This window comes from Inquilinus sp. (assembly GCF_039594555.1).
Taxonomy (GTDB): domain Bacteria; phylum Pseudomonadota; class Alphaproteobacteria; order DSM-16000; family Inquilinaceae; genus Inquilinus.
The window spans coordinates 1-42,361 of sequence record NZ_JBCNNF010000008.1 but is presented as its reverse complement, the minus strand read 5'-3'; the positions used below and the strand labels follow the sequence as shown (position 1 = coordinate 42,361).

Below are 42,361 nucleotides of genomic sequence, written 5' to 3'. Positions count from 1 at the left end.
GGATCGCCGGCAAGGCCGAGGTGGCGGCCGGCGACTGGACGGCCGTCACCGCCCGCGCCCGCCGCGCCGTGGCCATCGCCCGCGGCGAGGAGGAGGCGTGAGCGAGGCGCCCGCCGTTACGCTGCGGGCGCTCCGGGCCGAGGACTGGCCCGATGTCGCGGAGATGCAGGCGCAGCCCGGCTTTCGCTGGGGCACGCTGCGGCCGCCCTATGAATCGCCGGATGCCATCCGCAAATGGCTGGAGAACCGGTCGCCCGGCGACCTCTACATCGTCGCCGAGACCGAAGGGCGGGTGGTCGGGCTGACCGACCTGACCCTTGGGCAGGGACGCCGGCGGCACAGCGCCGGCATCGGCATGGCGGTGCACGATTCCTGGCACGGCCGGGGCGTCGGCACGGCCCTGATGGCGGCGCTGGTCGACGCCGCCGACAACTGGCTCGACATCCGTCGGCTGGAACTGATGGTGTGGGCCGACAACGCACCGGCCCTGGCGCTCTACCGCAAGTTCGGCTTCGTCGAGGAGGCGCGGATGCGCGCCCATGGGTATCGCGACGGCGCCTATGTCGACGCCCTGGCGATGGCCCGGATCCGGGACCTTGCGGGAGGGGAGGCATGACTGACGCACCCGCCTTCATCATTCGGGCGAGCCGAGTCGAGGACGCGGCCGGGCTGGCGGAGTTGCACAGCCAGCCGCGCTTCCGCTGGGGCACGCTGCGGCCACGCTACCCGTCGGTCGATGTGGTGCGGAAATGGCTGGAGACGCGGTCCACCGATGACATGCACATCGTCGCCGAGGCCGAGGGCCGGATCATCGGCGATGCCGTGCTCCGGCCCGGCAAGGGCCGGCGGGCACATGCGGCGGATATCGGCATGGGCGTGCACGATGCTTGGCATGGGCGGGGCATCGGCACAGCGCTGATGGCCGCCCTGATCGATACCGCCGACAACTGGCTGGACCTGAAGCGGCTGGAGCTGACGGTCTGGACCGACAACGCGCCGGCCCAGGCCCTGTACCGCAAATTCGGCTTCGTCGAGGAAGGCGTGCTGCGCGCCTACGCCTATCGCGACGGCACCTATGCCGACGCTCTGGCGATGGCGCGGCTCAGGGGGATCGGGTAGGGGTATTGCGGGGAGGGGAACTCGATGGGCATGGAACGGAAGCCGAACACGGCGGTGGTCGTGGTCGCGTACATACTCGACGTCCTGACGGTGTTTTTCGGACTGGGCTTTCTGGTCGGATGGCTGACCGGCGGATTGACCGGCAACGGCTTCGCCCTCAACGGCTTTCCGGCGCTCGTGCTGCTCGTCCTGATCATCGCCTATTTCATCATCTGCCACCGCTGGCTCCGCGGGACACTCTGGCGCCATGTCCTGGGCGTGCCGCGGCCCGTCACAGAGCCGTAGCCAGGGCTGCTACCCCCCTTTCTGTCCAGGACTGTCGATCCCGTTCTGGGCGGCCCTGGATTGCCGGGTCGAGCCCGGCAATGACAGATCAAGGGAAGGATCCGAGAACCCTCAATGCGCCGAGGCGGTGAAGCTGGGCTCGGCCAGGCCGCTCAGCTTCAGCTGGTCGACGATCTGCGCCTTCAGCCGCGCCAAGCCGGCCTCGTCGCCGCTCTCGGCCCGGGCCACCAGCACGTCCTGGGTGTTCGAGGCGCGCAGAAGCCACCAGCCGTCCGGCGTGGTCACCCGGGCGCCGTCGATGTCGTTCACATCGGCACCGGACTGCCGCAGCCGGGCCATGACCTCGTTGATCACCGCGAACTTCCGGCTCTCATCGACCTGGAACCGCACCTCGGGGGTCGAGACGGTGCTGGGGAAGGTGTCGCGCAGCGCGGCCAGCGTTCCGCCGCTGCGGCTGACCTGGGCCACCAGCCGCACGCCGCAATACAGCGCGTCGTCGAAGCCGTACCATTTGTCGGCGAAGAAGATGTGGCCCGACATCTCGCCGGCCAGCGGCGACTTCACCTCGGCCATCTTCGCCTTGATCAGGGAATGGCCGGTCTTCCACATCAGGGGCGTGCCGCCCAGCCTGGCTATCGCGTCGAACACGGTCTTGCTGGTCTTGACGTCGGCGATCACGGTGCCGCCGGGGTGCCGCGGCAGCACGTCGATGGCGTAGACCGCGACCAGCATGTCGCCCGGGATGATCCGGCCCTGGCCGTCGATCGCGCCGATCCGGTCGGCGTCGCCGTCGAAGGCGATGCCGAGATCGGCCTTCACCTCGGCCACCTTGGCCTGCAGCGCCACCAGGTTCTCCGGGATGGTCGGGTCCGGATGATGGTTGGGGAAGCGGCCGTCGATCTCGTCGAACAGCAGGATGTGCTTGCCCGGCAGCTTCGCGGTCAGGCGGCGCAGCACCTCGCCGGCGGCGCCGTTGCCGTTGTCCCAGACCACGGTCAGGTCGCGGGTGCCGTCATAGTCGCGCAGCAGCCGCTCGACATAGAGGTCGCGCAGGTCGAGGTCGCGCACCGCGCCGGCGCCCGTCTCCAGGTCGCCGGCCGTGGCGATGCGGCCGATCTCCAGGATCTGGTCGCCATAGACCGCGCCGGAGCGCAGCACCATCTTGATGCCGTTATAGTCCGGCGGGTTGTGCGACCCGGTGACCATCACCCCGGCATCGGCGTCCAGGTGCTTCTGCGCGAAATACAGCATCGGCGTCGGGCCGAGGCCGACGCGCACCACCTCCAGCCCGGTCGAGGCCAGGCCCTGGACCAGCGCGGCCTCCAGCTCCACCGAGCTGAGGCGCCCGTCATAGCCGACCACCACCTGCTTGCCGCCCTTGCGCTTGACGATGGTGCCGAAGGCGGCGCCGACCGCCCGGTAATCGGCGGCGTTGAGGGTTTTGCCAATGACGCCGCGGATGTCGTATTCGCGCAGGACGGTGGGGTGGAAGCTGTGAGTCATGGTCGTGGAGCGGGTCCTTGGGGAAGCTTGAGGGTCAGCTGGCCGAGCCGGGAACCGGGCGGCCGATGCTGTGATAGCGGAAGCCGGCCGCTTCCATGTCCGCCGGCTTGTAGACGTTGCGCAGGTCGACGAAGACGGGGCCGGCCATCAGCTTGCTCATCCGCGCCGGGTCCAGGGCGCGGAACTCGTTCCATTCGGTCAGCACCACCGCGCCGTCTGCCCCGCGCAGCGCCTCATAGGCGCTGGTCGCGTAGTCGATGTCGGTCAGCAGCTTGCGCGCCTCCTTCATCGCCTCCGGGTCGTAGGCGCGGATCCGGGCGCCGGCCTTCTGCAGCGCCGGCACCACGGTCAGGCTGGGCGAATCCCGCATGTCGTCGGTGTTCTGCTTGAAGGCCAGGCCCAGCACGGCGACGGTCTTGCCGGCGACGCTGCCGCCGAAGGCATCGACCACGCGCTCGGCCATCTCCTCCTTGCGTGCCTCGTTGACCTCGATCACGGTCTCGATCAGGCGCTGGCGGGCGCCGGCGTCGCGCGCGGTCTGCACGAAGGCCAGCGTGTCCTTGGGGAAGCAGGACCCGCCATAGCCCGGGCCAGGGTGCAGGAACTTCGGCCCGATCCGCTTGTCCAGGCCGATCGACCGGGCGACGTCATGGACATTGGCGCCGACCTGCTCGCACAGATTGGCGACCTCGTTGATGAAGGTCACCTTCATCGCCAGGAAGCTGTTGGCGGCGTATTTGATCAGCTCCGCCGTCTCCAGCGCCGTGGTCACGATCGGCCGCTCGATCAGGTACAGCGGGCGGTAGACGTCCGACAGCACCTTCTTGGCGCGCTCGCCGTCGGTGCCGATGACCACCCGGTCGGGCAGCATGAAGTCGCCGATGGCGGAGCCTTCGCGCAGGAATTCGGGGTTGGAGGCGATGTCGAAATCGGCGTCCGGCCGCGCCTTGCGGATCACCTCGGCGACCTTGCGGCCGGTGCCGACCGGCACGGTCGACTTGGTGACGACGACGGCGTAGCCGGTCAGCGCCCGGGCGATCTCCTCCGCCGCGGCGAAGACATATGACAGGTCGGCATGGCCGTCGCCGCGCCGGCTCGGGGTGCCGACCGCGATGAACACCGCATCGGCGCCGTCGACCGCGGCCGGCAGGTCGGTGGTGAAGGACAGGCGCCCCGCGGCCGCGTTCTTCGCCACCAGCGTGTCGAGGCCCGGCTCGTAGATCGGCATCTCGTTGCGCTTGAGCTGCTCGATCCGGCCCGGATCCTTGTCGACGCAGACGACGTCATGGCCGAACTCGGAGAAGCAGGCGCCGGACACCAGGCCGACGTAACCGCTTCCGATCATCGCGATGCGCATGGGGGCGCGTACTCCAGGTATCCGCCGGTCAGCCCGGCCGGGTCATCACAGATAGGGGGCGACGGCCTCGCGCAGGGCGGCGGCCAAATCCGGCCGGTCCAGCCCATAGGCCAGGTTGGCGGCGATGAAGCCGACCTTATCGCCGCAGTCGAAACGGTCGCCTTCGAAGCGCACGCCGTGGAAGGGCTGGCTGCCGATCAGCCGGGCCATCGCATCGGTCAGCTGGATCTCTCCGCCGGCACCGCGTTCCTGCCGGTCGAGATGCGCGAACACCTCCGGCTGCAGGATGTAGCGGCCGACGACCGACAGGTCGGACGGGGCCTCCTCCGGCTTCGGCTTCTCGACCAGGCCGGTGACCTCGGCCACCGTGCCGTCATCCTGCCCGACGGCCAGGATGCCGTAGCGCGAGGTCAGCTGCTTCGGCACCTCGCGCACCGCGATCAGGTTGCCGCCGCGGCCGGCATAGGCCTTGGTCATCTGCGCCAGCAGCGGGGTCTGGCACTTGAAGATCTCGTCGGGCAGCAGCACGGCGAAGGGCCGATTGCCGACCAGGTGGCGGGCGCACCACACGGCATGGCCCAGGCCCAGCGGCTGGGCCTGGCGGACGAAGCTGAACTGGCCCGGCGGCAGCTCGGCATCCTGCGCCGCCTTCAGCTGCTCGGCCTTCTTCCGCGCCTCGAGCGTCGCGTACAGCTCGTCGTTGCGGTCGAAATGGTCCTCCAGCGCCGTCTTGCCGCGGCTGGAGACGAAGATGAACTCCTCGATCCCGGCGGCCTTGGCCTCTTCGACCGCGTATTGCAGCACCGGCTTGTCGACGACGCAGAGCATCTCCTTCGGCACCGCCTTGGTGGCGGGGAGTGAGCGGGTGCCGAGGCCGGCAACGGGGAAGACGGCAACCTTGACGGGTTCAGACATGAATGCCTTCTCTGAAACTCAGGACGCCCGCTATGAACGCTTCACACCCCGCCTTGTGCCACAGAGCGGGGCGAAAGGGAAACCAGGGCCGGATTCCGGCCGTTTACGGCAGCACCAGCGGCGCCAGGTACTGGCGGATATTGGCCTCGAACTGGCGGTCGAACTCGCCCATCCCGTCCTGCAGCAGCCCGGCCTCGGCGCGGCTCTGGTCGGCGGCGCTGGAGCCGTCGGTCAAGGTGGTCGACCGCTCGACGCTGACATCGGCATAGCCGCCGGTGATGTTGCCGACCGCGCCGACCTCCAGCCGGGCGACCAGCCGCAGGGTCAGCTTCAGCGACGGCTGGTTGTTGAAGACCGAGGTCAGCCCGCCCTGGGTGGCCAGCCGTTCCTGCGTCAGGCTGGCCTGCTGGATGATCAGCTGGCCGATGCCGGCGCGGCCGGCGGCCTGCAACCGGGCCGAGCCCCAGCCGCGGATCGCCGCCGCCGGGCTCTGCGCCAGCATCGTCGCCGATGGTGCCGCCCGGTCGACGGTATCGATCCGGGCGACGTTCAGCCGGATCGGCGGACGGCCGGCGAAGGACACCGGCGCGACATTCGCCAGCTCCGGACCGCCGCAGGCGCCGAGCAGCAGCAGGCCGGCGCCGGCGAACAGGCTGCGACGGGTCAGAACGGGCATCGGGTCCTCCGCTTGAAGGATAGGCTCAAGACAAACGCTCCAGTGTTGTCATCGCCGGGCTTGACCCGGCGATCCAGGGGCCACCCGGAGCGGCGTCGACACTCCTGGATGCCCGGGTCAAGCCCGGGCATGACAGTTATAAATGAAAACCCCCGTGCCTCGACATTTGCCTCGATCGATGGCCGAAATGGGGCGCGCTCAGGCCGCGTACAGCGCCGCCAGCTGGTCCCGGTCGAAATCGTAGCGGGTGTTGCAGAACTCGCAGGCGACCTCGACCCGGCCGTCCACGGCCAGGCTTTCGATCTCCGCCTTCGGCATCGACTTCAGCATCGACGCCACCCGCTCGCGCGAGCAGCGGCAGGAGAAGCGCATCGGCTGGCTCGGGAAGACCCGTACGCCGTCCTCATTGTAGAGGCGGTACAGCAGCGCCTCGCCCGACAGGGCCGGCTGGACCAGCTCGTCATCGGTGGCGGAGCCGAGCAGCACCATGGCGCGGCGCCAGTCGTCCTCACGGTCGGTCGGCACCTGCTTCTCGGGGTCGGGCAGGCGCTGCAGCATGATGCCGCCGCCGCGCCAGCCGCCCTCGCCATGCCGGACGGCGGAGCGCAGCCCGGCCTGCAGCTGCTCGGACTGCCGGAAATAATGCTGGGCGCATTCCCACAGCGTCTCGCCCGACAGCTCGACGATGCCTTGGTAGCGCTCGGTGTTCTCGCCCTGGTCGACGGTGAAGGCGAGATAGCCCTTGCCCAGCAGGGCCGGCACGGTGGTGTCGGCACCGGCCAGCCGGCTCTCGTCGAACATGGCGTTGGCGCGCACCGCGCCGTCGCTGGTGACGTCGGCGACGACCAGGCGCACCGGCCCGTCGCCCTTGGCCTGCAGGGTGAACACGCCCTCGTACTTCAGGGCGCTGGCCAGCAGCGCGGTCAGCACCACCGTCTCGGCCAGCAGGTGGGCGACCGGCTCGGGATAGGCGTGGCGGCCCAGGATGTCGTCGAGCAGCGGGCCGAACCGGACCAGCCGGCCGCGCAGCCCCGAAGCCTCGATCTGGAAGGGGAGGACGAGATCGTCCCCCCCGGTCTGTACCGCCACCGCCATCGTCATCCTTTCGCCCCTGGGGTCTCCAGCGCTCCCAGGCACCACAGCAGGATGCCCTTCTGGGCGTGCAGGCGGTTCTCCGCCTCGTCCCAGACCACCGATTGCGGGCCGTCGATCACCCCGTCCGTCACCTCCTCGCCGCGATGGGCGGGCAGGCAGTGCATGAACAAGGCGTCGGGCTTGGCCTGCGCCATCAGCCGCTCATCGACCTGGTAGGGCCGCAGCAGGTTGTGGCGCGACGGCGCGTCCTTGTCGCCCATCGACACCCAGGTGTCGGTGACCACCAGGTCGGCGCCGCGCACCGTCGTCTCCGGATCGGTGCCGACCGAGACGCGGGCGCCTTCGCGATGCGCCCACTGGATCAGGTCGGCCGGCGGCGACAGCTCGTCCGGGCAGGCCAGGCGCAGCTCGAAATCGAACATGCCGGCGGCGCGGATCCAGGAGCGGGCGACATTGTTGCCGTCGCCCGACCAGGCGGCGACGCGCCCGGCGATCGGTCCGCGCTTCTCCTCGAAGGTCATCACATCCGCCATCAGTTGGCACGGATGGGTCTCGTCGGTCAGGCCGTTGATCACCGGCACCGTGGCGTTCTCGGCCATCTCGCGCAGCCGGTCCTCGTCCGAGGTGCGCAGCATGATGGCGTCGACATAGCGCGACAGCACCCGCGCCGTGTCGCCGATGGTCTCGCCGCGGCCGAGCTGGATCTCGGTGCCGGTCAGCATCACCACCTCGCCGCCGAGCTGGCGCATTCCGACTTCGAAGGAGACGCGGGTGCGGGTCGACGGCTTTTCGAAGATCAGCGCCAGGGTGCGGCCAGCCAGTGGCTTCGACGCGTTGCCGCGTGGATCAGTGCGCTTCAGCTCGATCGACCGGTCGATGATCCGGCGCAGATCGGCCTTGGACAAATGGTGCAGGTCGGTGAAGTGCTTGACGTCAGCCATGGGTCGCCGCCTTCGCCGCCCGGGCGGTGAAAACCTTGTCGAAGATGGCGATGGCCTCGGCGATCTCCGCCGTACCGATGGTCAGCGGCGGCAGGATGCGGACGACGTTCTCGCCCGCGCCCACGGTCAGCAGGCCGGCGGCGCGCAGCTCGGGCACGATCTGATCGGCCGGCTGGACGCATTTCAGCCCCAGCATCAGCCCCTGGCCCCGTACCTCCTCCAGCACCGCCGGGTGGCGCTTCACCAGCGCCTCCAGCTCGGCCTTGAAGTGCCGGCCGGTGCGCTCGACCTGCTCGAAGAAACCGTCGGCCAGGACGATGTCCAGCACGGCGTTGCCGACGGCCATCGCCAGCGGGTTGCCGGCATAGGTCGAGCCGTGCGTGCCCGGGGTCATGCCGCAGGCCGCCTCCTCGGTGGCCATGAAGGCGCCCAGCGGAAAGCCGCCGCCGATGCCCTTGGCGATGCACATGACGTCCGGCGTGATCCCCGCCCATTCATGGGCGAAGAACCTGCCGGTCCGGCCATAGCCGCACTGGATCTCGTCGAAGAACAGCAGCAGGCCGAACTCGTCGCAGATGCGGCGCAGCTCGCGCAGGAAGTCGGGGCTGGAGACCTTGATGCCGCCCTCGCCGACGATCGGCTCGATGCAGATCGCCGCGGTCTCGTCGGTGATCGCCGCGCGCAGCTCATTCAGGTTGCCCCAGGCCACCTGGTCGAAGCCGTCGACCAGCGGGCCGAAGCCCTTGATCAGCTTCTCGCCCTTGGCGGCCGAGATCGCGGCCAGGGTGCGGCCGTGGAAGCTGTTGGTGACCGTGATGATGCGCCAGCGCTTCGGGTTGCCGCGGGTGTAGTGGTACTTGCGCACCAGCTTGGTGGCACCCTCCCAGGCCTCGGCGCCGGAATTGGTGAAGAACACCGTGTCGGCGAAGGTGGTGTCGACCAGCCGCTGGGCCAGGCGCTCACCCTCCGGAATCCGGTACAGGTTCGAGGTGTGCCACAGCTTGGCACCCTGCTCCTGCAGCGCCTTCACCAGATGGGGATGGCCGTGGCCCAGCGCGCAGACGCCGATCCCGGCGATCAGGTCCATGTATCGTCGCCCGTCGGTCCCGAACAGATACGCCCCTTCGCCCCGCTCGAAGGCGAGGTCGGCACGCGCATAGGTCGGCATGACAGCGGGAATCATGGACAGGCTCGCTGAGAGTTGAGTCTCGGTCAGAGTCTCGGGGTTGCGGGAAGGAGGCGACTAAGCCCAGCTTATGCGGCGCTTGTCAACGCGCGCCCGTGCCGTTATAACGCGCGCTCCGTTCGGGTGGCGAGGCCGGGGTCCGATCCCCGGGGCATGCCCAACCACCCATTCACCGTCTTCCTTCGGAAGGACCGAAAATGCCCAAGATGAAGACCCATTCGAGCGCCAAGAAGCGCTTCCGGCTGACCGCCTCCGGCAAGGTCCGCTACAACTCTGCCTATCGCCGCCACCGCCTGCTGACCAAGACCAAGGCGGCGAAGGAGCGGAACCAGGGCACCAAGGTGATGTGCGACGCCGACGCGACGAAGGTGAAGCGCTACCTCCTGGTTAACGGCTGAGCAGAGGAGCGCTGAGCAATGGCACGAGTTTCCCGCGGCGTCACCAGCCACGCCCGCCACAAGAAGATCCTCAAGCTCGCCAAGGGCTATCGGGGCCGCGCTTCGACCAACTATCGCATTGCGATCGAGAAGGTCGAGAAGGCGCTGCGCTATGCCTATCGCGACCGCCGCAACAAGAAGCGTGACTTCCGCGGCCTGTGGATCCAGCGCATCAACGCCGGCGTGCGCGAGCACGGCCTGACCTATTCGAAGTTCATGCACGGCATCAAGCTGGCCGGCATCGACATCGACCGCAAGGTCATGTCCGACATCGCGACGCGCGATGCGGAGTCGTTTAAGGCCTTGGTCGATCAGGCCCAGGCCGCGCTCAAGAACGCCGCTTGATCCCCTCCCGCCCCGGCGGGATCGGATAGAGCGAAAGGAAGCGGGGGTCGGGCCTGAGGGCTCGGCCCCTTTTTTCATGGCCGCTGTCTTGATGCAGTGAGAGGCGGCCAAAGCCATCGGGGATGCAGGCGATGGAACAGGTAGAGACGCTGAAGCGCGAGGTGGCCGCGGCGCTGGCCCAGGCCGAGGATCTGGCGGCGCTGGACGCCGTGCGGGTCGCGGCGCTGGGCAAGAAGGGCAGCCTGACCGGCCTGATGGCGGGCTTGCGCGACCTCGACCCCGAAGCGCGCAAGGCCTTCGGCGCCGCGCTGAACGTGGCCAAGGACGAGATCACCGCCCTGCTCGACGTCCGCAAGGCGGAGCTGGAGCGCGCGGCCTTGAACGCCAGGCTGGCGCGCGAGACGGTCGACGTCACATTGCCGGTCCGGCCGGAGCGGACGGGCCGCATCCACCCGATCAGCCAGACCCGCGACGAGATGGTCGCGATCTTCGCCGAGATGGGCTTCACCGTCGCCGAGGGCCCGGACATCGAGGATGACTGGCACAACTTCACGGCGCTGAACATCCCGCCGGAGCATCCGGCGCGGCAGATGCACGACACCTTCTACCTGCCGGACCGGCCGGACGGGAAGGCGGCGGTGCTGCGCACCCACACCTCGCCGGTGCAGATCCGCACCATGCTGTCGCAGAAGCCGCCGATCCGCATCGTCGCGCCGGGCCGCACCTTCCGCTCGGACTACGACCAGACCCACACCCCGATGTTCCATCAGATCGAGGGGCTGGTGATCGACGAGGCCATCCATATGGGCCATCTGCGCGGCTGCCTGATCGAGTTCTGCCGCGCCTTCTTCGACGTGCCGGACCTGCCGCTGCGCTTCCGCCCCAGCTTCTTCCCCTTCACCGAGCCGTCGGCGGAGGTCGATATCGGCTGCTCGCGCAAGGGCGGCGAGCTGAAGCTGGGCAATTACGGCGACTGGCTGGAGATCCTGGGCTGCGGCATGGTCCATCCGAAGGTGCTGGAAGCCTGCGGCATCGATTCCACCCGCTACCAGGGCTTCGCCTTCGGCATGGGGATCGAGCGCCCGGCGATGCTGAAATACGGCATCCCCGACCTGCGCACCTTCTTCGAGGCCGATCTGCGCTGGCTGAAGCACTACGGCTTCGTGCCGCTCGACGTGCCCAGCCTGGCCACCGGCCTGACCCGCTAAGACCGCCCGCCGCACGAGGCCGAGATCATGAAATTCACGCTGTCCTGGTTGAAGGACCATCTCGACACCACGGCGTCGCTGGGCGAGATCACCGACACGCTGACCAGCCTCGGCCTCGAGGTCGACGGCGTCGAGGACCCGGCCGCCGAGCTGGCGCCCTTCACCATCGCCTATGTCAAATCGGCGGTGCAGCACCCCAACGCAGACCGGCTCAGGGTCTGCATCGTCGACACCGGCCGCGGCGAGGTGCAGGTGGTGTGCGGCGCGCCCAACGCCCGCACGGGCATGAAGGGCGTGTTCGCGCCCGCCGGCTCCTACATCCCCGGCACCAAGGTCGACCTCAAGGCGGGGACGATCCGCGGCGAGGCCTCGAACGGCATGCTGGTGTCGGAGCGCGAACTCGGCCTGTCGGACGAGCATGACGGCATCATCGACCTGCCGGACGATGCGCCGCTCGGCGCCTCCTTCGCCGCCTGGCGCGGCCTGGACGACCCGGTGATCGAGATCGGGCTGACCCCGGACCGGGCCGACTGCGCCGGCATCCGCGGCATCGCCCGCGACCTCGCCGCCGCCGGCCTCGGCACGCTGAAGCCGCTCGACGAGAGGCCGGTCAAGGGCAGCTTCCAGACCGGCCTGACGGTCGATCTCGACTTCCCGGCCGACGCCGCCGCGGCCTGCCCGATGTTCGCCGCGCGGGTGTTCCGCGGCGTGAAGAACGGCCCCAGCCCGGCCTGGCTGCAGGCGCGGCTGAAGGCGATCGGGCTGCGGCCGATCTCGGTGCTGGTCGACATCACCAACTTCTTCACCTTCGACCGCAACCGGCCGCTGCACGTCTTCGACCAGGCCAAGGTCAAGGGCGGTCTCAGGCTGCGCCTGTCCAAGGGCGGCGAAACGCTCGAGGCCCTGAACGACAAGACCTACACCCTTCCGCCCGGCGTCACGGTGATCGAGGACGACACCGGCCCGCTCAGCCTCGGCGGCATCATGGGCGGCGCCTCGACCGGCGTGTCGGACGAGACCACCGAGGTGATCCTCGAGGCGGCGCTGTTCGACCCGGTGCGCACGGCGATGACCGGCCGGGCGCTGGGCATCAACAGCGATGCCCGCTACCGCTTCGAACGCGGCGTCGACCCGGCGGCGGTGATCGCCGGCATCGAGCAGGCGACCCGGATGATCCTGGAGCTGTGCGGCGGCGAGGCCTCGCAGCTGATCGTCGCCGGGCAGGAGCCGGATTGGCGCCGGACCCTGACCCTGCGCCCGGCCCGGGTGGCAGGCCTGGGCGGCCTGGACGTGCCGCGCGACCGGCAGGTGGCGATCCTGTCGGGGCTGGGCTTCGGCATCACCGACGGTGCCGACGGGCTGATCCAGGCGGCGGTGCCGTCCTGGCGCGGCGACGTGCAGGGCGAGGCCGATCTGGTGGAGGAGGTGCTGCGGGTCAACGGCTACGACGCCATCCCGGCGGTGTCGCTGCCGAAGCTGACCTCGCTGACCCAGCCGGCGCTCAGCCCGTCGCAGAAGGCGCGCGAGCTGGTGCGCCGCACCCTCGCGGCCCGCGGCCTGGACGAGGCGGTGACCTGGTCCTTCATGGACGGGCGCGACGCCGCCCTGTTCGGCTTCCAGAACGCCGGGCTGAAGCTGCTGAACCCGATCGCGTCGGACCTAGACACGATGCGGCCCTCGGTGCTGCCGAACCTGATCCGCGCCGCCGGCCGCAACGCCGCGCGCGGCCTGCCGGACGCGGCGCTGTTCGAGATCGGCCCCGCCTATCGCGACGCCACAGAGACGGGCCAGGCCATGGTCGCCGCGGCGGTCCGCGCCGGGGCCAGCGTCCCGCGCCACTGGGTGCAGCCGCCGCGGCCGGTCGACGTGTTCGACGCCAAGGCCGACGCGATGGCGGCGCTGGAGGCGGCGGGCGCGCCGGTGGCCAACCTCGCCGTCTCGACCGACGCGCCGGACTGGTATCATCCCGGCCGTTCCGGCTGCCTGCGCCTGGGGCCGACGGTCCTGGCGCATTTCGGCGAGCTGCACCCGGCGGTGCTATCGGATCTTGGGGTCGACGGGCCGGTGGTCGGCACCGAGGTCTTCCTCGACGCCGTGCCGCAGCCGAAGAAGAAGGCCGGCACGGCCAAGCCGCTGCTGAAGCTGGCCGCCTTCCAGCCGGTGGTGCGCGATTTCGCCTTCGTGGTCGAGGAGTCGGTGCCGGCCGACCGCATCCTCAAGGCGGCGAAGGGGGCGGACAAGGCGCTGGTCGCCGATGTCGCGCTGTTCGACGTCTATCGCGGCCCGGGCGTGGCGGAGGGCCGCAAGTCCCTGGCGCTGGCGGTGACGCTGCAGCCGGTCGAGGCGACGCTGACCGACGAGGCGATCGAGGCCGTGGGCAAGAAGATCGTCGCCGCGGTCGAGAAGCAGGGCGGCACGCTGCGGGGGTAGGGCCCCGCGCTTTTGTCCCTAAAGACGAAAGCCCGGGACCAGGTCCCGGGCTTTTCTTTGGCCGGTCGTGCCGGCGGCCTCAACGATGCCGGCGCAGCGGGCGGGGCTTGGGCAGGGGGACGTCGGCCAGGGCGCTCGGCACCGGCTCGAACGCCACCTTCTGCGCCCGGGGGCGGGAAGCGGCATGCATCGCGATCATCGCGCCGATGCCATCCGAACCGACCGCGCCGTCATCCTCGGCATCGCCCTCGCCTTCGGCCGCAGCCAGCAACGGCTCGTCCAGCGTGTCCGGCCGGCGGTCGGGCCGCGGCGGCGAGAACGGGCTCGACGCCACCCGCGGCGTCGCCGCGGCCGGCGCCTCAGCGACATAGGCGCCGGTGCCCTCATGCGACTCGAAGGCCTCGTCCAGCAGCTCCGCCATCTTGGCGTTGCGCATGATCGGGCTGGTGCCGCCGAAGATCACGCCGATCAGCCGGGTGCGGCCGCGCACGGCGGAGGCGACCAGGTTGTAGCCCGCGGCGCGGATGTAGCCGGTCTTCATCCCGTCCATGCCGGCATAGGACTGCATCAGCCGATTGTGGTTCGGGAAGTTGCGGCCGCGATAGCGGAAGTTCTTGGTCGCGAAATAGGGGTAGTACTGCGGATAGTCGGTGATCAGCGCCCGGGCCAGCACCGCCATGTCATGCGCGGTCGAGACGTTGTCCGGGTCCGGCAGGCCGTTGGTCGAGCTGAAATTGGTGCGGCTCATGCCCAGCGCCCGGGCCTGCTGCGTCATCATCCGGGTGAAGCGGGACTCGCTGCCGCCGATCGCCTCGGCCAGCACCACCGATGCGTCGTTGGCCGATTGGGTGACTAGGCCCAGCACCGCGTCCTCGACCCGGATGCGCGAGCCCGTGGGCAGGCCCAGCTTGGTCGGCGACTGCGAGGCGGCGTAGCTCGACACCGCCAGCCGCGTGTCCAGGGTCAGGTCGCCCTTATCCAGCGCGCGGAAGGTCAGGTACAGCGTCATCAGCTTGGTCAGCGACGCCGGGTACAGCTGCAGATTGGCGTTTTCCTCGTGCAGCACCTCGCCGGTGCGCGCGTCGATGACATAGGCGGCGAAGCGTGGCGCCGCCCCGGCCTGGGCAGGCAGCAGCAACACCAGGGCAAGGCAGGCAAGCAGGGCTGCCGCCGATCGCGCAAAGAAACGAGCCATGCCAACCCCCCGCTCCACGCCACTTGCGGATCTTGGTTCAGGCGTGATTTCAGAACTCTAATTTAACCTGTTGATTTTTGTCCATAAACCAAATCGTGAACTCGGCAAAAAGATGCCGGTCCGCGACATCCGCACGGTTGCAGACATCCTGGCAGGATCGCCTGTCCCGCGGCAACCGGCTTCCGGTTTCATCGGACATGTTGCACTGCACAAAAATCGTTGACAGATCGAATCGATCTGCTCATAAAGGCGGCATGTTGCAGTGCAGCATGGCTGGGCGGCGCCCCGGGCGACGACAGACGGCTGCAAGCATTATGGAGCCGCTCGTCATGACCACCGCCAAGAGCCGTGCCGGCGCGACCAAGATCGCCGCCGTCGACGCCAACATCGAGACCGTGAGGGACACCGTGAACGACACCGTCAAGGCCACCCAGGCCACCGTCGAGAAGAATGTCGCCCAGGGCCTCGCCCTGTCCAAGGACCAGTTCGAGAAGGCCGCCCAGGCCGCGACCAAGGGCTTCGACGACCTCGTCGCCTTCGCCAAGGGCAATGTCGACGCCGTGTTCGCGTCGGCCACCGTCTTCGCCCAGGGCGCCGAGCAGCTGACCCGCGCCTGGTTCGCCCTGCAGCACGGCGCCGCCGAGCAGGCCGCCGAGGCGACCAGGTCGCTGTTCGCCGCCAAGACCCTGCGTGAGGTCGTCGACCTGCAGTCGGCCTACTCCAAGACCGCCTTCGACGGCTTCGTCGCCGAGAGCAGCAAGCTGTCGGAGCTGGGCCTGAAGGTCACCAACGACGCCGTGGCGCCGATCGCGGCCCGCGTCAACGTCGCGGTCGAGACCCTGTCCAAGCCGATCGCCGCCTGATCCGACCTCCTCCCCGGATTAGCGGCCGACGGCCCCGGCGACTCTGTCGCCGGGGCCGTTCGCATTTCAGCCCTACGCATTTCATCGCATCGCGGGCCTACAACTCCGGGCCTCGCGGCACTATCATCATGGTCGGGTTCAAAACCGGCAGCACGCATCCCATATCCATGAGCGACACCGAACGGAAGGATGATCGAGGAGGCGGCAACGACGCCGGCACCGGGGTCGTCGTCCAGACCAGGCCACGGACGAAGAAGCCGTCCATGTACAAGGTCCTGATGCTGAACGACGACTACACGCCGATGGAGTTCGTCGTCCATGTCCTGGAACGCTTCTTCGCGAAGAGCCGCGAGGAAGCCACCACCATCATGCTCCATGTTCACCGTCGGGGTGTGGGCGTCTGCGGCGTTTTCACCTACGAGGTGGCGGAGACAAAGGTGGCGCAGGTGATGGACTTCGCGCGCCGCAATCAGCATCCTCTACAATGTATTCTTGAGAAGGCCTGACCAGAGGTCTGGCGGGCCCTCCCGGCATGGGGACGACCGATGCTCTCGCGGAATTTGGAGCAGACGCTGCACAGGGCCCTCGCTTTCGCCAATGAGCGACGGCACGAGTACGCCACGCTCGAGCACCTGCTGCTGGCGCTGTCCGAGGATCAGGATGCCGTGGCCGTGATGCGGGCCTGCGGCGTCAATCTCGAAAAGCTGCGCCGCGACCTCGTCGGCTACATCGACACCGAGCTCGCGACGCTGAAGATCGACGGGATCGAGGACGCGAAGCCGACCGCCGGCTTCCAGCGCGTGCTGCAGCGCGCCGCGATCCACGTCCAGTCCTCCGGGCGGGAGGAGGTGACCGGCGCCAACGTCCTGGTCGCCCTGTTCTCCGAGCGCGAGAGCCACGCGGTATATTTCCTGCAGGAGCAGGACATGTCCCGCTTCGACGCGGTCAACTACATCAGTCACGGCATCGCCAAGGCCGGCGCCTCGGGCGGGGCCCGCAGCGGCGGCAGCGGCAACGGGGCTGGCGAGTCGCGTCCGGTGTCGGGCGCGGATGAGGATGCGCAGGCGGAGAAGGTCGTGAAGAAGGGCTCGGAGGCGCTCAGGACCTATTGCGTCAACCTCAACGAGAAGGCGTCGAAGGGCAAGATCGACCCGCTGATCGGCCGCGAGGCCGAGATCGAGCGGACGATCCAGATCCTGTGCCGCCGCTCGAAGAACAACCCGCTCTATGTCGGCGACCCCGGGGTCGGCAAGACCGCGATCGCCGAGGGCTTGGCCCGCCGCATCGTCGACGGCGAGGTGCCGCCGGTGCTGGCCGACGCCACCATCTTCGCGCTCGACATGGGCGCGCTGCTGGCCGGCACCCGCTACCGCGGCGACTTCGAGGAGCGGCTGAAGGCGGTGATGACCGAGCTGGAGAACCTGCCCGGAGCGGTGCTGTTCATCGACGAGATCCACACCGTGATCGGCGCCGGCGCCACCTCCGGCGGCGCGATGGACGCGTCGAACCTGCTGAAGCCGGCCCTGGCCTCGGGCGCGCTGAAATGCATCGGCTCGACCACCTATAAGGAATACCGCAACTACTTCGAGAAGGACCGCGCCCTGGTGCGCCGGTTCCAGAAGATCGACGTCAACGAGCCGTCGATCGACGATACGGTCAAGATCCTGCAGGGGCTGAAGAGCTATTACGAGAAGCACCACCAGGTGCGCTACACCGCGGACGCCATCCGCACCGCGGTGGAGCTGTCGGCCCGCTACATCGGCGACCGCAAGCTGCCGGACAAGGCGATCGACGTGATCGACGAGGCCGGCGCCGCCCAGATGCTGCTGCCGCCGTCGCGCCGCAAGAAGACCATCGGCATGCGCGACGTCGAGGCGGTGGTGGCCAAGATCGCCCGCATCCCGCCGAAGAGCGTCAGCCGCGACGACAAGGTGGTGCTGCAGACCCTCGACCGCGACCTGAAGACCCTGGTGTTCGGCCAGGACCCAGCGATCGAGGCGCTGTCGGCGGCGATCAAGCTGGCCCGCGCCGGCCTGCGGGAGCCGGAGAAGCCGATCGGCAACTACCTGTTCTCAGGCCCGACCGGCGTCGGCAAGACCGAGGTGGCGCGGCAGCTGTCGAAGCTGCTGGGCATCGAGCTGGTCCGCTTCGACATGTCGGAATACATGGAGCGGCATTCGGTCAGCCGGCTGATCGGCGCGCCCCCGGGCTATGTCGGCTTCGACCAGGGCGGGCTGATGACCGACTCGGTCGACCAGCACCCGCACTGCGTGCTGCTGCTGGACGAGATCGAGAAGGCGCATCCGGACGTCTTCAACATCCTGCTGCAGATCATGGATCACGGGAAGCTGACCGACCACAACGGCAAGTCGGTCGATTTCCGCAACGTCATCCTGATCATGACCACCAATGCCGGCGCGACCGAACTGACCAAGCAGTCGATCGGCTTCGGCGCGACGCGCAAGGAGGATGCGGACAAGGAGGCGATCAACCGGATGTTCACGCCGGAGTTCCGCAACCGGCTGGACGCGATCATCCCCTTCGGCCATCTGACGCCGGAGATCGTGTCGCAGGTGGTCGACAAGTTCGTGATCCAGCTCGAGACCCAGCTGGCCGACCGGCACGTCACGATCGAGCTGTCCTCGGCGGCGCGGCAGTGGCTGGTCAAGCGCGGCTATGACGAGCTCTACGGCGCCCGGCCGATGGCCCGGGTGATCCAGGAGCACATCAAGAAGCCGCTGGCCAACGAGCTGCTGTTCGGCAAGCTGGTCAAGGGCGGCCAGGTCCGGGTCGACGTGGCGGAGGACGGCGAGAGCCTGACCTTCGACTATATCGAGAACCCGAACGCCCCGGTCTCCTCCGACGACGCGGCCAAGGAGCCCGAGCTGGCCTGACCGGCAGGGTTCTGGAAGACAGAAGGGCGTCCCGACCGGGGCGCCCTTTTTGTTGGGCGACGGAGCAGACCGAGGGTCGGCTTACAGATTGCCTCTCCCGTTTACGGGAGAGGTCGGAGACGCGAAGCGGCTCCGGGTGAGGGGATTTCGTCGAGGCCGGGACCAGCCCTCACCCGGCCGTCCTGCGGACGTCCGACCTCTCCCGCCAGGCGGAGAGGCAATCTGCTCTCCAGGCCGATGAATCGGCCTCATCCCCGCATCGCCTCCTCCAGCACCGCGAAGACCCGCGGGCTGGCGGATTGGGCGACGTTGAAGCGCAGGTAGCGGCCGGCGCTGCGGGACGGGCTGAACACGTCGCCTGGCGCCAGCACCACGTCGCGGGCCAAGGCGCGGCGCGCCACCTCCGCCGAATCGAGGCCGTCGGGCAGGGCTGCCCACAGGAACATGCCGCCGCGCGGCTCGACCCAGGGCTCCAGGCCGAGCGCGCCGAGCCGCCGTGCGGTCTCGCCCATCGCCCGCGCCAGCCGGCCGCGCACCCCCTCGACATGGCGGCGGTAGCTGCCATCGGTCAGCAGCCGGTGCACCAGCCGGGCCGCCAGCGCGCCGTTGGAGAAGCTGGTGGCCAGCTTCAGGTCGGTCAGCCCCTCGACCCAGTCCGGCCGGGCGGCGATGAAGCCGCAGCGCACCGCCGCCGACAGAGTCTTGGAGAAGCTGCCGATATGGATCACCCGCTGCAGCCCGTCCAGCGCGGCCAGCCGCGGCGACGGCTCAGCCTCGAAATCGGCGAAGATGTCGTCCTCGACCACCACCAGGTCATGCGCCTCGGCCAGCGTCAGCAGCCGGTGCGCGGATTGCGGCGACAGGCTGGCGCCGGTCGGGTTGTGCAGGGCGGCATTGGTGACGTAGAGCTTCGGCCGGTGCTCCGCCGCGGCGCGGGCGAAGGCGTCCAGGTCGGGGCCGGACGGGGTGCGCGGCACGCCGATCACCCGGGCGCGATGGGCGCGCAGCACGCCCAGGAAGTTGAAGTAGCAGGGGTCGTCGACCAGCACGGCGTCGTCCGGCTGCAGCAGGAAGCGGCCGATCAGGTCGATCGCCTGGGTGCCGCCATCGGCCAGCAGGATCTGCCCGGAATCGGCGGCGATGCCGCGCTCCGCCAGCCGCCCGGCCAAATGTCGGCGCAAGGGGGCGAAGCCGAGCGGCGAGTCATACTCGACCAGCCCTTCGCCCTCCGACCGGGCCAGGCCGCGCAGGGCGCGGCGGATCGCCGGGTCGGGCATCCAGTCGGCCGGCAGCCAGCCGCAGCCGGGCTTCAGCGCCGGGCCGGCGCCGGGCTCGGGCGTCTCCAGCGACTGGCGGGCGATCCACAGCGGGTCGATGGTCCGGTCCAGCCGCCGGCCGGGCTCGCCCAGGGTCAAGGGCTGGGCCCGGCGGGCGACATAGAAGCCGGAGCCGGGGCGGGCGGCGATCGCCCCCTCCGCCGCCAGCCGGTCATAGGCCTCGACCACGGTCGATTTCGACACGCCCAGCGCCTCGGCCAGGCGGCGGATCGACGGCACCTTGGCGCCCGGCGCCAGCGCGCGGCTCTCGATCCGATGGCGAATCGTGTCCATCACGGTTGCAACAAGCGTGCCGTCGCGCGGCGCGGGAACCAGTTCGAGCATCCGTACCGGGCTCCGGACCAGGACAGTTCAGTGAAACTGTACCTTACCATCTCTGGTGGGGGACGTCGCCGGGCGCGAAGGTCACCGGCATCATGCAGGCGACTCAGACGACCATGGACGGATCTTCGAACGAGGCGGCGGCGGGCTGGATCAACGGCCTGCTCGGCGTCCTCATCTTCAGCGGCTCGCTGCCGGCGACCCGGATGGCGGTGCTCGACCTCGACCCGCTGTTCCTGACCCTGGCCCGGGCGGCGATCGCCGGGCTGCTCGGCGCCGCGATGCTGCTGGCGCTGCGGCCGCGCCGGCCGGAGCGGTCGGATATGGTTCCGCTGGTCGTGGTCGCGCTCGGCGTCGTGGTCGGCTTCCCGCTACTGACGGCGCTGGCGCTGCGCTACGTCACCTCGGCCCATGCCATCGTCTTCATCGGCCTGCTGCCGATCGCCACGGCGGTGTTCGGCGTGCTGCGCGGCGGCGAGCGCCCGCGCCCGGCCTTCTGGGCCTTCTCGGTGCTCGGCGCCGCCATCGTCGGCGCCTATGCGCTGCGCCAGGGGGCGGAGGCCTCCCCGCTCGGCGACGGGCTGATGCTGGCCGCCATCCTGGTCTGCGGCCTGGGCTATGCCGAGGGCGCCCGGCTGTCGCGCCGGCTGGGCGGCTGGCAGGTGATCTCCTGGGCGCTGCTGCTCTCGCTGCCGCTGTCGCTGCCGGCATCGCTCATGACCTGGCCCGCCTCCTGGGCCGGGGTCGGCTGGCCGGCGCTGGCGGCGCTGGCCTATGTCTCGCTGTTCTCGATGCTGATCGGCTTCATCTTCTGGTATCGCGGCTTGGCGCTCGGCGGCATCGCCGCGGTCGGCCAGCTGCAGCTGCTGCAGCCCTTCTTCGGCTTGGCTCTGGCGGCGACGCTGCTGCACGAACCCGTCGGCTGGGGCCTGGTCGGCTGCGCCGCTGCGGTCGTCCTCTGCGTGGCCGGGGCGAAGCGCTTCTCGCGCTAGCTCCGATCCATCGCCCGGACATGCTCGACGAAGCGCCGGGTCGCGCCCAGCGGCTCGGCGTCGCGGCGGGCCAGGTGCAGCGGCGCGACCGGGGGCGCGGCCAGGCGCAGCGTGGCGACGCCGCCGGCGTCCAGCCGGGCCATCGAGGCCGGGACGATCGACACGCCCAGCCCGGCCTCGACCAGGCTCAGCGTCGACACCAGCCGCGGTGCCTCCTGCACGATGCGCGGGCTGAAGCCGGCGGCGCGGCAGGCGGCGATGATCGAATCGTAGAGGCCCGGCCCGCTCGGCCGGCGGTACAGCACGAAGGGCTGCTCGGCCAACGCCGCCAGCGGGATCGGGCGCGTCCCGGCGGCCAGCGGATGGCCGGCCGGCACCACCGCGACCATCGGCTCGTCCAGCAGCGGCTCGACCATGAGGCCGGCGGCGTCGCCGACCGGCGAGCGGATGAAGGCGGCATCCAGCCGGCCGGCCCGCAGCGCCTCGACCAGTTCGCCGGTGCTGCCCTCCTCCATCGCCATCTCGACCCTGGGCGCGGCCTCGCGGAAACCGCGGATGGCGGCGGAGACGAAGGGGTGGAAGGCGGCGGAGCTGGTGAAGCCGACGGCGACGCGCCCGAGCTCGCCGCGCCCGGTGCGCCGCACCGTCTCCAGCGCGCGGTCGAGCTGGGCCAGGATCGCGCGGGCCTCGGCCAGCAGCACCAGGCCGCTCTCGGTCGGCTGCACGCCGCGCGGCAGCCGGTGGAACAGGGGGACGCCCAGCGCCTGCTCCAGCGCCTTGATCTGCTGGCTCAGCGGCGGCTGCTGCATGCCCAGCCGCTCCGCCGCCCGGGTGACATGCCCCTCCTCGGCCACGGCGACGAAGTAGCGGAGATGGCGCAGCTCGATCATCGGCATATCCGGAAGATATGGATGGCTATGATGCCATCCAATGGTGGTTATGCATCGACCTAAGCTCGATGAGTCCCCCGGGAGGGGGTTAGGGGGAGGGCTTTCGCCGCTGGAGCCGATCCCGGATTGGCTCGGTCAGTCTACATGTCGAGATCATCGGCCTTTCGCGCGCGGACGCGCGCAGACCCCCTCCCCCTGCCCCCCTCCCGCAAGGGAGGGGGGACTAAATGGGAGCTCCTGCTATTCCGAGGAGGTCTCATCCCGCGGGAGAATATTCATTGGACGCTCGGTCATGAAATCGTCGGGCACGTCGATCGTGCGTATCAGCTCGAAGAACTCTGCCCAGCCACCAGCGCTTGGCCGACCGGACAGAGTCACATCGCCCGTGCTGGCATCGCGGGACGCATAGACCGTGTCGCCGTCGAACCGGAAGTCCGCGGGCAGCCGGACGACCTGACCGTCGCCGGCTCTGAACAGCTTCAAGATGCGGGTCTCGGGCATCAATACCTCCCGCCTATTATCCGGCTAGGCTACAGCCAGCCCTTTCGCTTGAACCAGAGATAAGGCAGCACCGCGGACAGGACCATCAGGCCGAGGGCCCAGGGATAGCCGACCGCCCATTTCAGCTCGGGGATGTCCTCGAAGTTCATGCCGTAGATGCTGGCCACCAGCGTCGGCGGCAGGAACACCACCGCGGCCACCGAGAAGATCTTGATGATCGCGTTCTGCTCGATGTTGATCATCCCCATCGAGGCATCGAGCAGGAAGGTGATGTTGTTGCCGATATAGGTGGCGTGGTCGGTCAGCGACGCCACGTCCCGGCTCAGGCTCTTCTGGTGGATGCGGAAGGCCTTGTCCTTGGTGGCGTCGCCGACCGCCAGGAAGCTCAGCAGCCGGGCCAGGCTGACCAGGCTCTCGCGCACCTTCGACACCAGGTTCTGGCTGCGGCCGATCTGCTTCAGATTGGCCTCCAGCTCCTCGTTGGTGGTGCGGCGGTGCACCGCCTCATTGACCTTGAAGATGCGCTGCGACAGGGCGTCGACCTCGCTGCCGACCCGCTCCAGGATGTCGGCGGTGCGGTCGACGATGGCCTCCAGCAAGCCGATCAGCGTGGCCGAGCCGGTGGGGCACAGCATCGGCTGGCGCTCGGCATGGGCGATGAAGCCGGCGAAGGATTTGGGCTCGGCATAGCGGATGGTGACGAGGGTCTGGCCCTTCAGCACGAAGGTGATCGGGGCGGTGCCCGGCGCATCGGTCTCAGTGGCGTACAGCACGCTGGCGGTCATGAACATGCCGCCGTCTTCCTGGTACAGCCGGCTCGACGCTTCGATCTCCTGCATCTCCTCGCGGGTCGGCAGGAACAGGCCGAGCTGCTTCTCGGCGAAGTGCTCCTCCTCGGCAGTCGGGTTGAACAGGTCGATCCAGACCGTGTCCGTGGGGAAGCCGGCGCCCTCCACCGGCTCGACCGGGGTGAAATGGGTGTTCGAAAGCGTGTAGATGCGCAGCATCGCGGTCTGTCCCCTGCGGCCGGCGCATCACCGGGCCGGGGGGCCGCGGTCTAGCGGAGCCCTTCGGCCGGCGCGGCGCTGGGCCGTCCGTTCCCTGGCGGGGCGATCCGGTCGGGTCGCCTCTGGTTGTCTGTCTCGTCCCGGTCGGGACGACTGTCTGGCTCGTCCATGTCTCGATTCGTCGAAGGCGGCGAAGGGCCTGCCCCGGCACCCGTCACCCATGCGGCTCGGATGCCACTGCCCGAAGGCGCCGTCAAGCCGCGCCGGCGGCCGGTCCGCGGCTCGGGTGCGGGTCAGGTCAGCGCGTCGATCGCGTCGGCCGTCAGGTTGCCCGGCACGATGGTCAGCGGGATGCGCAGCCGGGCGATGGCCTTGCTGCTGGTCAGGTACTGGATCAGCGGTCCCGGGCCGGAGGAGGAGGTGGTGTCGGCGCCCAGCACCAGCACCGAGATCGACGGTTCCTCGGCGATCAGCGCCAGCAACTCGTCCCGCGCCGCGCCCTCGCGGATATGCAGAATCGGGATGGTGCCGGTCAGCTGGTTGACCTCGCGCGCCACCCGCTGCAGCCGCTGCTCGGCCTCATGCCGGGCCTCGTCCCGCAGCACGTCCTCGATCGCGCCCCAATGCTGGATCTCGCTGGGGCTGATGACGTGCAGCAGCGCCACCCGGCCGCCGGTGTGCTGGGCCCGGCGGCAGGCATAGCGCAGCGCCGCCCGCCATTCCTCAGTGTCGTCGACGACCACGAGGAAGATGCGCGGCATCTCCGTCTTCGGGGTCTCTGGAGCGTTGTCTGTCATGGTTCCCTCGATAGATGGGAAGGGATCAGGCGCGGCGGAAGACGACGCTGGCCAGCCAGCCGGCGGCGACGGCGACGAAGATGGCGGCCAGGCCGTACAGCGCCGGCTCGTCCTGCGCGAACTGGTAGATCTCGGCGCCCAGCCCGACCTTGCCGATGATCAGCGGCGTGGTCTGGGCGTCGACCACCTGGCCGCCGCGGAACAGATAGGCCTCGACCTGGTACTGGCCGGTCGGGACATTGGCGGGAAACTCGATCCGGGTGCGGAACAGCCGGCCGCTGAGGAAGCTGACCTGGCCGGTGTCGGTGACATACAGGCCCTCCCGCTGCAGGCCGCGGATCAGCGCGTCGCGATAGGCGCCGATCGCCTCCGGCCCGGCCTCGCGGTCGTCCTCGCCGGGGATCAGCTGCAGGTATCGCAGGCCAATGCCGGCGCGCTCCAGCACATTGGGCGGCGCCAACTGCTCCAGCGGCTTGCTCGAGGCCACGGCGTAGAAGCCGGGGACGTTGCTGAACTTCATGCTGGCATGGTTCAACCAGATGCCGGCGACACGGTCCTTCTCGCGCACCGTGGCGCGGTCGACCGGGCCGCGCACCACCACCGCCACGTCGCCCTCGCCCTCGGTGGCGCCGAACAGCAGGACCCTGGTGCCGGTGAAGCCGGTGTTGATGGCGATGACATGGTCCGACAGGTCGGCCACCAGGTCCTGGGCCGTGCCGGGCCGGCACAGGCCCAGCGCCGCGGCCCAGACGGCGACGGCGAGGAGGAAGCGCCGCACGGCTCAGCCCCCCCGGCGCATGGCGACGGTGAACAGGTCGGCGGGCGTGCCGATCAGGTCGAACCCGACCTTGATGCAGATGATCAGCACCAGCGTGGCCAGCAGCGCGCGGGCCTGGTCGCCGCGCAGCCGGCCGCTGGCATGGGTGCCGAACTGGGCGCCGATCACCCCGCCGGCCAGCAGCAGCAGGGCCAGCAGCACGTCGACCGTCTGGTTCTGCAGCGCCTGCAGGAAGCAGACCAGGGCGGTGGTGAAGATGATCTGGAACAGCGAGGTGCCGGCCACCAGCGAGGCCGGCATGCCCAGCAGGTAGATCATCGCCGGCACCAGGATGAAGCCGCCGCCGATGCCCATGATCGCGGTCAGGAAGCCGCCCAGCGCGCCGATCGCGATCGGGGCCAGGGCGCTGATATACAGCCGCGATTTCGGGAACCGGGTCTTGAAGGGCAGGCCGTGGAACCAGCCGTGCTTGTGCAGCTTGCGCCGCTGCCCGGGCGACCGGCGCTGGCGCAGCATCGACCGCAGGCTCTCGACCAGCATCAGCCCACCGACCGTGCCCAGGAACAGCAGGTAGAACAGGTTGATGGCCAGGTCGATCTGGCCCAGCAGCTGCAGCAGGCCGAACAGGCGGACGCCCAGCACGCTGCCGATCACGCTGCCGGCCAGCAGCACCAGCCCCATCTTCAGGTCGACATTGCCGCGCCGCCAATGCGCCAGCATGCCGGAGACGCTGGCCGCGACCAGCTGGTTGGCCTGGGTGCCGACCGCGACCGCCGGCGGGATGCCGATGAAGATCAAGAGCGGCGTCATCAAAAAGCCACCGCCGACGCCGAACAGGCCGGACAGGAACCCGACGAGCCCGCCCATGCCGAGAATCAGCAGGGCATTCACCGAGACCTCGGCGATCGGCAGATAGACTTGCATGGCGCAGGGTCCCGTCCCAGTCCCACCGGCACCTTAGTCGGTGCGGGGGCGGATGCGAAGACCGATGGCGCCAGGGCGGCGACGGCGCCGAGGCGATGCAATCCGCGCATGGATCTGTCGGTTACCTATGACGTACAGGCATGTATGTTTCCGATTATGTCAACTGTAACACTCTGGTGTATGGTGGCGCGCCTCTCGATTCACGGCACGGCCCGGCAACGATCTGCTGCAGGCAGGGAGACGGTTCCCACATGATTCTCCGCTTCTTCCTGGTCGGCATCGGCCTGGTCATCGTCGTCGGTGCGCTGGTCGGCATGAACCTCATGCGCGACCGGGTGGTGGCGGAGATGTTCGCCAACCCGCAGATCCCGCCGGTCGCCGTCTCCGCCGCCAAGGCCGAGACGAAGACCTGGACCGACTATCTCGAGGGCATCGGCTCGATCTCCGCGGTCGAGGGCATCGACGTCGCCTTCGAGGTGCCGGGCACGGTCAAGTCGATCGACTTCAAGGCCAACGACACCGTGCAGGCCGGCCAGCGGCTGGTGCAGTTGGACGATTCGATCGACCAGGCCGATCTGCGCCTGTACCAGGCCGCGATGGACCTGGCGCAGCGCACCCTGGACCGTGTGTCGTCGCTGCGCTCGCGCGGCAACGCACCGCAATCCGACCTCGACAACGCCAATGCCGAGCTCTTGAAGGCCCAGGCCCAGATCGCCCGCGCCCAGGCGACGATCGACAAGAAGGCAGTGTCCGCGCCGTTCCCCGGCATCGTCGGCATCCGCAAGATCGATGTCGGCCGCTACGTCGCCGCCGGCGATCCGCTGGTGACGCTGCAGCGCCTGGACCAGGTCTATGCCGACTTCACCCTGCCGGAGCAGGCGTTCAGCCGGATCAGCCAGGGCCAGAAGGTCGAGGTGCGGGCCGACGCCTTCCCGAACGAGGTGTTCCGCGGCCAGGTCAGCGGCATCGAGCCGGTGGTCGACACCGCCAGCCGGATGGTCAAGGTGCGGGCCACCATCGACAACCCCAGCCTCAAGTTGCGCCCGGGCTTCTTCGCCAATGTCCGGCTGATCCTGCCGGAGCGGCCGAATGTGGTGACCGTGCCGCAGACCGCGATCACCTTCAGCCTTTATGGCGACACCGTCTTCGTGGTCCGCGAGAAGCAGGCTGGGGCCGGCCAGCAGAAACAGCCTGCCGGCGATGCCGGGCAGGGCCAGGCGCCGGCCGGGCCGCAGCTGACGGTCGAGCAGGTCTTCGTCCGGGTCGGCCAGCGCCAGGGCGCCATCGCCGAGATCGTCGAGGGCGTGAAGGCGGGCGATCAGGTCGTCACCTCCGGCCAGCTCAAGCTGCAGAACGGCTTCCCGGTGGTGATCGACAACTCGGTCGATCCCACCCGTCCGCCGCAGGCCGGCTCCTAAGCCGGGCTGGGAAGGGGGACCGCCATGAACTTCACCTCGATCTTCATCCGCAGGCCGGTCCTGGCCTCGGTGATCAGCCTCCTGATCCTGCTGCTCGGCATCCAGGGGCTGGCGACGCTGCCGGTGCGCCAGTTCCCGAAGACCGAGGAGACGGTGATCACCATCACCACCGCCTATCCCGGCGCCAGCGCCGACCTGATGCAGGGCTTCATCACCACCCCGATCGCGCAGGCGGTGGCCAGCACCGAGGGGCTGGACTACGTCACCTCCTCCTCCGTCCAGGGCGTCAGCACCGTGTCGGTGCACATGAAGCTGAACGCCAACCCGGATGCGGCGCTGACCGAGGTGCTGACCAAGGTGCAGCAGGTCCGCAACGACCTGCCGGACGAGTCGAAGGATCCGGTGGTGGTGAAGGGCACCGGCCAGGACATCGCCATCCAGTACATCGCGCTGGACAGCGACCGGATGTCGCCGGAGGAGGTGACGGAATACATTACCCGGGTGGTGCAGCCGCAGCTGTCGACCACCGAGGGCGTGGCCAAGGCCGAGATCCTGGGCGCCAAGAGCTTCGCCATGCGGGTCTGGGTCGACCCGATGCGGCTGGCGTCGCGCCAGGTCACCGCGGCCGACGTGGTGACGGCGATCCGGGCGAACAACTTCCAGTCCGCGCCGGGCCGCACCGAGGGCGAGCTGGTCACCTTCGCCATCCGCACCGACACGACGCTGCGCACGGCCGAGGCGTTCGGCGACCTGGTGGTGCGCTCCGACGGATCCAACATCGTCCGGCTGAAGGACGTGGCCCGGGTCGAGCTGGGCAGCGAGAACTACGATTCTCGGGTCACCTTCAACGGGCGCGAGGCGATCTTCGTCGCCATCAACCCGACCCCCGCGGCCAACCCGCTGACCACGGCGGCCAATGTCCGCGCGGCGATGCAGGACATCGTGCGCCAGATGCCGGAGGGCATGCGCGGCGAGATCGTCTACGACGCCACCGAGTTCATCGAGGCCTCGATCTGGGAGGTCGGCAAGACCATCCCCGAGGCGGTGGCGATCGTGGTCGTCGTCATCCTGCTGTTCCTCGGCTCGTTCCGCGCCGTGATCATTCCGGTCATCACCATCCCGCTGTCGCTGGTCGGCGTGCTGTTCTGCCTCTACGCGCTGGGATACTCGATCAACACGCTGACCCTCCTGGCCATGGTGCTGGCGATCGGCCTGGTGGTCGACGACGCCATCGTCGTGGTGGAGAACATCCACCGCCATATCGAGGAGGGGCTGACGCCCAGGCAGGCGGCGCTGAAGGGCGCGGCGGAGATCGCCGGGCCGGTGGTGTCGATGACCATCACCCTGGCCGCGGTCTATGCCCCGATCGGCTTCGCCACCGGCCTGACCGGGGCGCTGTTCCGTGAATTCGCCTTCACCCTGGCCGGCGCCGTCATCATCTCCGGCATCGTCGCGCTGACCCTGTCGCCGATGATGACCAGCAAGTTGCTGAAGCCGCATGGCGCGGGCGCCGGCCGGTTCCAGCGGACGGTCGACCGCTTCTTCACCGGGCTGCAGGGCTGGTACCACCGGCGGCTGCATAGCTCGCTGAACTACCGGCCGGTGACCATCTTCCTGGCGGTCGTGCTGCTGGGTGCCTCGGCCTTCCTGTTCGTGAACACGCCGAGCGAGCTGGCGCCGGAGGAGGACCAGGGCTTCGTGTTCATGATCCTCGAAGGGCCGCGCTACGCCAATCTGGAATACATGAACCGATTCAGCGACAAGCTGATCCGCGACCTGCAGGCGATCCCGGAGCATGACGCAATCTTCTCGGTCAATGGCGCCGGTTCGCTGGCCTCCGGCTTCGGCGGCATGACCTTCAAGCCGTGGGGCGAGCGCACCCGCAGCGGCGCCGAGATCCAGGCCCAGGTCCAGGGCGTGGTCAGCGGCATCGCCGGGGTCGAGGGCTTCGCCGTCACCCCGCCGGCATTGCCCGGCTCCAGCGGCGGCCCGCCGGTGCAGTTCGTGATCAAGGCCCCCGGTTCGCCGCAGCTGGTCTACGAGCTGGCGCAGCAGATCGCCAACGAGGCACGCAAGAGCGGCCTGTTCCTGTTCGCCAACGCCACCCTGGCCTTCGACCGGCCGGAGCTGTCGGTCGAGATCGACCGCAACAAGGCGGCGGCGCTGGGCATCAACATGAACGACATCGGCACGACGCTGAACGTCATGCTCGGCGGCAACGATATCGGCCGCTTCGACCGCGACAACCGCAGCTACAAGGTGATCCCGCAGGTGGCGCAGGAGAGCCGGCTGAACCCGGAGGAGCTGAACAAGTACTTCGTCCGCACCGCCGGCGGCGAGCTGATCCCGCTGTCTTCGGTGGTGACGCTGAAGACGCAGGCGACGGCGAACTCCTTCTCCCAGTTCAACCAGCTGAACAGCTCGACCATCCAGGGCGTGCCGACGCCGGTGATCGTCACCCTCGGCCAGGCGCTGACCTTCCTGCAGCAGACGGCGGACCGGATCCTGCCGCGCGGCGTGACATACGACTACGAGGGCGATTCGCGGCAATACGTCACCGAAGGCAATACGGTGATGATCGCCTTCGCCTTCGCGGTGATCGTGATCTTCCTGGTGCTGGCGGCGCAGTTCGAAAGCTTCCGCGACCCGCTGATCATCATGATGTCGGTGCCGCTGTCGATTTTCGGCGCGCTGGCGGTGCTGAATCTCGGCTCGATCCTCCAGCTCACCGGCGCCAGCATCAACATCTACACCCAGATCGGGCTGATCACCCTGGTCGGGCTGATCACCAAGCACGGCATCCTGATGGTCGAGTTCGCGAACACGCTGCAGGAGCAGCAGGGCCTGTCGCGGCGCGACGCGATCGAGCAGTCGGCGGCCATCCGGCTGCGGCCGATCCTGATGACCACGGCGGCGATGGTGCTGGGCGTGGTGCCGCTGCTCTACGCCACCGGCGCCGGCGCCGCGGCGCGCTTCTCGATCGGCCTGGTGATCGCATCGGGCATGTCGATCGGCACGCTGTTCACCCTGTTCGTGGTGCCGATGGTCTACACCTACCTCGCCCGCGACCATCATCGTGTGGTCGAGGAGGACACGCTGGCCCATCCCAAGCCGGCGGAATAGGGGCGGATCCCTATCCGTCGGCCGTCATTCCCGCGAAAGCGGAAATCTCACGCCGTTCGCATGGTGAGAGATCCCCGCTTCCGCGGGGATGACAAGATTTTGCTAGGTTGCGGGCCGGCTCCTCGCTTCACCTCTCCTGCCGGCTACAGACCCTTCCGCAGCGCCGAGGCGGGCTCGAGATCGGTCATCACCGGGCCGGTGATCCGGAAGCCGCAGCGCTCGTAGAAGGGGCGGGCCCGGTCGCCGGCGACGACATGCAGCGCATCGGCGCCGAGCCGGGCGGCGCGTGCTTCGGCCTCCGCCAGCAGCCGCCGACCGATGCCCCGGCCCCAGGCGGCGGGGTCGACGAACAGATCCTCCAGATCGGCCGCGCCGTCGTCGCGCGGCAGCACCGTGGCGAAGCCGGTGATCGTGCCGTCCAGCTCCGCGACGAGGATCGCGGGCAGGTGCTCGGAGGGGACCTCCCGCGCCTCGGGCAGCGCCCGCAGCGTCTCGACATGGTCGCCCCAGGCCAGGGAGGCGCGCAGCTTGAGGGCGCCGAGGACGTCCCGGTCCTCCGGCCGCGCGGTGCGGATCATGATCCCGGATGCCATGCCGTTCTCCGGCTGCGCCTGTGCCGGCAGGGCCGTGGCTGGGCCAGGCCCGCCGGCACAGGCAGTTTTTGATGCGTCGCCGGTCTCCGGCGGCAGGGCCGGAGTCGCTATAGCACGAAGTCGCCGGCGACCAGGGTGGTGGCGCTGGTGACGGCGATGGCCATGTCGGCGACCTTGTCGCCGTTCACATCGGCCAGCACGACCTGGACGCCGCCGCTGAAGGTCAGGCGCACCTCGTGTCCCGCCCCGGTGAAGTTGCCGCTGCCGAGGAAGGTGAAGGCGGTGTCGCCGTTGCCGGCGTTGCCGTCGGCATCGATGGCGCCGAGATCGATGCGGTCGCTCTCGACATGCGAGAAGTCGTTGATACTGTCCCGCCCGGCCGCCGCCACGGTGCTGTCGGAGATCGCCGTGTAGACGAAGATATCGGCGCCGAGACCGCCCTTCAGCGCATCCGCGCCGGCGCCTCCGTTCAGCACGTCGTTGCCGGCCAGGCCCCACAGCGCGTTGGCGCCGGCATTGCCGGTGACGGTGTCGGCATAGGCCGATCCCATCGCGTTCTCGACGCCGCTGTAGGTATCCCCCGTGGCGTCGCCGGCGCTGCCGCCGGTGGCGAGGTTGACCGTCACCGCCGCCGTCGCCGAATCGTACATCGCGATATCGGTGCCGTTGCCGCCGTTCAGCGCGTCGGCCCCGGCGCCCCCCGTCAGGTAGTCGTCGCCATCGCCGCCCTGCAGCGCGTCGGCCCCGGCCTCGCCGTAGAGGGAATCATTGCCGGCGTCGCCGGTCAGGGTGTCGGCGCCGTCGCCGCCATACAGGCGGTCCGCGCCGACCAGGCCGCGCAGCACATTGGCGCCCGCATCGCCCCTGATGGCATCGTCGAAGCCCGAGCCCAGCACGTTCTCGACGCCGGTGAAGCTGTCCCCGGCCGCGACGCCGCCCGTCCCGCCACTGGCAAGGCTCAGCGTCACCGCGGCGCCGGCCTCGGCATAGTTGGCGGTGTCGTTGCCGGCGCCGCCGTTCAGCACATCGGCCCCGTCGCCGCCGATCAGCAGGTCGTCGCCGTCGCCGCCCTGCAGCGTGTCGGCCCCGGCCTCGCCATAGAGGGCATCGTTGCCGGCGCCCCCGGCGAGGATGTCGTTGCCATCATGGCCCCACAGCGTGTTGGCGCCGGCATCGCCGGTCAGGCTGTCGGCGAGATTCGACCCTCCGAGATTCTGGATCCCGTAGAGCTTGTCGCCCTCCGCGTCCCCGCCCGTGTTGATGTTGGTGGCCAGGTTCACCGTCACCCCGGCCAGGGAGGTTGCGTACTCCACCCGGTCGACGCCGGCGGGGTGGACCGCGCCGGCGTCGTGCCCGTAGAGCTCGTCGGCTCCGGCTCCGCCGTTGAGAATATCGTCCCCATAGCCGCCGAGCAGCCGGTTGACGCCGGCGTCGCCGGTCAGGACGTCGTTCAAGTCGGATCCGAAGACATTCTCGATGCCGGTCAGGAAATCGCCCTCGGCATCGCCGCCGCTGGCCGCCCCGGTCGCCAGGTTGATCGTCACGCCGACGGTGCTCGTGAAGTAATAGACTATGTCATTGCCGTCGCCACCGATCAGCGTATCGGCGCCTTTCTCGCCCCAGAGCGTGTCGTTGCCGGCGCCGCCGTCCAGATAATCATCGCCACCATAGCCGTACAGGATGTCGTCTCCGTCCAATCCGTTGAAGTGATTGATGACGTTACCATCCTGGCCCTTGATGCTGTCCTTGCCGTTCGTTCCGATGATATTGGCATATCCGCCATCAAGATAGGCTTCGTTCCCGCCCTGGTAGAATATGGACTGGATATTTGTTTCGGAATAACTGACATAGATGCCGTCCTGGTCCGGCGTGAACGGAAGGCCGCTTTTATCCAAGGTGCCCGGGATGGTCATTCCTATCTCCTTGTGAAAATGATCGCCCGATGGGAGCGGCCGCAAATTGGCCGGAGAGGACACCAGGGCGATGGCATCGGATAGCCGCATCATAGGAAATTGTGCAAATTCGCGTCAATCGTGCCAGATGTCGTCACGTCGGCATCACGGCGGCATCGATGCGATTTTCGGAGGTGGATCCTCGAATTCGGTATTGAACAAGCGAATGTAATTCATATTTGGTTTTGATTTTATTTAGATAGTCGGGCCGATATGTAATATATTTGTGAGGCGCCGTACGATCTGACAGTATATGTGCAAATGAATTTATGTTTTTGCGGGGGCAGCCGCGGCTGCTGCGACGCTGATAGCCTGCTCATCGACAGAAAGGGATAGGGTCATGACGAACGGTACCAGGCCGACCCAAGAGCAGATTCAGGCTGCCGCCCGGGATCTCCTAGCCCCTCTCCTGGGCATGGAGGCCGAGGATATCGACCTCTCCAGGGACCTCCCGGATTGCGGCCTGAATTCGATATTGGCAGTGCAACTCGCCTCCGGCTTGCGGGAGAAGCTGGGGATCGAGGTGCCCTCCGGACTGGTCCTCCGGAGCCGTACGGTCGGCGAGCTCTCCTGGGCTCTGGCGGCGCAGGCGCCGCCGGCGGCCTAGCGCAGCAGCTTCAGCGCGCCGGTCAGCGAGCGGACCCATTTCGCCGGGCCGGCGAGGCCGAGGCCGTCGATCGTCTCCTCGGCCAGGTCGCGGCTGGGGAAGCCGGCCTCGTAGTCGGCATAGACATGCTGCGACCGGGCGAAGGCCGGGAACGGCACCACCGCCCGCTCGCCCTCGTCCGGCCGGGCCAGCGCCTTCAAGAGCAGTGCCCGGATCGCTGGCGCATCGGCCTGCAGCACCGGCACCGGCTGGTTCGAGCTGATATCGATGGTGCGGTCGTGACGATCGGTCAGTTGCCGCGCCGCCAGGGTCGGCAGCTTCGCGCCCAGGCCGATGGCGATGGCGCCGGCGGTGTTGGCGATCAGCCCCACCGGCAGCTCCGGATTGACGACGATGGCGAGGCGCAGATCCTGGGTCATGGCGGCTTTCGTGGGCGGTGGATGCGCCTGGAAGGATAGCGCTGGCCTGCTGGATAATCCTGCCTATGATTGTGCTGAGAGGCGCAATTTCGGTAGGATTTACCTAAGCAGGCCTTATTCTCGGTAGATCATGTCGAACCCACTCGAGTCCGTCGACCGCCGCATCCTCGCCGCCCTGCAGCAGGACGGGCGCCTGACCAACCAGGCGCTGTCGGCCGAGGTCGGGCTGTCGACCTCGCCCTGCTGGCGCCGGGTGCGGCAGCTGGAGGAGGAGGGGGTGATCCGGGGCTACCGCGCGGTGCTGGACCGGCGGCGCATCGGCCTCGGCGTCCTCGCCTTCATCCGGGTCCGGATCGGCAGCCACAGCGCCGAGGAGGCGGAGGAGTTCTCGGAGAGCGTCCGCCAGATCCGGGAGGTCGTCGCCTGTTACAGCATCGCCGGGGATTCGGACTTCCTGCTGCAGGTCGTCGCCCCCGACCTCGACAGCTATGCCGACTTCGCCATGGCCGTGGTCCGCCGCCTGCCGGGGATCAAGGAGATGCAGACCATGTTCGTGCTGAAAGAAATCAAGCCGTTCCAGGGCTTCCCGCTCGCCGGCCCCTGACGCCGCTCACCCCTGGCGCAGCACCACCACGGCATAGGTGCAGGGGCCGTCGCTGTCGTTGCGGAAGACGCAGCCAACCGGCGGGCCGAGCTCCAGGCAATCGCCGGCCGCCATCGTGTGCCGCACCGTGCCCTCGACGAAGACCAACTCCCCCTCCAGCACCCAGATCAGCTGGCGCTGGAAGGCATAGGCCGAGGCCGGCATCGGCACCGCGCGCCCGGCCGGCAGCTCGATCCGAACGAGATCCAGCGGCAGGTCGGTGCGCGGCGAGACGTGACGGCGCAGATATCCCGTCTGCGGGTCGGTCCACACCGGCTGCTCGGCCTTCCGCGACAGCCGGCCCTGCTGCATCTCGGCCCGCGCCATCAGGGTCGACATGCTCAGGCCGAAGGCGCCGGACAGCTTGCCAAGCAGGTTGGCGGTCGGGCTGCTCTCGCCGCGCTCGACCTTGAACACCATGGCGCGGGAGATGCCGGCGCGGACGGCGAGGTCGGAGAGCGACCAGCCACGGCTCTCCCGCTCGATGCGGATGCGGGCGCCGATGCGCCGGTCGATGCCGTCGGGGTTCATGGTGTGGTCTACTATAGTGGACCATGCGAGCTCTGCGTATCACTAAAGTGCACGCTGTGATCGGCGGGCTTATCTTGGGCGGGGTGAACCAAGGGCAGGGTGAGATGCGCATCCGCAACGCCGAGGCCGGGGACATCTCCGGCATCCTCGAGATCTACAATGATGCCGTGCTGCACACGACGGCGATCTGGAACGAGACCGTGGTCGACGCCGCCGACCGCGCCGCCTGGGTGGCTGAACGCCAGCGCCTCGGCTACCCGGTGCTGGTGGCGGTCAACGATGAGGGGGATGTGGAGGGCTATGCGTCCTTCGGCGGCTGGCGCGCCTGGGACGGCTATCGCCACACGGTGGAGCATTCGGTCTATGTCCGCCGCGACCGGCGCGGCGGCGGCATCGGCCGGGCGCTGATGCGGGAGCTGATCATGCGGGCCGGGGCGCTGGGCAAGCATGTCATGGTCGCCGGCATCGAGGCCGGCAACACCGCGTCGATCCGGCTGCATGAGAGCCTGGGTTTCGAGGCGGCCGGGGTGCTGCGCGAGGTCGGGACGAAGTTCGGCCGCTGGCTCGACCTGGCCTTCCTGCAACTGCGGCTGGACGGTCCGGAGGGCCAGGGCTGATGGGCGCCGCCGCCACCGTCGCGCTGCTGGCCGCCGCGGGCGTCTGCCTGGTGCTGCAGAACCTACTGATGGTCCGGATCACGCTGTCGGCCCCGACCGTGCTGGTGGCGCTGGTGGCCAACTCGGCCGTCGGGCTGATGCTGCTCTTGTCCCTGCTGCTGCTGCGCGCCGGCCCGGGCGGCGTGGCCGAGGCCGCGTCGGCGCTGCGCCCCTGGGCGCTGCTGCCGGGCCTGCTCGGCTCGGTCTTCGTCTTCGCCGGGATCCTTGGCTATCAGCGGCTGGGCGCGGCGCCGACCATCGCCGTTCTGGTGGCCAGCCAGCTGGTGGCCGGGCTGGCGGCCGACCAGATGAAGCCCGGAGCCCCGGCCCTGTCGGCCCAGGCGCTGCCGATCCTCGGCGCGGCGCTGCTGGTGGTGGGCGCCGTGCTGGTCGCGCGGCGCGGCGGCTGAGGCGTCAGGTCCCCGGCCGGCCCAGCCAGCCTTCGCCGTCGATCACGGCGTCGACGGCGCGGGCGATCTCGTGCGGGGCCTTGCCCTGGGCCCGCAGCTCGGCGCGCAGCAGGCCCAGCCGGGCCAGGCGGGCACCCCAGTCGCGATGGATCAGCCGCTCGGCGAACAGCCGCAGCCGGCCGGCCAGGCGCGGGCTCTGCCCGCCGGTGGAGATCGCCACCACCAGGTCGCCGCGGCGGACGATCGCCGGCAAATGGAAGTCGCAAAGGGCCGTGCGATCCTCGACGTTGACCAGCAGGCCCAGGCGGCGGGCCAGGATGGCGAGGTCGGCCGACGGCGCCTCGTCCAGGTCGGCCACCAGCAGCAGGCGATGCGTGCTCAGATCCGCGGCACCCGGCAGGCGCCGTCGCAGCCGGTCACCGGCGGCCAGCACCAGGTCGGGCGACGGGTCGTCGGCGAAGACGGTGACGGTAAAGCCGCCCTCATCCAGCTGGGCAAGGCGGCGCACTGCCTTGTCGCCGCGACCGGCCAGGGCGACCGGCACCGCCTCGGGGCACAGGGAGATCGGCAGCATCTAGAGCGCCTTCCCACCGGGCAGCAGCGTGGCCAGCTTGTCGATGCCCTGGCGGTGGCACCAGTCGCCGAAGCCCTCTCCCGGCAGCCGCTCCTGCGCGAAGGCGCCGAACAGCGGGTCCAGCGTGTCGGCGATCGCCGCCTCCGGCACCTTCTCGGTCAGCTTGGCGTTCAGCCGCGTGCCCTCGAAATCGCCGCCGACGAACAGGGCGAAGGTGCCGGGGGTGCGGCCGACCAGGCCGATATCGCCGGCATAAGGGCGGGCGCAGCCATTCGGGCAGCCGGTGATGCGGATGCTGATCCGCTCCTCGATCAGCCCGTGCTTGCGCAGGGTGGCCTCGATCGAATCGACCAGCGGCTCGCGGATGCGCTCGGCCTCCGACAGGGCCAGGCCGCAGGTCGGCAGGGCCGGGCAGGCCAGGGCCCAGCGCCGCACCGCGGTCAGGTCCTCGGCGAAGACCACGCCGTGGCTGCGCAGATGCGCCTCGATCTCGTCCCGCTCACCCGGCGCGATGTCGGCGATCAGGATGTCCTGCTGCGGCGTCAGCACCGACGGCTTGGCCCAGTTCTCGAACAGGGCGCGCAGCGCGGTGCGCAGCCGCACCTTCGGGCCGTCCTCGATCCGGCCGCTGGCGACCGGCAGGCCCAGCCAGAAGCGGCCGTCGCCCTGCTCGTGCCAGCCGAGATGGTCGGGCACCTGGAACGGGCCGTGCGGCAGCGGGTCGGCCAGTACCCGGCCGAACTGGCGCTCCAGTTCCTTCCGGGTCCAGTCGAGGCCCATGTCGTCCAGCACGTATTTCAGCCGGGCGCGCTTGCGGTCGGCGCGGTTGCCGTGATCGCGGTACAGGCGGATCACCGCCTCGGCGCCCTGCAGCAGCTCGCCCGGGCCGACCGAGGCGATCGGCGAGGCCATGCGGGCATGGGTGCCCACCTTGGTGTGGGTCAGCCCCTGGCCGCCGCCGAGATTGAGATTGTAGCCGACCAGATGGTCGCCCTCGAACACCGAGAGGATGCCGAGGTCCTGGGTCAGCAGGTCGATCGAGTTGTCCTCGGGCGTGGCCAAGCCGATCTTGAATTTCCGCGGCAGATAGGTGGCACCGTACAGCGGCTCATCGACCGATTCGGCCGGGACGACGTTCTCCTCGTCCAGGAAGATCTCGTAATAGGCCCGGCTCTTCGGCAGGAGGCGCGTCGACAGGAAGCGGGCATCCGCTTCCAGCCGCGCATGCACCGCGTCGCGGATCGGCGCCGGGGTGGTCATGACGTTGCGCACCACGTCGCCGCAGGCCGACATGGTGGTCAGCATCGAATGATTGATGTCGGCGATCGTCGCCTTCAGATTTCCCTTCAACACGCCGTGGAACTGGATTCCCTGGCGCGTGGTAATCCGCAGCGTTCCGTTGGAGTACCTGTCGGCGATGGCGTCCAGCGCCAGGTACTGCTCGGCCGTCAGCCGCCCGCCCGGGATGCGGGCGCGGACCATGAACTGGTATTCCTTCTCCAGCCCCTGCTTCTTCCGCGCGGTCGCGGTGTCACGGTCGTACTGCTCGTAGCTTCCGTGGAATTTCAGAAGGTTATAGCTCTCCTCGGTGACCGAGGGACCGGGCGTGAGCAGGTCGGCGGCGATGCCGCCGCGCAGGAATCGACTCTGTTCCTTCACGCCTTCGACGGCGGAAAGCTTCGGGGTGGCCGCGGGGGCGGCGGTCGGATCGGCGGACATCGGCGGCGGCGTTCTATCCACAATTGATGGTTGACATTAGTCTCCAGATTCACACACAGTCAATCAGCAAATATGCTCCATTTTACAGTGAAATTGGAGATTTTGCCGACCATGAGCACCCGATGTCCGCCTCTGCCGCTGCATCATCGCAGCTCGATCAGGAGCTGATCGCCGCCGAATTCGACGGGCTGGACGGGCATGCATTGATCGAAAAGGCGCTGGCGGATCCGCGGCTCGGCCGCATCGCGCTGGTGTCCTCCTTCGGAACCGAGGCGGCGGTGCTGCTGGCGCTGGTGGCCGAGGCCGCGCCGGCCACGCCGGTCGTCTTCCTCGACACGCTGCGCCATTTCGGCGAGACTCTGCGCTACCGCGACCGCCTGGTCGCGCAGCTCGGACTTCTGGATGTGCGCTCGGTCAGGCCGGACCCCGCCGAAATCGCCAAGCGAGACCCCGACCTGCTGCTGTTCCAGCGCGATCCCGACGCCTGCTGCGCCCTGCGCAAGGTCGAGCCGCTGGAGCGGGCGCTGGCCGGCTTCGGCGGCTGGATCACCGGCCGCAAGCGCTTCCAGGCGCTCACCCGCGCGTCGCTGCCGGCGGTGGAATGGGCCGCCGATGAGGGCCGCTTCAAGATCAACCCGCTGGCCGGCTGGTCGCCCGACCGGGTCGCCGCGGAGTTCGAGGCCAGGGACCTGCCGCACCATCCGCTGGAGGCCGACGGCTTCCTGTCGATCGGCTGCATGCCCTGTACCGAGCGGGTCGCGCCCGGCGCCGACCCGCGCTCAGGCCGCTGGTCTGGCCAGGCCAAGACCGAATGCGGCATCCACCGCCCCGCCGATCCCGTCCCCTCCCAGGTCACGCTCCTTTAAGACATGACTCATCTCGACGAACTCGAAGCGGAGAGCATCACCATTCTCCGCGAGGCCTTCGCCCGCATCGATCGGCTGGCGCTCTTGTGGTCCATCGGCAAGGACTCGACTTTGATCCTGTGGCTGCTGCGCAAGGCGTTCTTCGGCCATATCCCGTTCCCGCTGATCCAGCTCGACACCCATATGGAGCTGCCGGAGGTCTATGAGTTCCGCGACAAGCTGGTGCGGGACTGGAACCTGCCGCTGATCGTCGAGGACTGCCCGCCGGAAGAGGAGATGGACCAGACCCTCGCCGCCGGCGGCCGGGCGGCGGCGCGCAAGACCGAGGGGCTGAAGGCGGTGATCCAGCGCGAGGGCTTCGAGGGCATCATCGTCGGCATCCGCCGCGACGAACAGGGCACCCGGGCGAAGGAGCGGGTGTTCAGCCCGCGCAGCTTCGAGGGCGCCTGGGACGTGGCCGACCAGCCGGCGGAGTTCTGGGGCCAGTACAAGACCCGGTTCGAGCCCGGCACCCATGTCCGGATCCACCCGATCCTGAAATGGACCGAGATCGACGTCTGGCGCTACACCCAGCGCGAGGGCATCCCGATCGTGCCGCTGTATCTGGCCAAGGACGGGTTGCGCTACCGCTCGCTGGGCGAGAAGAACATCACCCTGCCGGTGGCCAGCGACGCCGACACGATCGAGGCGATCATCGCCGAGCTCGAGACCACCAAGGTCTCCGAGCGCTCCGGCCGCATCATCGATAACGAGACCGAGGACGGCTTCGAGCGCCTCCGCAGCGCGGGATATATGTGACATGGACGGAATCGTCGCCCTGCACCCGGCGCTGGCCGCCGCCCGCACCCTGCGCGTCGTCATCGCCGGGCATGTCGACCACGGCAAGTCGACCCTGATCGGTCGCCTGCTGCACGACACCGGCACGCTCGGCCCCGAGCGGGTTACCGCGGTCGAGGCGATGAGCAAGAAGCGCGGCATGCCGTTCGAATGGTCGTTCCTGATCGACGCGCTGCAGTCCGAGCGCGACCAGGGCATCACCATCGACACGGCCGAGGTGCAGTTCCGCACCGCCCGCCGGCGCTACGTGCTGATCGACGCGCCGGGCCATGCCGAGTTCCTGAAGAACATGGTCTCCGGCGCCGCCGGGGCCGATGCGGCACTGCTGCTGGTCGATGCCCGCGAGGGCACGCTGGAGCAGTCGCGCCGCCATGCCCTGATCCTCGGCCTGCTCGGCATCACCCAGGTGGTGGTGGCGATCAACAAGATGGACCTGGTGGAATACGACCAGGCCCGCTTCCAGGCGGTGACCGACGAGATCTCGGCCTATCTCAGCAGCGTCGGCATCACCCCCGCGGTGGTGGTGCCGCTGGCCGCCCGGCACGGCGAGAACATCGCCAGCCGCTCCAAGCTGATGCCCTGGCATGACGGGCCGTCGCTGGTCGAGGCGCTGGACGGGCTCGAGGCCGCGCCGGCGCCGACCGAGCAGGCGCTGCGCCTGCCGGTGCAGGACGTCTACAAGTTCGACGACCGGCGCATCGTCGCCGGCCGGATCGAGAGCGGCGCGCTGGCGGTCGGCCAGGCCCTGCGCTTCGCCCCCTCCGGCAAGATCGCCCGCATCGCCACGATCGAGAGCTGGCCGGCGGCGGAGATCACCAGCGCCAAGGCCGGCCAGGCGGTCGGGCTGACGCTGGACCCGCCGGTCTTCGTCGAGCGCGGCCAGATCGCCACGCTGGTCGAGCAGGCGCCGGCGACCGCCACCCGGCTGAAGCTGCGCCTGTTCTGGCTGGCGCGCGAGCCCCTGCGCCCCGGCGCCCGGCTGACGCTGCGACTGGCCACGGCCGAGCACACGGTGACGGTGGAGCGCATCGCCCATGTCGTCGAGGTGCACACGCTGGAGACCCGCACGGCCGAGCTGGTGCGGCGCAACGAGACGGCGGAGATCGAGGTGGTGGGCCGTACCGCCATCGCCTTCGACCGCCATGCCGACCTGCCGGGCACCGGCCGCGGCGTGCTGGTCGACGGCTACGACATCGTGGGTGGCGTCACCATCCTCGACGCCACGGCCGATAGCCGGCTGCTGTTCCCGACCGAGCGGCGGGTCGATGCCGCGGCCCGGCGCGTCGCCAACGGCCATGGCGGCGGCGTGGTCTGGCTGACCGGCCTGTCCGGGGCCGGCAAGTCGACTCTGGCGACGGCGTTGGAATCCCGCCTGTTCGCCCGCGGCTGGCAGGCGACGGTGCTGGACGGCGATTCGCTGCGCACCGGGCTCGGCCGCGACCTCGGCTTCTCGACCGAGGACCGGGCCGAGAATGTCCGCCGCGCGGCCGAGGTGGCGCGGCTGTTCGCCGAGGCCGGGCTGATCGCGATCGTGGCCCTGATCTCGCCGGAGCGCTGGCACCGCGCCTTGGCCGGCGACGTGATCGGCGACGGCTTCCGCGAGGTGTTCGTGAAGGCGGACCTGGCGATCTGCGAGCAGCGCGACCCCAAGGGCCTCTACGCCAAGGCGCGCCGCGGCGAGATCCAGAGCTTCACCGGCGTCTCGGCCCCCTACGAGGCGCCGGAGACGCCGGACCTGACGATCGACACCGGCACTATGCCTTTGGATGCGGCGATCGACCTGCTGGAGTCCTTCACCATCACCGGCTTCGCCGGCTCGGCCAAGCGGGTGGGCGAGGACGCGGATCCGTCGATTTAGCCACTCCCTTCGCTGTCATCCTCGGGCTTGACCCGAGGATCCAGGGGCTTTCAAGAGTCGCTCTCGGTGGGCGTCGTGTCGATCGGGATGGGCCGGGGCCGCCCCCTCACCCGAAATCGCTGCGCGATTTCGACCTCTCCCCAAGGAGAGGTGAAAGGG

General features: G+C 69.2%; 41 protein-coding genes. 20 read left to right on the top strand and 21 right to left on the bottom strand.

The window, feature by feature from the left end:
• The first annotated feature begins 97 nt into the window (after positions 1-97).
• The 3 genes from ABDW35_RS01860 to ABDW35_RS01850 are packed head-to-tail and all read left to right on the top strand — an operon-like array spanning position 98 to position 1,404.
• Positions 98-616: a GNAT family N-acetyltransferase gene (locus ABDW35_RS01860; protein ID WP_343712141.1), complete on the top strand. Its 519-nt coding sequence runs from the start codon at positions 98-100 to the stop codon at positions 614-616.
• A complete protein-coding gene (locus tag ABDW35_RS01855; RefSeq protein WP_343712140.1) occupies positions 613-1,119 on the top strand; it encodes a GNAT family N-acetyltransferase in 507 nt (168 codons plus the stop codon). Before ABDW35_RS01860 ends, ABDW35_RS01855 begins: the two co-directional genes overlap by 4 nt.
• Positions 1,120-1,143: 24 nt before the next feature.
• On the top strand, positions 1,144-1,404 hold the full coding sequence (locus ABDW35_RS01850) for a hypothetical protein (RefSeq protein ID WP_343712139.1): 261 nt from the start codon (positions 1,144-1,146) through the stop codon (positions 1,402-1,404).
• Positions 1,405-1,515: 111 nt separating this feature from the next.
• Here the strand turns inward: ABDW35_RS01850 and ABDW35_RS01845 are convergent, their stop codons facing one another.
• The 7 genes from ABDW35_RS01845 to ABDW35_RS01815 form a co-directional block, all read right to left on the bottom strand.
• On the bottom strand, positions 1,516-2,907 hold the full coding sequence (locus tag ABDW35_RS01845; RefSeq protein ID WP_343712138.1) for a phosphomannomutase/phosphoglucomutase: 1,392 nt from the start codon (positions 2,905-2,907) through the stop codon (positions 1,516-1,518).
• A 34-nt stretch (positions 2,908-2,941) separates the two neighbouring features.
• Positions 2,942-4,264 carry a UDP-glucose/GDP-mannose dehydrogenase family protein gene (locus ABDW35_RS01840; protein ID WP_343712137.1) on the bottom strand — a complete coding sequence of 441 codons (1,323 nt, stop codon included), beginning with the start codon at positions 4,262-4,264 and terminating at the stop codon, positions 2,942-2,944.
• Between the two features lie 45 nt (positions 4,265-4,309).
• A complete protein-coding gene (locus ABDW35_RS01835; protein ID WP_343712136.1) occupies positions 4,310-5,179 on the bottom strand; it encodes a UTP--glucose-1-phosphate uridylyltransferase in 870 nt (289 codons plus the stop codon).
• 103 nt (positions 5,180-5,282) lie between these two features.
• On the bottom strand, positions 5,283-5,855 hold the full coding sequence (locus ABDW35_RS01830) for a hypothetical protein (protein WP_343712135.1): 573 nt from the start codon (positions 5,853-5,855) through the stop codon (positions 5,283-5,285).
• A 198-nt stretch (positions 5,856-6,053) separates the two neighbouring features.
• The gene (locus ABDW35_RS01825; protein WP_343712134.1) at positions 6,054-6,956 is read right to left on the bottom strand and encodes an Hsp33 family molecular chaperone HslO; all 903 of its coding nucleotides are present in this window, start codon (positions 6,954-6,956) and stop codon (positions 6,054-6,056) included.
• Positions 6,953-7,891, bottom strand: a complete 939-nt coding sequence (gene argF / locus ABDW35_RS01820; protein WP_343712133.1) for an ornithine carbamoyltransferase — start codon at positions 7,889-7,891, stop codon at positions 6,953-6,955. The genes ABDW35_RS01825 and argF overlap by 4 nt, the downstream gene beginning before the upstream one ends.
• Positions 7,884-9,074 carry an aspartate aminotransferase family protein gene (locus tag ABDW35_RS01815; RefSeq protein ID WP_343712132.1) on the bottom strand — a complete coding sequence of 397 codons (1,191 nt, stop codon included), beginning with the start codon at positions 9,072-9,074 and terminating at the stop codon, positions 7,884-7,886. The genes argF and ABDW35_RS01815 overlap by 8 nt, the downstream gene beginning before the upstream one ends.
• 200 nt (positions 9,075-9,274) lie before the next feature.
• Here ABDW35_RS01815 and rpmI point away from each other — a divergent pair, with 200 nt between their 5' ends.
• From rpmI to pheT, 4 genes are all read left to right on the top strand, one after another.
• The gene (gene rpmI / locus ABDW35_RS01810) at positions 9,275-9,475 is read left to right on the top strand and encodes a 50S ribosomal protein L35 (protein ID WP_034836893.1); all 201 of its coding nucleotides are present in this window, start codon (positions 9,275-9,277) and stop codon (positions 9,473-9,475) included.
• Between the two features lie 18 nt (positions 9,476-9,493).
• Entirely contained in the window at positions 9,494-9,859 is a 366-nt protein-coding gene (rplT, locus tag ABDW35_RS01805; protein ID WP_034836891.1) for a 50S ribosomal protein L20, read from the top strand.
• Between the two features lie 131 nt (positions 9,860-9,990).
• The gene (gene pheS / locus ABDW35_RS01800) at positions 9,991-11,067 is read left to right on the top strand and encodes a phenylalanine--tRNA ligase subunit alpha (protein WP_343712131.1); all 1,077 of its coding nucleotides are present in this window, start codon (positions 9,991-9,993) and stop codon (positions 11,065-11,067) included.
• Positions 11,068-11,094: 27 nt separating this feature from the next.
• On the top strand, positions 11,095-13,497 hold the full coding sequence (pheT, locus tag ABDW35_RS01795) for a phenylalanine--tRNA ligase subunit beta (RefSeq protein ID WP_343712130.1): 2,403 nt from the start codon (positions 11,095-11,097) through the stop codon (positions 13,495-13,497).
• 79 nt (positions 13,498-13,576) lie between these two features.
• Here the strand turns inward: pheT and ABDW35_RS01790 are convergent, their stop codons facing one another.
• Complete coding sequence (locus ABDW35_RS01790; RefSeq protein ID WP_343712129.1) at positions 13,577-14,692, bottom strand: D-alanyl-D-alanine carboxypeptidase family protein; 1,116 nt, start codon at positions 14,690-14,692, stop codon at positions 13,577-13,579.
• A 329-nt stretch (positions 14,693-15,021) separates the two neighbouring features.
• Here ABDW35_RS01790 and ABDW35_RS01785 point away from each other — a divergent pair, with 329 nt between their 5' ends.
• The 3 genes from ABDW35_RS01785 to clpA all read left to right on the top strand — a co-directional run bounded on the left by ABDW35_RS01785 (position 15,022) and on the right by clpA (position 18,449).
• The gene (locus tag ABDW35_RS01785; protein ID WP_343712128.1) at positions 15,022-15,555 is read left to right on the top strand and encodes a phasin family protein; all 534 of its coding nucleotides are present in this window, start codon (positions 15,022-15,024) and stop codon (positions 15,553-15,555) included.
• A 167-nt stretch (positions 15,556-15,722) separates the two neighbouring features.
• Positions 15,723-16,061: an ATP-dependent Clp protease adapter ClpS gene (gene clpS, locus ABDW35_RS01780; protein ID WP_034844418.1), complete on the top strand. Its 339-nt coding sequence runs from the start codon at positions 15,723-15,725 to the stop codon at positions 16,059-16,061.
• A 39-nt stretch (positions 16,062-16,100) separates the two neighbouring features.
• Positions 16,101-18,449, top strand: coding sequence for an ATP-dependent Clp protease ATP-binding subunit ClpA (gene clpA, locus ABDW35_RS01775; protein ID WP_343712127.1), 2,349 nt, complete (start codon positions 16,101-16,103; stop codon positions 18,447-18,449).
• A 248-nt stretch (positions 18,450-18,697) separates the two neighbouring features.
• Here the strand turns inward: clpA and ABDW35_RS01770 are convergent, their stop codons facing one another.
• Positions 18,698-20,110, bottom strand: coding sequence for a PLP-dependent aminotransferase family protein (locus ABDW35_RS01770; RefSeq protein ID WP_343712126.1), 1,413 nt, complete (start codon positions 20,108-20,110; stop codon positions 18,698-18,700).
• A gap of 113 nt (positions 20,111-20,223) precedes the next feature.
• Between ABDW35_RS01770 and ABDW35_RS01765 the strand changes: the two genes are divergently transcribed.
• Positions 20,224-21,099, top strand: a complete 876-nt coding sequence (locus ABDW35_RS01765; protein WP_343712125.1) for a DMT family transporter — start codon at positions 20,224-20,226, stop codon at positions 21,097-21,099.
• On the opposite strand, the gene ABDW35_RS01760 is transcribed toward ABDW35_RS01765, so the two are convergent.
• The 6 genes from ABDW35_RS01760 to ABDW35_RS01735 form a co-directional block, all read right to left on the bottom strand.
• On the bottom strand, positions 21,096-21,989 hold the full coding sequence (locus ABDW35_RS01760) for a LysR family transcriptional regulator (protein WP_343712124.1): 894 nt from the start codon (positions 21,987-21,989) through the stop codon (positions 21,096-21,098). The genes ABDW35_RS01765 and ABDW35_RS01760 overlap by 4 nt on opposite strands.
• 240 nt (positions 21,990-22,229) lie before the next feature.
• Positions 22,230-22,490: an AbrB/MazE/SpoVT family DNA-binding domain-containing protein gene (locus tag ABDW35_RS01755; RefSeq protein WP_343712123.1), complete on the bottom strand. Its 261-nt coding sequence runs from the start codon at positions 22,488-22,490 to the stop codon at positions 22,230-22,232.
• 29 nt (positions 22,491-22,519) lie between these two features.
• On the bottom strand, positions 22,520-23,497 hold the full coding sequence (locus ABDW35_RS01750) for a magnesium transporter CorA family protein (protein WP_343712122.1): 978 nt from the start codon (positions 23,495-23,497) through the stop codon (positions 22,520-22,522).
• A 293-nt stretch (positions 23,498-23,790) separates the two neighbouring features.
• Positions 23,791-24,258 (bottom strand): universal stress protein, encoded by a 468-nt coding sequence (locus ABDW35_RS01745; protein ID WP_343712121.1) that lies wholly within the window; start codon positions 24,256-24,258, stop codon positions 23,791-23,793.
• A gap of 61 nt (positions 24,259-24,319) precedes the next feature.
• Positions 24,320-25,072 (bottom strand): TIGR02186 family protein, encoded by a 753-nt coding sequence (locus ABDW35_RS01740; protein ID WP_343712120.1) that lies wholly within the window; start codon positions 25,070-25,072, stop codon positions 24,320-24,322.
• A 3-nt stretch (positions 25,073-25,075) separates the two neighbouring features.
• Entirely contained in the window at positions 25,076-25,996 is a 921-nt protein-coding gene (locus ABDW35_RS01735; protein ID WP_343712119.1) for a sulfite exporter TauE/SafE family protein, read from the bottom strand.
• A 251-nt stretch (positions 25,997-26,247) separates the two neighbouring features.
• On the opposite strand from ABDW35_RS01735, the gene ABDW35_RS01730 reads away from it, so the two are divergent.
• Together ABDW35_RS01730 and ABDW35_RS01725 are read left to right on the top strand one after the other, a co-directional pair.
• On the top strand, positions 26,248-27,414 hold the full coding sequence (locus ABDW35_RS01730) for an efflux RND transporter periplasmic adaptor subunit (protein ID WP_343712118.1): 1,167 nt from the start codon (positions 26,248-26,250) through the stop codon (positions 27,412-27,414).
• 24 nt (positions 27,415-27,438) lie between these two features.
• Positions 27,439-30,537: an efflux RND transporter permease subunit gene (locus ABDW35_RS01725; RefSeq protein ID WP_343712117.1), complete on the top strand. Its 3,099-nt coding sequence runs from the start codon at positions 27,439-27,441 to the stop codon at positions 30,535-30,537.
• Positions 30,538-30,680: 143 nt separating this feature from the next.
• On the opposite strand, the gene ABDW35_RS01720 is transcribed toward ABDW35_RS01725, so the two are convergent.
• A complete protein-coding gene (locus tag ABDW35_RS01720) occupies positions 30,681-31,130 on the bottom strand; it encodes a GNAT family N-acetyltransferase (protein ID WP_343712116.1) in 450 nt (149 codons plus the stop codon).
• Positions 31,131-31,237: 107 nt separating this feature from the next.
• Positions 31,238-33,043, bottom strand: a complete 1,806-nt coding sequence (locus tag ABDW35_RS01715; protein ID WP_343712115.1) for a calcium-binding protein — start codon at positions 33,041-33,043, stop codon at positions 31,238-31,240.
• Between the two features lie 379 nt (positions 33,044-33,422).
• Here ABDW35_RS01715 and ABDW35_RS01710 point away from each other — a divergent pair, with 379 nt between their 5' ends.
• Positions 33,423-33,689: an acyl carrier protein gene (locus tag ABDW35_RS01710; protein WP_343712114.1), complete on the top strand. Its 267-nt coding sequence runs from the start codon at positions 33,423-33,425 to the stop codon at positions 33,687-33,689.
• Here ABDW35_RS01710 and ABDW35_RS01705 read toward each other — a convergent pair.
• Positions 33,686-34,108, bottom strand: a complete 423-nt coding sequence (locus ABDW35_RS01705; protein WP_343712113.1) for a DUF2000 domain-containing protein — start codon at positions 34,106-34,108, stop codon at positions 33,686-33,688. The two genes, ABDW35_RS01710 and ABDW35_RS01705, sit on opposite strands and share 4 nt — an antisense overlap.
• 130 nt (positions 34,109-34,238) lie before the next feature.
• On the opposite strand from ABDW35_RS01705, the gene ABDW35_RS01700 reads away from it, so the two are divergent.
• On the top strand, positions 34,239-34,712 hold the full coding sequence (locus ABDW35_RS01700; RefSeq protein WP_343712112.1) for an Lrp/AsnC family transcriptional regulator: 474 nt from the start codon (positions 34,239-34,241) through the stop codon (positions 34,710-34,712).
• A gap of 6 nt (positions 34,713-34,718) precedes the next feature.
• Here the strand turns inward: ABDW35_RS01700 and ABDW35_RS01695 are convergent, their stop codons facing one another.
• Entirely contained in the window at positions 34,719-35,282 is a 564-nt protein-coding gene (locus tag ABDW35_RS01695) for an XRE family transcriptional regulator (RefSeq protein ID WP_343712111.1), read from the bottom strand.
• A 104-nt stretch (positions 35,283-35,386) separates the two neighbouring features.
• On the opposite strand from ABDW35_RS01695, the gene ABDW35_RS01690 reads away from it, so the two are divergent.
• Both ABDW35_RS01690 and ABDW35_RS01685 read left to right on the top strand, forming a co-directional pair.
• A complete protein-coding gene (locus ABDW35_RS01690; RefSeq protein ID WP_343712110.1) occupies positions 35,387-35,899 on the top strand; it encodes an N-acetyltransferase family protein in 513 nt (170 codons plus the stop codon).
• Positions 35,899-36,348, top strand: a complete 450-nt coding sequence (locus tag ABDW35_RS01685; protein WP_343712109.1) for a DMT family transporter — start codon at positions 35,899-35,901, stop codon at positions 36,346-36,348. The genes ABDW35_RS01690 and ABDW35_RS01685 overlap by 1 nt, the downstream gene beginning before the upstream one ends.
• 4 nt (positions 36,349-36,352) lie before the next feature.
• Here the strand turns inward: ABDW35_RS01685 and ABDW35_RS01680 are convergent, their stop codons facing one another.
• Both ABDW35_RS01680 and ABDW35_RS01675 read right to left on the bottom strand, forming a co-directional pair.
• Positions 36,353-36,922: an NAD(P)-dependent oxidoreductase gene (locus ABDW35_RS01680; protein WP_343712108.1), complete on the bottom strand. Its 570-nt coding sequence runs from the start codon at positions 36,920-36,922 to the stop codon at positions 36,353-36,355.
• Positions 36,923-38,641, bottom strand: a complete 1,719-nt coding sequence (locus tag ABDW35_RS01675) for an NADPH-dependent assimilatory sulfite reductase hemoprotein subunit (protein ID WP_343712107.1) — start codon at positions 38,639-38,641, stop codon at positions 36,923-36,925.
• Positions 38,642-38,763: 122 nt separating this feature from the next.
• On the opposite strand from ABDW35_RS01675, the gene ABDW35_RS01670 reads away from it, so the two are divergent.
• From ABDW35_RS01670 to cysC, 3 genes are read left to right on the top strand one after another with little or no spacing between them, the layout of a single operon-like run.
• Positions 38,764-39,507: a phosphoadenylyl-sulfate reductase gene (locus ABDW35_RS01670; RefSeq protein ID WP_343712106.1), complete on the top strand. Its 744-nt coding sequence runs from the start codon at positions 38,764-38,766 to the stop codon at positions 39,505-39,507.
• A 3-nt stretch (positions 39,508-39,510) separates the two neighbouring features.
• The gene (gene cysD / locus ABDW35_RS01665; RefSeq protein WP_343712105.1) at positions 39,511-40,305 is read left to right on the top strand and encodes a sulfate adenylyltransferase subunit CysD; all 795 of its coding nucleotides are present in this window, start codon (positions 39,511-39,513) and stop codon (positions 40,303-40,305) included.
• 1 nt (position 40,306) lies between these two features.
• Positions 40,307-42,202: an adenylyl-sulfate kinase gene (gene cysC, locus ABDW35_RS01660; RefSeq protein WP_343712104.1), complete on the top strand. Its 1,896-nt coding sequence runs from the start codon at positions 40,307-40,309 to the stop codon at positions 42,200-42,202.
• Positions 42,203-42,361 lie beyond the last annotated feature (159 nt).

Excerpts from the sequence above, each read along its gene's own strand:
- ABDW35_RS01855 (WP_343712140.1), top strand. The coding sequence starts at position 613 with ATGACTGACGCACCCGCCTTCATCATTCGGGCGAGCCGAGTCGAGGAC.
- ABDW35_RS01850 (WP_343712139.1), top strand. The coding sequence starts at position 1,144 with ATGGGCATGGAACGGAAGCCGAACACGGCGGTGGTCGTGGTCGCGTAC.
- ABDW35_RS01845 (WP_343712138.1), bottom strand. The coding sequence starts at position 2,907 with ATGACTCACAGCTTCCACCCCACCGTCCTGCGCGAATACGACATCCGC.
- ABDW35_RS01840 (WP_343712137.1), bottom strand. The coding sequence starts at position 4,264 with ATGCGCATCGCGATGATCGGAAGCGGTTACGTCGGCCTGGTGTCCGGC.
- ABDW35_RS01835 (WP_343712136.1), bottom strand. The coding sequence starts at position 5,179 with ATGTCTGAACCCGTCAAGGTTGCCGTCTTCCCCGTTGCCGGCCTCGGC.
- ABDW35_RS01830 (WP_343712135.1), bottom strand. The coding sequence starts at position 5,855 with ATGCCCGTTCTGACCCGTCGCAGCCTGTTCGCCGGCGCCGGCCTGCTG.
- ABDW35_RS01825 (WP_343712134.1), bottom strand. The coding sequence starts at position 6,956 with ATGACGATGGCGGTGGCGGTACAGACCGGGGGGGACGATCTCGTCCTC.
- argF (WP_343712133.1), bottom strand. The coding sequence starts at position 7,891 with ATGGCTGACGTCAAGCACTTCACCGACCTGCACCATTTGTCCAAGGCC.
- ABDW35_RS01815 (WP_343712132.1), bottom strand. The coding sequence starts at position 9,074 with ATGATTCCCGCTGTCATGCCGACCTATGCGCGTGCCGACCTCGCCTTC.
- rpmI (WP_034836893.1), top strand. The coding sequence starts at position 9,275 with ATGCCCAAGATGAAGACCCATTCGAGCGCCAAGAAGCGCTTCCGGCTG.
- rplT (WP_034836891.1), top strand. The coding sequence starts at position 9,494 with ATGGCACGAGTTTCCCGCGGCGTCACCAGCCACGCCCGCCACAAGAAG.
- pheS (WP_343712131.1), top strand. The coding sequence starts at position 9,991 with ATGGAACAGGTAGAGACGCTGAAGCGCGAGGTGGCCGCGGCGCTGGCC.
- pheT (WP_343712130.1), top strand. The coding sequence starts at position 11,095 with ATGAAATTCACGCTGTCCTGGTTGAAGGACCATCTCGACACCACGGCG.
- ABDW35_RS01790 (WP_343712129.1), bottom strand. The coding sequence starts at position 14,692 with ATGGCTCGTTTCTTTGCGCGATCGGCGGCAGCCCTGCTTGCCTGCCTT.
- ABDW35_RS01785 (WP_343712128.1), top strand. The coding sequence starts at position 15,022 with ATGACCACCGCCAAGAGCCGTGCCGGCGCGACCAAGATCGCCGCCGTC.
- clpS (WP_034844418.1), top strand. The coding sequence starts at position 15,723 with ATGAGCGACACCGAACGGAAGGATGATCGAGGAGGCGGCAACGACGCC.
- clpA (WP_343712127.1), top strand. The coding sequence starts at position 16,101 with ATGCTCTCGCGGAATTTGGAGCAGACGCTGCACAGGGCCCTCGCTTTC.
- ABDW35_RS01770 (WP_343712126.1), bottom strand. The coding sequence starts at position 20,110 with ATGCTCGAACTGGTTCCCGCGCCGCGCGACGGCACGCTTGTTGCAACC.
- ABDW35_RS01765 (WP_343712125.1), top strand. The coding sequence starts at position 20,224 with ATGGACGGATCTTCGAACGAGGCGGCGGCGGGCTGGATCAACGGCCTG.
- ABDW35_RS01760 (WP_343712124.1), bottom strand. The coding sequence starts at position 21,989 with ATGATCGAGCTGCGCCATCTCCGCTACTTCGTCGCCGTGGCCGAGGAG.
- ABDW35_RS01755 (WP_343712123.1), bottom strand. The coding sequence starts at position 22,490 with ATGCCCGAGACCCGCATCTTGAAGCTGTTCAGAGCCGGCGACGGTCAG.
- ABDW35_RS01750 (WP_343712122.1), bottom strand. The coding sequence starts at position 23,497 with ATGCTGCGCATCTACACGCTTTCGAACACCCATTTCACCCCGGTCGAG.
- ABDW35_RS01745 (WP_343712121.1), bottom strand. The coding sequence starts at position 24,258 with ATGCCGCGCATCTTCCTCGTGGTCGTCGACGACACTGAGGAATGGCGG.
- ABDW35_RS01735 (WP_343712119.1), bottom strand. The coding sequence starts at position 25,996 with ATGCAAGTCTATCTGCCGATCGCCGAGGTCTCGGTGAATGCCCTGCTG.
- ABDW35_RS01730 (WP_343712118.1), top strand. The coding sequence starts at position 26,248 with ATGATTCTCCGCTTCTTCCTGGTCGGCATCGGCCTGGTCATCGTCGTC.
- ABDW35_RS01725 (WP_343712117.1), top strand. The coding sequence starts at position 27,439 with ATGAACTTCACCTCGATCTTCATCCGCAGGCCGGTCCTGGCCTCGGTG.
- ABDW35_RS01720 (WP_343712116.1), bottom strand. The coding sequence starts at position 31,130 with ATGGCATCCGGGATCATGATCCGCACCGCGCGGCCGGAGGACCGGGAC.
- ABDW35_RS01715 (WP_343712115.1), bottom strand. The coding sequence starts at position 33,043 with ATGACCATCCCGGGCACCTTGGATAAAAGCGGCCTTCCGTTCACGCCG.
- ABDW35_RS01710 (WP_343712114.1), top strand. The coding sequence starts at position 33,423 with ATGACGAACGGTACCAGGCCGACCCAAGAGCAGATTCAGGCTGCCGCC.
- ABDW35_RS01705 (WP_343712113.1), bottom strand. The coding sequence starts at position 34,108 with ATGACCCAGGATCTGCGCCTCGCCATCGTCGTCAATCCGGAGCTGCCG.
- ABDW35_RS01700 (WP_343712112.1), top strand. The coding sequence starts at position 34,239 with ATGTCGAACCCACTCGAGTCCGTCGACCGCCGCATCCTCGCCGCCCTG.
- ABDW35_RS01695 (WP_343712111.1), bottom strand. The coding sequence starts at position 35,282 with ATGAACCCCGACGGCATCGACCGGCGCATCGGCGCCCGCATCCGCATC.
- ABDW35_RS01690 (WP_343712110.1), top strand. The coding sequence starts at position 35,387 with ATGCGCATCCGCAACGCCGAGGCCGGGGACATCTCCGGCATCCTCGAG.
- ABDW35_RS01685 (WP_343712109.1), top strand. The coding sequence starts at position 35,899 with ATGGGCGCCGCCGCCACCGTCGCGCTGCTGGCCGCCGCGGGCGTCTGC.
- ABDW35_RS01680 (WP_343712108.1), bottom strand. The coding sequence starts at position 36,922 with ATGCTGCCGATCTCCCTGTGCCCCGAGGCGGTGCCGGTCGCCCTGGCC.
- ABDW35_RS01675 (WP_343712107.1), bottom strand. The coding sequence starts at position 38,641 with ATGTCCGCCGATCCGACCGCCGCCCCCGCGGCCACCCCGAAGCTTTCC.
- ABDW35_RS01670 (WP_343712106.1), top strand. The coding sequence starts at position 38,764 with ATGTCCGCCTCTGCCGCTGCATCATCGCAGCTCGATCAGGAGCTGATC.
- cysD (WP_343712105.1), top strand. The coding sequence starts at position 39,511 with ATGACTCATCTCGACGAACTCGAAGCGGAGAGCATCACCATTCTCCGC.
- cysC (WP_343712104.1), top strand. The coding sequence starts at position 40,307 with ATGGACGGAATCGTCGCCCTGCACCCGGCGCTGGCCGCCGCCCGCACC.